The following is a 54,900-nucleotide window of genomic DNA, read 5'->3' on the forward strand; positions in this document are numbered from 1 at the left end:
TCGATGAGCGGTCCGGGGATCGACGCCTTGCCCTTCTCCAAGCCGTACCCGAGCTGACCGTCGGCCAGCTTCTCCGCGTACAGCTTGATATGGCGGACGGCCCCGCCCGCGGGGGCGGTCTTCGCAGGGTTCTCCGCGGAGGTGGCCTGTACGGCGCCGAGCGACATCGACGTCACGCCGGTGGCCGCCGCCACTCCGCCGCCCACCAGCATCCGGCGGTTGAAGGTCCTTCGGTCCATGTCGAACTCCCCACTGCGAGACGGAAACTGACGCGCCGCTTCCCTGGACGGCCCACACGGTAGCCGGGGGGCATCGCTTTATCCACACTCAGGACAAAGTTCGTTCGATTGCTGCCACAACTATTGGCGAGCCGCGAAAAGAGGTCTAGCTTCGTGCGCTGTCGCAGTGACCACAGAGGTGCGGTGACGAGAAGTGACCGGAGAAGTGACCAAGAGGGGTGGGTGACCACATGCAGCGCACACCACATCACAGGTCCAGATCGCGCCGCGGTGTCGCGGCGGCCGTGGCAGCGGGTGCCCTGACCGCTTCGCTGCTCGGCGGCAACGCGGCCACCGCCAGCCCTTACCCGGACCCGGGGCTGAAGGAACGGATGGCGGTTTCGTTGGCCCTTCCCACGCCGCCCGGCGGGGCCGACGTCAAGGTGCTGGTGTTCCACGCCTCGGCCGGCGAGGAGCCGCCGACCGTGGACGCGGGCATCGCGGCCATCGAGAAGATCGGGCTCAGCGGCCCCGAAGCCGGGCGCTTCCGGACCGTCGCGACCGACGACGCCGGGGTCTTCACCAACGGAAAGAGGCTGGGCACGTTCAACGCGGTCGTCTTCCTGACCGGCGGCGGCGATGTGCTGGACCCGGAGCAGGAGGCGGGCCTGGAGGCGTACATGGAGGCCGGTGGCGGCTTCCTGGGCATCCATGACGCGGCACGCACCGAACCGTACTCCGACTGGTTCACCGGTCTGGTCGGCGCCCGTCCGGCGGCGGACAGTCCCACGGGCGTCCAGCGCGCCACCGTGGAGATCGGCGACCGGCAGCACCCCGCGACGAAGAATCTTCCGCTGGAGTGGAAGCGCCCGGACAAGTGGCTGAACTGGAAGGACAACCCCTCCGGCGACGTGCACACCGTGGCTCGCGTCCGGGAACTCACCTACTCCCCGGGCAAGAGCGCCAACGGCTGGGACCACCCGGTCTCCTGGTGCCGTGACTACGACGGCGGCCGGTCCTTCTACACCGCCATGGGCGGTACGGCCGCCGGCTACGCCGAGACCGACTTCCGCGACCATCTGCGCGGCGCGCTGGCCTGGACGAGCCGTCTCTCGCAGGCCGACTGCAAGGCCACCATCGACTCCCACTACACGGCCGAGCGGCTCACCCAGCCCAATCTGCCCGGGCAGAACGACCAGATCGGCGAGCCTCACGGTCTGGTGACGGCGAAGGACGGGCGGGTCTTCTACATCGGACGCGGCGGCGCGGACAGCAGCGTGCCGGTGGTCACCGACTGGAACGACCCGAACGTCGGCAAGGGCGCGGGCGAGGTCCACGTCTACGACCCCTCGACCGGGAAGGTCACCCTCGCGGGCAAGCTGAGCGTCTTCGGCAACAAGGGCGGCGGGGAAGAACTGGTCAAGGTGGAGGAGGGGCTGCTCGGGATCGAGCTGGACCCGGACTTCGCCACCAACGGCTGGATGTACCTGCACTACACGCCGCACGCGAAGATCGACCGCGACAAGCGGATGGCGGTGCGCCAGGTCTCACGCTTCACCTTCGACCACGCCACGAACGAACTGGACCTGGCGTCCGAGAAGGTGCTGCTGAACTGGCCGGTCCAGATCCACAGCTGCTGCCACTCCGGCGGCGGTATGGCCTGGGACTCCGAGGAGAACCTCTACGTCGCCACGGGTGACAACAACTCCTCCGGCTTCAGCGACGGTTACTCGGGCAACAACCCCCAGCCGAACTACAAGGGCGTCTCGTTCGCCGATGCCCGCCGCACCGCGGGCAACACCAACAACCTCAACGGGAAGATCCTGCGGATCCACCCCGAGGACGACGGCACGTACACCCTGCCCGAGGGCAACCTTTTCACGGGCGAGGAGCCGGACGAGGGCGGCGGCAAGACGCGCGGCGAGATCTACGTGATGGGCGTCCGCAACCCCGCCCGCATCTCCGTCGACACCTCGACCGACACGCTGTACGCCGGCTGGGTCGGCCCCGACGCGGGCGCCCCGAGCACGACCTGGGGCCCCGCCAAGTACGACACGTTCGCGGCGATCACCGAGGCCGGCAACCACGGCTGGCCGTACTGCATGGGCAACAAGCAGCCCTACCGTGACCGCAACCTGCCCGATCCCACCAAGCCGCTGGACTGGTACGACTGCGACGCGCCGAAGAACGAGTCGCCGAACAACGACGGCCTGGTCAACCTCCCGCCGGTAACGGGCAACACCATCTGGTACTCGCCCCAGGGCGGCGGCGTGGACTACCCGCGCGACGCGAACGGCATCCCGAGCTACAAGGAGGAGGACCAGAAGGAGCTCCTGCCCTGGCTCAAGGGCGGCGGCCAGGCCACGATGAACGGGCCGGTCTACCGCTACGACGCGGAGAGCACGAGCGAGGCCAAGTGGCCCGCGTACTGGGACGGGAAGTGGTTCGTCGGTGACTTCTACGACGACGACCAGCCGCGTCACGCGGTGCTGACCGATCCGAAGACGGTCGGCAAGGGCGGGCTGCCCACGCACGCCGAGTCCCTGAAGAAGATCATCCCGGTCGGTGCGGACGGTATCCGCAACCTCATGGACTGGAAGTTCGCCCCGGACGGCTCGCTCTACGTCCTGGACTACGGGCGGGGCTTCTTCACCTCCGACTCCAAGTCCGCGCTGTGGCGCGTGACGTACAAGGGCGGCGGACCGACCCCGGCCGCCGCGGACCTGGCCAGGAAGGCGGCAGCGCAGTGAGACACCCTTCGCTCCTCGCGCGACGGCGGTACGGGCCGGCCCGGTGGTGGCTCGCCCTGCTCGGTTCGTTCCTGATGGTCCTCGGGCTGACGTCGACGGCCGCGTACGGCCGCGACGACGACCGGGCGGCGGCAGCGGCCGACCAGGTCCTCACCTGGACCGCCGGCGACCCCATCGACCGCTATCTGACGGCTCCCACGACTGCGGTCGCCGGTGCCGCGACCATCGTCTTCGAGAACAGCGAGGCCACGGGCAACACCACGAGCATGCCGCACACGCTGACGTTCAGCGTGTCGAACCCGGAGTACAACAGCGACGTCCAGGTCAACATCCTGGCCAACCCGGGTGACAGCGAGGGCGGCAGGCACAGCGTCGAGGTCACCCTCACCCCCGGCAAGTACTTCTACCACTGCACGATCCCCGGCCACGCTTCGATGCAGGGCGTCCTCACGGTGACCGAGGACGGTGGCGGCGGTGAGGACACCACCGCGCCCGAGACCTCGGCGACCGTGGACGGCGACAAGAACAGCGACGGCGCTTACATCGGCCAGGCCACCGTCGCCGTGGCGGCCACCGACGCGGGGTCGGGCGTCGACACCGTCGAGTACGCGGTCGGGGCGGACGGCGCCTGGCAGCCGTACACCGCACCCGTCGTGGTGAACGAGGTGGGCACGCACACGGTCCGCTACCGCGCCACCGACAAGGCCGGCAACACGGCGGAGGAGAAGACCGTCGATTTCGCGGTCGCCGCGCCGCCGACGGACGACGGGACCGCGCCGGAGACCTCGGCGACCGTCTCGGGCGAGAAGGACGACGCGGGCTCCTACCTCGGCATGGCGACGGTCACCGTGACCGCGTCCGACACGGGATCCGGCGTCAACACCATCGAGTACGCGGTCGGGGCGGACGGCGCCTGGCAGCCGTACACCGCACCCGTGATGGTGCACGAGGTCGGGACGCACACGGTCCGCTACCGCGCCACCGACAAGGCCGGCAACACGGCGGAGGAGAAGACCGTCGACTTCACCGTCGTCGAACCGCCGTCACAGGACCGGACACCGCCGGAGACCTCGGTGGTCGTGGCGGGTGACAAGAACTCGGACGGCGCGTTCCTCACGAGCGCCGAGGCCACGGTCACCGCGACGGATGCCGACTCGGGCGTGGCCAAGGTCGAGTACTCCCTCGACGGCGGTCCGTACCTCGCGTACACCGCGCCCGTGATCGTCGACCGCGTCGGCTACCACGCCCTCGCCCACCGGGCGACGGACAAGGCCGGGAACACCTCGGAGGCGAAGCAGATCTCGTTCACCGTCGCGCAGAGCGGCGGCGTCCCCGCACCCAACTGCCCCGAGTTCGACGAACGGCTCACCGTCATCGTCGGAACGGTGGACTCCGGTGTCCCCAACCGGCTCACCGGCAACCGCTGCACGGTCAACGAACTCATCGAGGACGAGAAGGACTGGTCCTCGCACGCACTGTTCCTCAAGCACGTCGACAAGGTCCTGGACAAGCTGCTCACCGACGGAGTCGTAGACGCCCGTGAGCACCGGAAGATCTACCGGGCGGCCAAGCAGTCCGGCATCGGCAGTCCGGGCCAGGACGAGGGCTACCGCAAGCTGTTCGACGGCACCGCCGAGTCCCTCGCCGCGTGGCAGCACGTGGGCGGCGGGAAGTTCGGGCTGAACGAGGAGGAGGGGTCGATCACCAGCTCCACCACGGTGGACGGCATGGGGATGCTGTGGTTCCCGGCCCGGCAGTACGACGACTTCTCGCTGAAGCTCCAGTGGCGGGACGACGCCCCGGCGGCGGGCAACGCCAACGGCGGAGTGTTCGTCCGCTTCCCGAACGTCAACGACCACCCGGAGGAGCCCCGTCCGGAGTGGGTCGCCATCAAGTACGGCCATGAGATCCAGGCCAACGACCGCCCCGACGGGGACATGTACAAGACCGGGTCGGTCTACGGGTTCGACCGGGTCGGTCTCGGCGGCGCCGGAGTCACCCCCAAGGGCACCTGGAACGACTACGAGATCCGGGTGGTGGACCAGCACTACGAGATCTACCGCAACGGTGTCCTGCTGAACGAGTTCGACAACAACGGCGGTCAGCTGTTCGAACCGCCGCGCGGTGACGACCCGGGAACCGACGGCCGGCGGTACGCCTCCGGCTACATCGGGCTCCAGGTCCACAGCACCACGGACGTGATCTCCTACCGCGACGTCCGCATCCAGGAGCTGTAGGGCGAGCGCACACTCAGGCGGCCGTGGCCGCGTGCTCCGGCACGCGGCCACGGCCGCCCGGGTGCCGGTGGCGCCACACCCAGAAGACCGTGCAGGAGACCAGCGACCAGGCCGCCAGCACGATGTACGGGAAGGCGTACTGGTGGCCCTGGTAGTAGACCGCCGTGTGCTGGGCGTTGACCGAGGCGCCCGGTGGCAGCCAGCGGCCGATGTGTCCGAGCAGCGACGGCAGCAGGGGCCAGGAGACCGCGCCGCCGGACGACGGGTTGCCGAGCAGCACCATGACGCCCCAGGTGGGAATCATCGCCCAACGCCCCATGATGGTGTTGAACATGGTGAAGACCATGCCCGACGTGAACATGGTGAACGCGAGGATCAGCCAGGACTGGGCGAACGGAAGGTCCACCGCGCCGAGCAGCCAGTCGACGACGGCCGCGATGGCGAAACCACCGAGGAGTGAGTAGCCGATCGTGAAGGCGATCCGCTCCAGTGGGTTCAGCTCCCGGGCGTTCACGCTGAGCTGGATCGATCCGACGAAGCCGATGATGACGGCGGCGAGCGAGATGTAGAACAGGGCGAGGCCACGCGGGTCGCCCTTCTGCTGCGGTTTGACATCCGTGACCACGAGCCGGACGTCGACGCGCTTCGCGACCTCGGCCCCGGTCTCACCGAGCAGCTGGGCGACGGTCGCTCCGGACGCCGCGGCCACGTCCATGGCCACTGCCTCCTGCCCGGTGGTCCGCAGGATCGCGAAGATCTTCTGGGCCTCCAGCGCTTCGCCTGCCTCGGAGCGGGTGGTGTACCGGCGGAGTTCGAGGGAGGCGTCGAGCGCCTCCTCCATCCCGTTGACGAACCTGTCGACCCCGGGAGCCCCGGGGCCATCGGTGACCAGGGCGGCGGGGATACGGTGCGGCGTCGGATTGGCCAGTGCGTAGGTGTACGAGCCTGCGAAGAGCCCGGCGGCGGCCGCGATGATGAGGGTCAGCACCATCGCCGGGAAGTACGGCGACTGCTTGTACTCCTGCCACTTCTCGCGCCGGGTGAGGGGCCTGCTGTGCGCTCCGTGCCCGACGGGGCGGCCGGAGGTCATTCTTCGCCCTTTTCGTCGTGCCGGGCGCGGCTGGGCTGTACCCGTTTCGGCTCGCCCGGCATCTTCGGGTACTCCGGCGGATAGGGCAGGTCGCCGAGCTCGTGCTCGTGCTCGTCACGCCGCGCCAGCTCCAGCACCTGGTCGAGCCGGAAGGCGTGGTCGTCCATGTCGGCGTGGAGGTCGCCCACCTCGGCGTAGCGGACGGGCATGGTCCGGAGGTCGAAGTCGCGCGGCTCGGCGTCGTCGATCTCCTCCCAGCGGAGCGGGGCGGAGACCGGCGCGTGGGGGAAGGGGCGCACGGAGTAGGCGGACGCGATCGTACGGTCGCGCGCCGTCTGGTTGTAGTCGACGAAGATCCGCTCGCCGCGTTCCTCCTTCCACCAGGCCGTGGTCACCCGGTCCGGCATCCTGCGTTCCAGTTCCCGCCCCACGGCGATGGCCGCCCGCCTGACCTGAGTGAAGGTCCACTCCGGGACCAGGGGCACGAAGACGTGGATGCCGCGCCCGCCGGAGGTCTTGGGCCAGCCCCGCAGCCCCTGCTCGTCCAGGACCGCGCGCAGCTCGTGGGCCGCCCGTACCGCGTCCGCGTAGTCGGTGCCGGGCTGCGGGTCGAGGTCGATGCGCAGCTCGTCGGGGTGGTCGGTGTCCGCCCTGCGCACCGGCCAGGGGTGAAAGGTCAGGGTGCCGAGGTTGACCGCCCAGAGGACGGCCCCCAGTTCGGTGGGGCACATCTCGTCGGCGTGCCGGCCGCTGGGGAACTCGATCCGGGCGGTGGGGGTCCAGTCGGGGAGGTTCTTCGGCGCGCGCTTCTGGTAGAAGAAGTCGCCCTCCACCCCGTCGACGAAGCGTTGCAGGGTGGTGGGCCGCTCACGCAGGGCGCGGAGGATCCCGGGCCCCACGGCCCGGAAGTAGTCGGCCACGTCCTTCTTGGTGTAGCCCTTCTCCGGGAAGTACACCTTGTCCGGGTTGGACAGCCGTACGGCCCGTCCGTCCGCGTCCAGCTCCATGGCTGTTCCAGCTCCCATGTCGGCCACCGTAGGCCGGTCCCACATATGCCGCATATCGGAGGACGCGCCCGGTGCGGTACATGAGAATCGGGGTCATGGACCTGCCGGTGATGCCTCCTGTGAAACCGATGCTCGCCAAGTCCGTGTCCGCGATTCCCCCCGGGATGCAGTACGAGGCGAAGTGGGACGGATTCCGGGCGATCGTGCACCGGGACGGCGACGAGGTGGTGATCGGCAGCCGCACGGGGAAGCCGCTCACCCGCTACTTCCCCGAGGTGGTCACCGCCGTACGGGCGAATCTGCCGCAGCGCTGCGTGCTGGACGGCGAGATCGTCCTGCCCCACGAGGGACGGCTGGACTTCGACCGGCTGAGCGAGCGCATCCATCCCGCCGATTCCCGGGTGCGGACGCTGGCCGAGCGGACACCGGCGAGTTTCGTGGCCTTCGACGTCCTCGCCCTGGAGGACACGTCCCTGCTCGCCACCGTGCAGGCCGAACGGAGGACGGTCCTGGAGCGTGCCCTCGCCGACGCCTCAGCGCCCGTGCATCTCGCCCCGTCCACCACGGACCAGGCCCTCGCGCGGGACTGGTTCGAGCGGTACGAGGGAGCGGGCCTCGACGGGGTGGTCGCCAAGCCTCTCGATCTGCCGTACCGTCCGGACGCCCGCGTCATGTACAAGATCAAGCATGAACGGACCGCCGACTGCGTGGTGGCGGGCTACCGCTTCCACAAGAGCGGCCCGGTGGTCGGCTCGCTGCTGCTCGGCCTGTACGACGCGGAGGGTGCCCTCCAGCACGTGGGCGTGTGCGCGGCCTTCTCGATGAAACGGCGCGCCGAGCTCCTGGAGGAACTGGACCCGTTGCGCATCGGCCCCGCCGGTCATCCGTGGGCTGCCTGGGCGGACGCGGCGGCGCACGAGGGGTCGCGGCTGCCGGGCGCGCCGAGCCGCTGGTCGGGCAAGAAGGACCTGTCCTGGGTGGCACTCGCTCCGGAGCGGGTCTGCGAGGTGGCGTACGACCACATGGAGGGCGACCGCTTCCGCCACACCACGCAGTTCCGGCGGTGGCGGCCGGACCGCACCCCCGCCGGCTGCACCTACGCGCAGCTGGAGGAGGTGGTGCGGTACGACCTGTCCGAGGTGCTCGACGCCCGTTGAGCCGTCAGGCGGCGGGAGGGGCGCAGGGTTCGCCGGACGGTGTGGGGTCGGGGGCGGTCTCCGCGGAGGGCGTGGGGCAGGCCGGGTCCGAGGTGGTCGGGTCCGGGTCCGGGGACGTGGTGGGGTCCGGCGTCGTGGTGGGGTCCGGGGACATGGTCGGGTCCGGTGTCGTCGTCGGATCCGTGGAACCGCTGTCGGTGGGATCGGGGCCGGGGTCCGTGGGGCTCGGGGATCCGCCGGGGCCGGGGCTGCCGGTGTCCGTGGGGGTGGGCTCGGCGGTGGGTGTGGTGGACGGGCGCGGGGTGCCGCTGGGCTGCGGGCCGACGACGATGCCGCCGCCACCGTCCTTGCCGGGGTCGCTCGGGCTGCCGGGGCCTCCGACCGGTGCCTTCGGGGCGTGGGGGCTGCCGGCTCCCGGGCTCCTGGGGATCACGCCCTCGCCGTCGGCGACGGCATGTGCGCCCTTGCGGTAGAAGTCCAGCCAGGACAGGACCGTTCGCAGGTAGGTGTCCGAGCGGTTGTAGCTGAGGATCGCCCGGTCGAGGTCGCCCCGCACGGACAGGTCGCGCGTCCCGGCGCAGAGGTAATGGCCTGCGGCGAGGGCCGCGTCCACGATGTTGTTCGGATCCTCGCGGCCGTCGCCGTTGCCGTCCTTCCCCCAGTGCGCCCAGGTGGAGGGGATGAACTGCATCGGGCCGACCGCCCGGTCGTAGCGGCTGTCGCCGTCGTACGCCCCGCCGTCGGTGTCCCGGATGTCGGCGAAGCCCTGGCCGTTGAGGACGGGGCCCAGGATCGGAGTGAGCGTGGTGCCCGCGGAGTCCACCCGCCCCCCTCTCGCGTGGCCGGACTCCACCTTGCCGATGGCCGCGAGTAACTGCCAGGGCAGATGGCAGCCGGGGTCGCTGCGGCCGAGTGCGCTCCGCGCGTCGCGGTAGGCGGCCAGGACGGTGGCGGGGATGCCGGCCTCGGCCCAGGACTGTGCGACGGCCTCGCCGGGCTTCTTCCCGGCTCCGGGGCCCTTCGGCGGCTCCGGCGACCGCAGGGGCGGCAGCTCCGTGTGATAGCTGTCGTCGTTCGGCACCTCGGTCCAGACGACGTCGTCCGATGCCACGTTCTTCATGTCGTCGGCACCGCCGGCCGCGAGTCCCGGGGCCTGGGACGCGGTGAGCGCCGCCATGGCGGCCACCGCGGTGGCCGTGCCGGTGAATCCGCGGCGCATGGTTCCGTTGAACCTCATGTGTCCTCCCTCTTCCGGGTCATCGCGTGAACGTATCGATGGCCGCGATCCGCCAGATGTCCCCGCGGCGAACGACGTCCACGGCGAACATGGCTGCCGCGTACGTCGTCTCCTCCTCCTTGTCCGTACGGGTGTTGCTCTGGTCGGCGAAGATCAGCAGCCGGGCCCGGTCGCCGTCGAGCAGCTCGACGCCGCTCTGGGTGACGGTCGTGGTGAGGACGAGTTTCTGCTTCGGCGCCTGTGCGCGTACCTCGGCGAGCATGTCCCGGTGCTGCTGGACCGCCTTGCCGGTCAGATGCTTCCGTGCGGCCTGATCGGATTTCCCTGGCGCGGCGTAGGAGTAGGAGAAGACCGCGCCGACGGCCTCGGTGATCTGTCCCTTGACCTCGCTGGTCCGGCTGATGTCGGTGAGGGCCGCGTTCTGCCGGCTCGGGTCGTCGCGCAGGGCCCCGGCCGAGGTCAACGACCATGCGGCGAAGGCTCCGAGGAGGAGCGTCGCGGCACAGAGGACGGCGGGCAGCCGGACGTGCGGGCGTGCCGGCCGCCCGCGCCGAGGGCCGTCGTCCCCGGCGGGCTCCTCCTCGTCGGGTGCCGCGTCCTCGGGTGTCTCGGGGGAGTCCGGCGCGCCGGAGGAGTCCCGCGTACCGGGGCCCGGTTCCGGGGCCTCGGTCGTGCGCGGCGGTGCGGTCGTCGCGGCGACGGTGGCGAGCCGGCGGCGGCGGTTGACGAGGTGTCGGGTCGTCGACATGTCGGTGGTCCTCTCGGGGGCGGGAAGGCGGGGCGGGCTGGATCAGCCGGCGGTGTTGCCGACGGGCGCCTGGCCGAGGGCGCTGAGCTTCCACCCGTCGGAGGTGCGGGTGAGCTGTCCCAGCATCCGGCTCTCCTTGACCGCGGGCTTGCCCTCGGGGGCGGTCACGGTGACCCGCAGCGCCACCATCACGCCCGCCTTCCCGGCCCTGTCGTCCAGCTCCGTGACCGCGCCGGACAGGATCTTGGCGGTGCTGACCGTCTTGGCCGCCTCGATCTGTTCGGCGAACGCGTCCCTGCCGTCGACGAGTTGCTTGTGCAGGTCGCCGGTGGTGGAGTCCTCCCAGCTGTCGAGCCCTTCGGCGAGCCGGCCGTGGTCGAGCGTGTTCATGTTCTGCACGGCCTGCTCCCCCGCCGCCAGGGCGTCGTCGCGGGCCTGTGCGTAGGACGCCGATTCGTCGTGCGTGGCGTCGTAGAGGGACCAGCCTCCCCAGCCCGCGGCGGCGGCGGCCGCGACCGTCAGCGCGACCGCCGCCGCCACCAGCGGATCGGTTGTGATGCGTACCCGTGCCATGTGGTGCTCTCCCCTACCTGGAGGTGATGTCGACGATCCGCCAGTGCCCGCCGCGGAGTTCCGCGGTCACCGACAGCTGGGCCGCCGCCGTGGTGGCGGCCTTCCCCTCGCGCTCGTAGACCTGGTCGAGGAAGACCAGGAGGTGGGCACTGCTGCCGGTGAGCCGGGTGACTCCGGCGCGTACGGCCTGGCTGGTGAGCGTCAGCTTCTGGTCCGCCGCCTGCTTCTCGACCTGGCCGAACAGGGCCGCGTACTGCTGGAGCGCCCGGCCCGCGAGCAGTTGCTTCGCCGACTCCTTGGTGGCGGCGGTGGCCTGCGGGCTGTACGAGAAGACCTTGCCCAGCGCGCTGCTCACATCGCCGGAGACGCGGGCGGTCGCGGCGGAGTCCGTCAGAGCGCGGTTGGACGTGGCCGGGGTGTCGCGCAACTGCTGTCCCTCGACGAACAGGGTCCCGCCCACCCCGAGCAGGGCGAGGGCCAGCAGCACGGCGGCCACGCGGGGCCACCGTCGGCGGGCGGCGGGCGCTTCCGGCCCGGCCTCGGCGTCCGCGTCCGCGTCCGGTACGGGATCGAGGTCCGGCGGGACCGTCGCTGTCGCCGTGCCCCGCCTCATGTGCCGCTCCCGACCGGTAGCGCGTCCAGTGCCTTGATCTTCCAGCCGTCGTCGGTGCGGGCGAGTGTCACCTCGAAGCGTTTGCGCTCCGTCCCGCCCTTGCCGGTGCGCGGGGTGACCTGGACGTCGACGGTCGCGATGAGCGCGGCCGTGCCGGCCCGGTCGTCGAGCGCGGTGAGCGCCGCGTCGGTCACCTTGCCGCGTGCGGTGGCGCCGGACTCGGTCAGCTCGGCCGCGTCCTTCTTCCGGGTGCTCTCCAGCCGGTCGTGCAGGGGTCCGGTCGAGGCGGTCAGCCAGGCCGTGAGGCCGGACTCCACCCGCGCGGCGTTCCCGCCGTCCATGCTGGTCAGCCGCGCGAGGTGCCGCTTGCCGTCCGCGAGGGCGGCGTCCCGGCTCTTCGCGTACGCCAGCGTGTCGTCCCCCCGGGCCTGGGCGTACGACCAGGTACCCAGCGCGCAGAGCAGTACGGCGGCGAGCAGCGCGGCCCAGCCGAGCCTCGTCCTCGTACGGTCGCTCATGAGCCGCCTCCCAGGCCCAGCAGACCGGCCATGCCGTCGGCCCGTGGTGTGGCAGTGTCCCCGGCGGTTCCGGTCGCGCCGGCGGTTCCGGTCGCGCCGGTCGCGTCCGGTAGGAGGCCCGAGCCGGGCTCGAACGGTTCCGGGACGGGGCCGCCCTTCGGGGCGTTGGCGCTGCCTCGGACGTTGATGCCGCTGCCGGGCGGGGAGGCGCAGCGGGCCTTGGTGTTGGTGGCGGGGGCCGCCGAGAGGTCGGTGCCGGGACGGTAGGTGGTCGCGCCGTATCCGGCGGTGCAGGGCAGGGGTTCGAAGAAGGTGACCGACATGCCGAACCTGGCCCCGTCCTGGTCGACGGCGCTCGCTCCGGCCGCCGCGACCGCGGGCAGCTTCACCAGCAGTTCCTCCAGTCCACGTTGCCGGGTGACGGCGACCTCCGAGGTGGTGAGGAGGTTGGCGACGACCACGCCGAAGGCGGGGTCGAGGTCGCGCAGCAGTCCGCTGATCTGTGCGGTGGCGTCGGGCGCAGCGGCGATGAGCCGGCGCAGATCGGTGTCGGATCCCTTGAGCTCGGCGGCGAGTTCCTCGGCGCCGGAGGCGAAGCCCTTGAGTGCCTCGCCCTGTTCGTTCTGGGTGCGCAGCACCGTCTCGCCGTCGGCCATCAGCTTCGTGGTGGCGGGGAGGGCCTCGTCGGCGGCCTCGACGAACTCGCTGCTGGTGTCCAGCAGGACCTGGAGGTCGTCGCCACGGCCGGTGAACGCGGCGCCGAATTCGTCGACGACCGTGCGCAGGGCTTCCGCGTCGACGGAGGCCGTCAGGTCGTTGACGCCGGTGAGGACGTCGGTGACGGGTGCCGGGATGGTGGTGTCGGCCTGATCGATGACCGAGCCGTTCTCCAGGAAGGGGCCGTCCGCGCGGGTGGGCCTGAGGTCGATGTACTGCTCGCCGACCGCGGAGAGGCTGGCGACGACGGCCTGGAGGCTGTCGGGGATGCGGGGCGCGTCGTTCTCGATGCGCAGTTCGGCCTCGACTCCGTCGTCGGTGAGCTCGATCGGGCCGACCCGGCCCACGGAGACTCCTCGGTAGCTGACGTTGGAGTGGGTGAACAAGCCGCCTGTCTGCGGCAGTTGCACGGTGACGGTGTAGTGGTCACGCAGCCCGACGTAGTGGCCGAGGTCGGCGTACCGCACCCCGAGGAAGCCGAGGACGAGTACGGCGATGACGAGGAAGGCGATGTTCTTCAGCCGGATGGCCAGGGTGATCATCGGCGGGTGCCCTCCGTTTCCTGCGTGGTGACCGAGGGGAGCGGCAGGGGAAGTGCCTCTCCCGTCTTCTGCTGGGTACCGGATGCCGTGGTGGGCGGCGTGAGCGCGGGGATGATCTGGGTGCCGGGCAGGGCTGTGACGTCCAGGTAGACGTTGAGGTAGTCGCCCTTCACTCCGCGGAGCACCTCGTCGGTGAACGGATAGGTGAGCAGCACCTGGAGGGAGTCCGGCAGGTCGTCGCCGGAGTCGGCGAGCGCGGCGAGCGTGGGTGCGAGGGCCTTGAGGTCGGCGATCATGTCGGCCTTGCTCCTGTTGATCGTGTCGACGGCCACGGTGGAGAGCGTGTCGAGCGAACGCAGCATGGTGAGGAGCGAGCCGCGCTGCTTCTCCAGGACCTTCAGACCGGGGGTGAGCCCGGTGAGGACCGTCCCGACGTCCTGCTTGCGGGTCGCGAGGGTGGCGGCCAACCGGTTGACGCCGTCGAGAGCCTGGGTGATGTCCTCCTTGTGGGTGTCCAGATTCGTGACGAGTGTGTCGACGCGCTTCAGCATCGAGCGGATCTGCGGCTCCTGTCCGGCGAGTGCCTTGTTGAGCTCCGTGGTGATGGTCTTGAGCTGGGCCACTCCCCCTCCGTTGAGGAGCATCGACAGGGCGCCGAAGACCTCTTCGACCTCCGGGTTGCGGTTCGTGCGGGCGAGCGGGATCCGGTCGCCGTCCGCGAGGGCTCCGTGGGCGGTGCCGGTGCTCGGGGGTGAGAGCTGGACGAACTTCTCGCCGAGGAGGCTGGACTGTTCGAGGTGGGCGTAGGCGTTGGCGGGCAGTTCGATCTTCCCGTTGACGCGCATGGTGACCTTGGCGGTCCAGCTTCCCGGGGTGAGGGCGATCTCGGTGACACGGCCGACGGCCACGTCGTTGACCTTGACGGAGGACTGCGGGGCGAGGCTGAGGACGTCCCCGAACTCGGCCGTGATCTCGTACGGGTGGTCGCCGAGGTCCGCTCCGCCGGGCAGCGGCACCTGGTCGATGCCCGAGAACGACGGCAGGCCGACGGTCGTGGCGACGAGCGCGAAGCCGACGCCCGCGGCGACGAGCGCGCCGAGGCCCCAGACCGTACGGGTGCCGGGTCTGCGCAGGGCATGGCTCATGGGGTCGCCTCCTTCTGCTTCGCGGACTTCTCCGGGGTGCCGTAGACGGTGCCGACGGCGGGCAACGGCAGTACGGGCAGTGCCTTCTGCCGGGAGGTGTCCACCGGTGCCAGCCCATCCAGGGCGGTGGCACCGGCCTCGGGCCCGGTGAGCGGCCCGCCCATCGACAGCTCGTTGAGGTTGGTACGCCCGTTGAGGGTCCGGTTCGCCGGGTCGTAGGCGTTCAGTACGTTGCCCGCCGCGAGGGGCAGTGTGTCGAGGGATTCGGCGAGCGAGGCGCGCTGGTCCACCAGGGTCTGGGTGAGCGGCACCAGAAGGTCCACGTTCTCCTTGAGCGCTCCGCGGTTCTTCTGGATGAATCCCTTGACCTGGCCGAGCGCCTTGCCCAGTTCCTTCAGGGCCGCGCTGAGGTTCTTCTTGTCGTCGGCGAGGAAGCCGGTGACGGAGTTCAGCTGCTGCTCGGCGGCCCGTACGTCGCCGTCGTTGTCCTTCAGCATCGTGGTGAAGGACTGCAGGTAGGACAGGGTGTCGAAGAGGTTCCCGCTGCTCTTGTCGAGGGTTTTCGTCGCCTTGCCGAACTGTTCGACGGAGTCCCCGATGGCCTCTCCGTTGCCGTCGAGGTTCTTCGCCCCGGTCTCGAGGAGTTTTGAGAGCGCTCCGTCCGTGTTCGCTCCGTCCGGGCCCAGAGCCGTGGAGAGCTCGGTGATCGACTCGTACAGCTGGTCGACCTCGATGGGGGTGGCGTTGTCCGCGGCCGGGAGTACGGCGTCGTCCTCCAGCCGCGCTCCCCCGGTGTAGGCCGGGGCGAGCTGGACGTACCGGTCGGCGACCAGGCTGGGGGCCACGACGACGGCGTGCGCCTCCTTCGGGACCTTGATGCCCTGGTCGAGTTCGAGGGTGACCCTGACCTCCTCCCCGCGTGGTTCCACGGACCGGACGGTTCCGACTTTCACGCCGAGGATCCGCAGATCCGATCCGGCGTACACGCCGGTGGCCCGGTCGAAGTAGGCGGTCACGGTGGTTCTCCCGCGTTCGTCCATCGCCATCACCCCCGAGGTGGCGGCGACGGCCACGACGGCGAGTCCGGCGCCGATGCCGATGACGCGTGTGCGTCTCATGTCAGCGCCCTCCCTGCTTCGGTGGCATGCAGTCGTCGACCGGGGGCGTGCCGGCGGGCAGGTAGTCCTTCGGGACGACGCCGCAGACGTAGTTGTCGAACCAGCGGCCGTTGCCGAGGGTGTTGCCGACGAGCCGGTTGTAGGAGCCGGCCAGGGAGAGCACCTTGTCGAGACTCTTGCGGTTCTTCACCAGGACCGCGGTGACCCGTCCGAGCGATGCCAGGGTGGGCCCCAGCTGCTTGTTGTTGTCCGCGACGAGCCCGGTGAGCTGGGTTCCGAGGTTCCGGGTGCCGGTGAGCAGCAGGTGGATGGAGTCGCGCCGCGCCTGGATCTCCCCGAGGAGCAGGTTGCCGTCCTCCAGGAGTGTCTCGAAGCTGCTCTTCTTGTTCGCGAGCGTCCTGGTGAGCTGTTTGCTGCCCTTGAGGAGGGTGGCGAGCTGGGCGTCACGTTCGGACACCGTTCTCGACAGCGCGGACAGCCCGTTCGCGGCGCTGCGCACGTCGGGCGGCGAGTCCTCGAAGGTTTCGGAGATCGTCTCGAAGCTCCGGGCGAGCTGGGCGGTGTCGATCTCCTCGATCGTCTCGCCCAGTCCGGTGAAGGCCTGGGTGACGTCGTAGGGGGAGGTGGTGCGGGCCGCGGTGATGCGGGAGTCCGGGTCCTGGGGGGCGGTGCCCAGTGGGTCGACGGCGAGGTACTTGTCGCCCAGGAGCGTCTTGATGGCGATGCCGACGGTGGAGGAGTCGCCGATCCAGGCGTCCTCGACCCGGAAGTCCACCTTCACCTTGGCGCCGTCGAGCGTCACGGCGGTGACCTCGCCGACCTTGACGCCGGCGATCCGTACCTCGTCGCCCTCGTCGAGGCCGGCCGATTCCGTGAAGTCGGCGCTGTAGGTGGTGCCGCCGCCGATGAAGGGCAACGCGTCGGCGCGGTAGGCGGCGAGGCCGATGAGGGTCAGGACGAGGAGTCCGACGATGCCGAGGGCGACGGGATTGCGTTCCCGTACGGGCTTGATCCTCATGCCTGGCACCTCGGTCCACCGATGGTGATGCCGGTGGGCGGCGCACTGCCGTCCTCGGTCGTCACACCGCTGACCTCGGCTTCGCAGAGGTAGAGGTTGAGCCATGACCCGTACGACGTGAGGCGGGTGATCGCCTCCATCTTGGCGGGGGTCTTCCGCAGGAAGTTCTCGATCTTGGGGGCGTTCTCGTCCAGCCGGCCGGTGAGACGCCCGAGCTGGGCGATGTCGTCCTTGAGCGGCTTGCGCCCGTCCTGGAGGAGGTCCGCGGTGACGGTGGTGAGCGCGCCCATCGCCGTGACCGCCTCGCCCAGCGGTTCGCGGTCGCCGGAGAAGCCGGTGACGAGCTTCTGCAGGGTGACGACGAGGTCGTTGAAGCCCGCCTCGCGGTCGTTGACGGTCTTCAGGACCGTGTTGAGGTTCTTGATCACTTCGCCGATCACCTTGTCCTTGGCCGCGACGGTGCCGGTCAGCGATCCGACGTGGGAGAGGATGCTGTCGACGGTGCCGCCCTCGCCCTGGAGGACCTGGACGATCGATCCGGCGAGCTGGTTGACGTCCGGTGGCGACAGCCCCTCGAAGAGCGGCTGGAAGCCGTTGAAGAGCTGAGTGAGGTCCAGCGCGGGCGTGGTGCGCGAGAGCGGGATGGTCGAACCTGACCTGAAACTCGCGCCGACCGGACCGGCGCCCTGGTCCAGGTCGATGTAACGCTGGCCGACCATGTTGAGGTACTTGATCGAGGCGGTCACCGAGGCGGGCAGCTCGCGGCCCCTGCGGACGGCGAAGCCGACCTCGGCCAGCCGTCTGTCGGCGACCTCGATGGACTCGACCTGGCCGACCTTGACTCCGGCGATACGGACGCTGTCGCCCACGACGAGTCCGGTCGCGTCGGTGAACCTCGCCCTGTACGACGTGGTGTCCCCGACACCCGTGTTGGCGATGGACAGCCCCAGCACGGTGGTGGCCAGGGCGGTGACCACGACGAAGACGATCGACTTCACGAGGGGGCCCGCGAGGGAGCGGCGCTTCACTTGAGCTTCACCTCCGCGCCGCGGAAGGCCGGACCGATGAGCACGCTGCTCCAGTCGGGCAGGGTCTGCGGCTGGACTTTCAGGGAGGAGGCGACCAGCTCGTTGACGAGCAGGCTCTCCTCGGGGGAGTTGGGCATGCCGAGGGCGGTTCCGGTCTCCTGGACCTCCGAGGCGGGACTGCTGCCCGTGGAGGATGCGGTCCGGGCGTCGGCGGTCGGCACCGTCGCGCCGGTGTACGGCACGGAGTAGCAGTGCGGGCCGCCGGTCGCGCCGTAGGCCGGGCTGTCCTTGCCCGCGACGTACTTGCCCTTGGACTCCACGGCCCGGAGCGTGACATGGAGACCGGGTTCGTCGGTGCCCTTGCCGAGCGCCTTGTCCATGGCGGGCACGAAGCCCGCCATGGTGCGCAGCGTGCAGGGGAAGGCGTCCGAGTGCTCCGCGAGGAGCTCCAGCGTCGGCCGGCCCGAGGCGGAGAGACGGATGAGGTTGTCCTTGTTCTTGCGCAGGAAAGAGGTGACGTCCCGGGCGGAGGCGGTCGTCGAGCCGTACAGGTCGGCGAGTTCGGCCTGCTGTTCGGCGAGGGTGCCGCTGGTGGTGGTGAAGTCGGTGAGCGCGTCCAGGACGTCGGGGGCGGCGTCCGCGTAGAGGTGGCTCACCTTGACGAGTTCCTTGATGTCCGCGTTGAGCGTGGGGAGTTGTGGGTTGAACTCCTCGAGGTGCTCATCGAGGGTGACCAGGGTGTCGCCGAGCTTCTCGCCGCGTCCTTCGAGCGCCTGGGACACGGCGTTGAGGGTGGCGGCGAGCTTCTCGGGCTTGACGGCGGTCAGCATCGGCAGGACGTTGTCGAGGACCTCCTCCAGCTCGATGGCGTTGCTGGAACGGTCCTGCGGGATCACCGCACCGGCCTGGAGGGTCCGGGCGGACGGGAGCGACGGCGGTACGAGCGCGACGAACCGCTCGCCGAAGAGGGTGGTGGGCAGCATCTGCGCGGAGACGTCGGCGGGTATCCGTTCGAGCCGGTCGGGCCGGATGGCGAGCGTCAGGCGCGCCCCGTCCCCTTCCGCCTCGATGTCGCGCACCTCGCCGATGACGACTCCGCGCAGTTTGACCTCGGCGTTGTCGTGCATCTCGTTGCCGACGCTTCCGGTGCGCACGGTCACGGTGACGTCGTCCGTGAAGTCCTTCTCGTACACGGAGACCGACAGCCACACGAGCACGGCGGGCACGAGCACGAAGGCCACACCGGCGAGTCTGCGGCGCACCGTCTGCGCCGTGGAGGTATGCATCAGCCGGCCACCTTCACCGTTGTCGTCGCGCCCCAGATGGCGAGCGAGAGGAAGAAGTCGGTGACGCTGATCAGCACGATGGCGTTGCGCACCGACCGGCCCACGGCCACACCGACGCCGGCCGGGCCGCCGGTGGCGTGGAAGCCGTAGTAGCAGTGGGCGAGGATCACCAGCACGCTGAAGATCAGCACCTTGAGCACCGACAGGAGCACGTCGTCCGGGGAGAGGAAGAGATTGAAGTAGTGGTCGTAGGTGCCCGCCGACTGCCCGTTGAACAGGACGGTGATGTAGCGGGACGCCAGGTAGGAGGAGAGCAGCCCGATCGCGTAGAGCGGGATGATGGCGACGACTCCGGCGATGATCCGCGTGGTGACGAGGTAGGGCATGGAGCGGACGCCCATCGCTTCCAGGGCGTCGACCTCCTCGTTGATCCGCATCGCGCCGAGCTGGGCGGTGAAGCCCGCTCCGACGGTCGCGGAGAGGGCGAGCCCGGCGACGAGCGGTGCGATCTCCCGGGTGTTGAAGTACGCGGAGATGAAGCCGGTGAAGGCGGAGGTGCCGATCTGGTCGAGGGCGGCGTACCCCTGGAGGCCGACGACCGAGCCGGTGGCGAGGGTCATCGCGATCATCACGCCGATGGTTCCGCCGATGACGCCGAGGCCGCCGCTGCCGAAGGCGACCTCGGCGAGCAGCCGCTGCACCTCCTTGAGGTAGCGGCGGAGGGTGCGGGGGATCCAGACGAGCGCCCGTACGTAGAAGGTGAGTTGCTCACCCGAGCGGTCGAGCCAGCCGAGCATGGACATCGGTCAGCCGCCCTTCGGGGGGACGATCTGGAGGTAGACCGCCGTGATGACCATGTTCACCGCGAACAGGAGCATGAAGGTGATGACGACGGACTGGTTGACCGCGTCGCCCACTCCCTTGGGCCCGCCGCGTGGGTTGAGCCCTCGGTAGGCGGCGACGATGCCCGCGATGAAACCGAAGATCAGGGCCTTGAGTTCACCGATGTAGAGGTCGGGGAGCTGGGCCAGGGCGGAGAAGCTGGCGAGATAGGCGCCCGGTGTGCCGCCCTGCATGATCACGTTGAAGAAGTACCCGCCGAGGGTGCCGACGACGGACACCAGTCCGTTGAGCAGCACGGCGACGAGCATGGTGGCCAGCACGCGGGGGACGACGAGGCGCTGGACCGGTGAGACCCCCATGACCTCCATGGCGTCGAGTTCCTCGCGGATCTTGCGGGAACCGAGGTCGGCGCAGATGGCCGACCCCGCGGCCCCGGCGATCAGCAGGGCCACGATGAGCGGGCTGGCCTGCTGGATGACCGCGAGGACGCTGGCGCCGCCGGTGAAGGACTGCGCTCCGAGCTGTTCGGTCAGGGAGCCGACCTGGAGGGCGATGACCGCGCCGAACGGGATGGAGACGAGGGCGGCGGGCAGGATGGTGACGCTGGCGACGAACCAGAACTGCTCGATGAACTCCCGTACCTGGAAGGGGCGGCGGAAGACGGCCCGGCCGACGGCGAGGGCGAGCGCGAACAGCTGGCCGGTCTGGCGCAGCGGGGCGAGGAGCCGCGAGGGTGGCTTCTGTCCCGGTGTCTTGGCCCGCGCCTCTTCGGCGGCCGGCTCGGGCGGGCGTACGGGCAGGGGTGCCGTCATCTGCGCCCACCGTCCAGGGTCGGCGTGTAGCTGTTCATGATCGCCGTGCGGGCGGCCTCCGGCAGCTGGCCCATCATGGAGATGACCCGCTTCCGGCGGCGCAGGGCCGCCTGCCGTACGGGCAGTCCGGGTGAGGGCTCCAACTGCGGTACGACGGTGCGGGGCCCGGTGGGGTGGGCGTAGCCGTTGGTCTGCTCAGCGGCGAGGGTGGCGGCGTCCTTCTCCTCGGACATGCCGATGGGGCCTTCACGGCGTCCGGCGAGGAACTGCGACACGACGGGCATGTCGCTGGTGAGCAGGACCTCGCGCGGGCCGAAGGTGACGAGATTGCGGCAGAACAGCATCCCCATGTTGTCGGGGACGGTGGCCGCGATGTCGAGGTTGTGGGTGACGATGAGCATCGTCGCGTCGATCTGCGCGTTGAGGTCGATGAGGAGCTGCGAGAGGTAGGCGGTGCGCACCGGGTCGAGCCCGGAGTCCGGCTCGTCGCAGAGGATGATCTGCGGGTCGAGGACGAGGGCGCGGGCGAGGCCGGCGCGCTTGCGCATGCCGCCGGATATCTCGCCCGGCAGCTTTCCCTCCGCGCCGAGCAGGCCGACGATGTCGATCCGCTCCATGACGATGCGGCGGATCTCGGACTCCTTCTTGCGGGTGTGTTCACGCAAGGGGAAGGCGATGTTGTCGAAGAGCGACATCGATCCGAAGAGGGCGCCGTCCTGGAACATGAGCCCGAACAGCTTTCGGGTCTCCATGATCTCCCGCTCGGGGCTGTTCACCATGTCGACGCCGTTGATGAGCACCCGGCCCTTTTCCGGCTTCAGCAGTCCGATGATGGACTTCAGGAACACGGTCTTTCCGGTACCGGAAGGACCGAGCATGACGCTCACCTCACCGGCCGGCAGCGTGAGGCTGACGTCCTGCCAGATGTTCTGCTTGCCGAAGGATTTCGTCAGGCCTTCGACGACTACTTCGATTCCCATCGGCCCTCCCTCGAAGTGGTGGTGAACGACGTCATCTGTCAGCGCTCCGGCTCCGGTCAATGCAAGGACGGCTCGTCACACATGCACCAGGAGGCGCACGGTATGTCCGCCGAATCCGCCAGGACAAGCCGTTGAACAGCGGAGATCGTCGGACTTCGATCTCTGGGAGGAGCACTTGTCACCGACTGACAAACCCGCCGGGCGGCTTTGTCGTAATCTGCGCAAGCTCTCCGGTCGCACCGGGGTCCCGCGGCCCAGGGGGGCCGGAGCCACGAGACACCGGCGGTCGGGAGAACCGGCCCCGGCTGGAGGGTCCGGGCCGGCGTGACTCCCGGAGGAATCCCGGGTCAAGGGGGCGCGACCGGAATTCCACGTACGTCGGACGAGCAGGTGCGGACCCGGTTTCCGGTCCGCTCAATCGGGACGCTACGGGCCGGTAACCTAAGTCCGCAATAGCGCTTCACGAACTTTCTCCGAGGTAATCGCACGGCGGCATTTTCTTGTACGCCGATGAGTGATCGGGCCGCGAAACCTATCGAAAAGTGAGGGTGGCGGGGCCGGGACGGCGGACCCCGGAACGTCCCTCCGGACACGCCGAAGCCCGCCCCGACCAGGGTCCATGCGGTCGGGACGGGCTCATGTGCGATCGATCGGCGGGGCGCAGGAAGTGACAAGAAGCCGGATACGGCGCCCGCGTGCTTCCCTTCGGCTACTTCACCGCGGAGTGCCAGGCCTCGGAGAGCTCCTTGCCTGCGTCGGGCACCGACACCCCCGGAGCGGTGAGACCGGCCGTGTAGGTCTTCGCGTCGTTCAGGACGAGGTTGCTCGTACCCGCCGCCGCGGGCAGGCCCACCTTGAGGTCGATCGCCCAGCTCAGCAGGCCACCGAGTCCGCAGCCGCTGGCCTTCGGCACGGAGAACTGGCTGTCGCCCTGAGCCGCTCCGGACAGGGCGATCTGGATCATCGAGCCTTCGTCCGGATTGGCCGTCCCGTCACCGTTGAACCGGGAAGCCGCCATGGCCGGGGCGCTGATGTTCCCGGGCCGCAGGAGCACCGGATTGCTGCTCGTCCCTATGTAGCAGTTGGATCCGAGCAGCGGGTTCTCCAGCCGGATCTTGACGGGCAGCTTGACGATCGGCCCCGAGGAGATGCCGGCCACCAGGCTGAAGTCGGTCGGTGTGCCGGCCGACTCCACCGTGGCGGTCACCTTGTTGAGGGTGGCGTCGGTGATCTGACCACAGATGGCCGAGACGACCGGGACACCGTTGGGGCACATGATGCCGAGGAGCCCACCGGGGATGGTGGTCTTCCCGCTGACGAGAGAACCGGCCGGCGGCGGAACGACCGTGTAGGTCCCCTCGGCCGGGTGCTGGATGACACCGAACTGCAGGTTCGTGGCACCGGTCGTCGCCTCGACCTCGCCCAGCTTGATCGTCCCGTTGGGCGAGGCGGACGTCACGCACAGGGGGACATCGGTGTCGCCGTCCGTGGCGAGCATGGCCGGGGCGTCCACCGGACAACGGTCGAACGGGGCCCAGGATCCGTTGAGCTGGGTGGCGGCGGTGGCGGCGCCGGCCGGGGTGGCGGTCAGGGGCATGACCAGCGCGGCGGACGCGGCGACGGCGCCACCGGCCTTGATCCAGGTCTTGGAGGCAGATCTCATCGTTCCCTCAATTCGTGAGCTGGTCGGAAGATTGCTGTGCGCGATGCGGATTTCGGTACGGCCGCGGAGGCTCAGCGAGTCGCCCGGGGCACGTCTCTCGGCTGGAAGTCGGGCGTGCAGTAGGCGGGATCCGCGCCGTTGGCCGGCGCGCAGGGCGCTCCCTGCACCTGTTTGACGTAGCCGGGCGCTCCGGACAGGGACGCGGTGAAGATGCTGTCGAGGTCCTCATCCGTACCGCACCCGCTGAAGGGGGGAAGGGTCACCGATCCCTTCAGCTCCCCGCCCGTCGCCAGGGTGTAGCCCACCGTGACACCCTCCTTCGCCTTCATCCTGCCCTCCAGGGACAGGCGAAAGGGCTTGGAGGTACGGCAGTTGTCGCCCACGTCGAGAGGCACACCGTTCACCTCGACGTCCTTGAGCCTGAGCATGAGATCGAGGTCGATGGTCGTCACACCTGTGTTCGAGAAGTCGGAGTAATCGACGGTCAGGTGCGACGCGACGTTGTACTTCGGGGTTCCGTCGGCGCCCACCCCCGGGGGAATCTGCGTCATCTCGAGGGTTGCCGTGGTGGGCATGAATCCGAACGTCAGGAACGTACCCGTGGCGGGTGGGAGCTGGGGCTTCCCGTTGTATTCGAGTACGGCGGTCGAGTCCTGGTAGATGTGCACGCCGGGATCGGTGATGACCGGTACGGTCGGTCCCTGCGCGATCCTCGCGCAGGCCACGGGGAACTTGGTCGCGCCGTCGAGCTTTGCCACGTTGGCGTAGCCGGCCACGTAGGCGACCAGCTCAAGTCCCTCGTTCGGGTCGCCGACGCACGGAGGACCATCGGCCGCGGGGGGCGGCTCCGCCTCCGCTCCGACCTCGGGCACACCCACCTCACCCGCCGTGTCCTCCTCACCCGGCCAGGTCCCGGACGGTGTCGGTTCCGACTCGACCGCGCCGCCGATGTCCACCGTCGCCAGCGCCCTGTCCTCGCCCGCGTCCGGGGTGCAGCTCAAGGAGGCGTTCGGCTGTTCGGCAGGACTTCCGTCGAGGGACTTCACGGCGAGTTCCACGGAGAGTGTGGACGCCTCGAGCAGCAGGCCACCCGACGAGCCGGGTTTCATGTACGGAACGCTTCCGGCTGCCCTCAACGTGAGGTCGCCCTCGGCGGGAATCGCCACGGGCTCAGCGGTCGTCCCGATCCACTCGGCCCGGGCCCGCCGCTCCCCCTGGGACACGTCGACGGAGAGCCGCGCCTCGGCGCTCACGGTCGCCGCGGCGGGGTCGGCCGGGACGCCGAGCCCGCCCTCGGTCACGGTGATGCCCAGCGTCATGTCCTCGGGCTGGATCGCCTGCCCCGGCCGACCTGACTCGGGAACCTTCGCGACGACCTCGACCTCGACCTTCACCGGCGGCCCACCCTCCGGAAGGGCGCAGGTGTAGGCCAGCTCCGTATCGATGTCCTGCACACCTGATGCGGCCTGCGCACCGGGGACCATGCTTCCCAGCAGCACCGCGGTGGCCATTGCGGCCCCCCGCGCCGTGCGTCTGTGTGCTCCCGTTGCACGACTGCCTCTCATTGACCATGTCCCCTTTCGGACCGACGGACGTGCATCGCGTGCGGGCTCGCCTGTACCCCAGTCGTCACCCACGGCCGAGAGCCCTGCGTCCGCGCGGGGTGCACGCCGGAGTCGTATCGCCTGGTGACACCCGGATCGCACGGCGGGCGGATTCCGCCGTGCGATCCCTGCTCACTCCCGAGTGGCTCGTGGCCCGGTCAGGGGGTGTAGACGATGGTCGGCTTGGTGGTGCCGCCGCTCGGAGTGACCGCGTTGTAGTTGGTGGTGTAGGTGGGGGTGTTGCCCGGAGCGGCGATGCCGGCACAGCCCGCGGAGGCGGTCGCGACGGTCAGCTTGTAGGTGGTGTTGTTGCTGACCGCCAGCACCCCGGTGGAGTTGGTGTACTTGGCGACGACGTTGCCCGTCACCGTGAAGGTGCAGGTGAGTACCTTCAGGGTGGCCTTGACACCACTGATGTACCCGTTGGTCACACCGGCACTGTAGGTGTTCGCGTTCAGCTTCCAGGGAGTGGACGTGTCGGCGACCGGGGTCACCGGACCGAACGGGCTGGTGCACCCGCTCCAGGTCAGCGGAGCGATGGTGCCGACCGTGACGTTCGTGGTGCCGGCGGCGGAGGCCAGGTTGCCCTGGGCGGCGGACGACGTACACGTCATCGGGATGCCGTTCAGGATGAGCGTGACGGTGCCGGAGTTGGCCGAGAACGTCTGTGACGCGTTGGGGCCGATGGTCCAGGTCGGAGCGGCGACGCCGGCGCTGGCGGTGGTGGCGCCGAGCGTGACAGCGGCGGCGGCGGCACCGGCCGCCAGCGCGATCTTTCTCAGAGAGTTGCGCACAGTGATTTCCTCCGATTCGACAGTGCGGGCGCACTGTTGCGGGGACAGCACCCGGATTCCTGCAAAGGCGCAGGGAGTGCCGCGATGAATCGTGTTGCGTGGGGGCCGTGCTGCTCTTTCAGCCATACACGTTCTGTGACAGGGCGTGACGTTACTTGCGGGAAACTTCGAGCACAATCCTGTGCGTCAAGATTGGTCCGGGGAGTTTTTTTCCTCGTCACCAGGTCACTAATTCACGAGGTGTGCTTGTCACTTGGTGCGCAATATCGCCCGAGAGGGCCACCGGGATCCCGAATCCACCGTCCGGTACGGCTGTCGGCCTTCACCGGCGCTCGTGACGCGGTCCACGGCCGAAAACATTGTCCGGAAGTGAGCATTTCCCGCCCCACCTGCACCGGAGCCCCACGACAGGGGCACTCCGCGTTCCCCTTGCGCTTCGATCTTGTCCAGACGGTGTGCACCCCGCCCGACTTGGTCTATCTTCGGCGCCGATGTTGGTATACACCTGTCGGTCCGTGGGAGCGCTTCCCCCACACGTTCCACCCACGCCGGGCCCGGGAAAGCAAGGGGACGGTCATGCCGAGACTCATCCAGCCGCTGGACACCGGAGACCCGCTGGGGCCGCTCCCCCAGGAGTTCGCCGCGATCATGCGGCCCGAACTGCCGAGCCTGATCAAAGAGATAGGCATGGAAGTGACCCGCGCCTATCCGGAATACGCGCGTCTGCTGAACGGCCCCAACGGCACGTCCATCCGCATGGGTGTCGAGCAGAGCCTCTCCTCCTTCGTCGACCTGGTCGCCGAGCCCTCCTCCCCCACCGTGCTGCGCGATGACATGTGCCGAAGATTCGGCAGATTCGAGGCGTACGAGGGCCGCACCATGGACGCACTCCAGGGGGCGTACCGACTGGGCGCACGCGTCGCGCTGCGGCGGGCCAAGAAGGTGGGCCGGAGTTACAACTTCTCGCCCGCGCTGATGCTGAGTTTCGCCGACGCGCTGTTCGCCTACGTGGACGAGCTCGAGTCGCTGTCCCGTGAAGGCTTCATGGAAGTACAGGCCCAGTCCGACCAGCAGAGCGAGGCGGTACGCCGCCGACTGCTGCATCTCATCCTCTCGGGCAAACCCGTGCCCCGCAGCGCGATCGCCGAGCTCTGCGAGCAGACCGGCTGGACGCTCCCCGAACAGGTCACGCTCGTCGCCGTACGCGCCCCCGCCGGCCTCGACCGGATCAGTGCGGACCCTGACGTGCTGATCGATCCCGGCGACCCCCAGCCGCATCTGCTGATCCCCGGCCCGGTGGACGACGCGCGGAGGGAAATGCTCGGCAGGACGGCCCCCGGCGGCGGCGCGGCGATCGGACTGACCGTGCCGACCGCGCTCGCCGCCGACTCGATCCGCTGGGCCCGCCGCGTCCTCGAACTCGTCGACGCGGGGGTCATAGACGACGCTCCCGTCATTCGCTGCGAGGACCACCTCGTCACACTCTGGCTCCTCTCCGACCCCGCCCTGCTCGACCAGCTCGCCGAGCGTGAACTGGCCGCCGTCGCGGGCATCAGCTCCACCCGGCGCGAGCGGTTGATCGAGACGCTGCGGATCTGGCTCGACACCCGTGGCACGGCCGCCCAGATGGGCGAGCTCCTCGACGTCCATCCCCAGACGGTCCGTTACCGGATGCGTGGCCTGGAGGCCCTCTTCGGCGAGCAGCTCACCGATCCCGAGAGCCGCTTCGCGACCGAAGCCGTGCTGCGCGCCACGCGGTTACGGGCTCGCGGCGGCCAATCCCTCAGCTGAATCCGCTTCAGACGCTTCGAGCCGAGTCAACTTACCCCCAGGTAACGCCAAATAGACGGTCAGTCCCAAACGGTTGCGACACGGAGACGTTCTCAACAAGAAACCCGGAACTGCGTCCCGTTACATAGGGAGGAGCGGTGGCCCACCGGTCACCGTGGAGCACCACCTCCTGGCCGACCATCCGAGAGGGATCCCCCACATGACCGCTTCGCACCTCCTCGTTCCCGTGCCGATCCCCGACCGGGTCGCCGCACTGATCGGTTCCTGCACCCCGCCGCACATCCTCCAGGCGGAGTTCGACGCCGACTGCGCCGCCCGCGAGGTGCGCCGCTTCCGGGGACCGAGGCTCGGCATCGAGGACCAGGCCGACCGTGAACAGGCCCTGTCCGAGCTCGCGTGGGCCAACAAGGTGCTGTCCGCCCGCCACCCCTACCTGGCGGTGCGTCCGAACGACGCCTGGTGACGGCTGCTTGCGGAGCAGCCGCGCCCCCCTTACCTTACTCAGAAGTAAGTTTACTCTGAAGTAAGGATTTGGCGTGGCCGACAACAGCAGCGGCAACCTCACGGACGAACTGTCCGGGCTCGACTTCTCCGCGGTCTCCCCGGAGGAGTTCGCACGGATCGTCAAGGGCCTGTCCGTCAAGCAGCTCGGTGAGGTCATGCACGGCGATCTGCGCGCCCGGGTGCTGAGCGAGGTCTTCGGCCGGATGCGGCAGCAGTTCCGCCCGGATGCGGCCGGCCCGCTGAAGGCCCTGATCCGCTGGAAGATCACCGGTGAGAGCGAGGAGGTCTACGAGACCTCCATAGCCGACGGCACGTGCACCGTGAGCGCGGGCCGCTCCGACGCGGAACCCCGCACGACGCTGGTGATGAGCGACGCCGAGTTCCTCAAGCTGGTCTCCGGCAACGGCAATCCCGTGACCATGTTCATGATGCGCAAGCTGAAGGTCGCCGGTGATGTCGGCCTGGCCTCGGGCCTGACCCGATACTTCGACATCCCGAAGGCCTGAGCCCATGAGCTACTTCTCCCTAGCCCTGACCGAGGAACAGCAGGACCTGCGCAACTGGGTGCACGGCTTCGCCGCCCAGGTGATCCGCCCCGCCGCAGCCGAATGGGACGCCCGGGAAGAGACTCCGTGGCCGGTCATCCAGGAGGCCGCCAGGATCGGGCTGTACGGCTTCGAGTCGCTCGCCGACATGTACGGGGACCCCAGCGGCCTGTCCCTCCAGATCGCCAACGAGGAGCTCTTCTGGGGCGACGCCGGAATCGGCATGGCCCTTTTCGGGACCTCCCTCGCGGTCGCCGGTATCTTCGCCTCCGGCACGCCCGACCAGCTCGCCGAGTGGGTCCCGCAGTGCTACGGCGACGAGGACGACCCGAAGGTGGCCGCCTTCTGCGTCTCCGAGCCCCAGGCCGGCTCCGACGTCTCCGCGATGACGACGAAGGCCCGCTACGACGAGGCCAAGGACGAGTGGGTGCTCTCCGGCCAGAAGGCGTGGATCACCAACGGCGGGATCGCCGAGATCCACGTGGTCGTCGCCTCGGTCGACCCGGCGCTCGGCGCCCGTGGCCAGGCCGCGTTCATCGTCCCGCCGGGCACGGCGGGTCTGACGGCGGGCCGCACCATCAAGAAGCTCGGCCTGCGTGCCTCGCACACGGCGGACGTCTTCCTGGACGACGTGCGCGTACCGGGCCACTGCCTGCTCGGCGGGAAGGACAAGCTGGACGCGCGTCTCGCCCGCGCCCGCGAGGGCACCACCGCCAAGGGCCAGGCGGCCATGGCCACCTTCGAGGTCAGCCGCCCCACCGTGGGCGCACAGGCGCTGGGCATTGCCCGCGCCGCGTACGAGTACGCGCTGGAGTACGCCGGGGAGCGCGAGGCGTTCGGCCGGCCGATCATCGAGAACCAGTCGATCGCCTTCGCCCTCGCCGACATCCGTACGGAGATCGAGGCCGTACGCCTGCTGATCTGGCAGGCCGCGTGGATGGCCCGCAACGACCGGCCCTTCGACGCCGGCCAGGGTTCCATGTCCAAGCTCCGCGCGGGTGAACTCGCGGTCTCCGCCACGGAGAAGGCAGTCCAGATCCTCGGCGGCGCGGGATACAGCAGGGAGCACCCGGTGGAGCGGATGTACCGCGACGCCAAGATCTACACCATCTTCGAGGGCACGAGCGAGATCCAGCGCCTGGTCATCGCCCGCGCCGTCTCGGGCCGTCACATCCGCTGATGACGGGCAGGAATTTCTCCCGGAGGACGGCGCCGCGGAATGGGTGGTGAACCCCTGGGCGGCGGACGCGGGCGAGAGGATGTCGGGCAGCGACGAAGTCCGGGACACGTATGACTCCTGCGGCATGAAAAAAGGTGGTTCATGACGGTGAACGGACGACGTCGGCAAGGCTGTTGACCGACAGCTCGATATCGAAACCCCTGGGAGTGTCCTTGGCCGCCGCATCCGGCTCCACGCGTCCGTCCGTCCTGTTCGTCACCGATCTCGCCTACGAAGCGCGCGGACGGCGCTACTGCGACGAGGACATCTTCCTGACGTCCCGACTGCGCGAGACCTTCGACATCGCGCTCTGTCACCCCCGGGACGCGTCGGCGTTGCTGGACGGGTTCGACGCGGTCGTCGTCCGCAACAGCGGTCCCGTCCTGCACTACCGGGAGGCGTACGACGCCTTCCGGTCCCGGGCCCGGGAAACGGGTGCCCGCGTCCACAACACGCTCGACGGCCGCGGGGACATGGCGGGCAAGCAGTATCTGGTCGATCTGAGCCTGGCCGGCTTCCCGGTGATCCCGACGGTGGACCGCGCTGCGGACCTGGGGCTGCTCCCCCCGTCGACCGGCTATGTGGTCAAGCCCAAGCTCGGCGCGGACTCGGTGGGGCTGCGGTACACCGAGGAGCCGGACTTCCCCGAGGGCTCCGACGGCACCCTGCTCGTCCAGCCGCGGATCGACTTCCGCTACGAGGTGTCCTTCTACTTCGTCGACCACGACTTCCAGTACGCTCTCCACGCACCGCATCCGGAGCGGCGCTGGGTGCTCGAGCCGTACACCCCGAGCGCCGAGGACCTGGACTTCGCGCACCGCTTCGTCGGGTGGAACACCCTCACGCACGGCGTCCAGCGGGTGGACGCTTGCCGTACGCCTGAGGGCGGCCTGCTGCTCGTCGAGCTGGAGGACCTCAATCCGTACCTGTCGCTCGACCGTGTCCCGGACGAGGCGCGCGAGGCGTTCGTGACCCGGCTGACGGCGTCCGTACGGGACCTGCTGGCCTGACTCGTCCGGCCCGGCCCGGCATGCGTCGGGCGGGGCCGGGTGTGAGGGTGCGAGGGTGACCACTGCCAGCGAGACCGCCCCCGCCACGCAGAGCGCCGCAGCGCCGCCCGTACTCGACCGCAGACGCCGCAACGTCGTGTTCGCCACCATCGTGATGGGCATCCTGCTGGCGGCGCTGGACCAGACGATCGTGGGGACGGCGCTCCCCACGATCGTCTCGGACCTGGGTGGCGCGGAGCACATGTCGTGGGTCGTGACGGCCTATCTCCTGGCGGAGACCGTGGCGACGGTGCTGGTCGGCAAGTTCGGTGACCTCTTCGGCCGGAAGTTGATCTTCCAGATCTCGGCGATCGTCTTCATCACCGGCTCGTTCCTCTGCGGCCTCGCGTCGAACATGCTGCTGCTGATCATCTGGCGGGGTCTGCAGGGCATCGGCGCGGGCGGGCTCATGGTCACGGCGATGGCGCTGATCGCCGATGTCATCCCGCTGCGCGACCGGGGCAAGTACCAGGGGGCGATCGGCGCGGTCTTCGGCGTGGCCACGGTCGTCGGACCGCTGCTGGGCGGTCTGTTCACCGACCATCTGAGCTGGCGCTGGGCGTTCTACGTCAATGTGCCGATCGCGATCGTGGTGGTCATCGCCGCCGCCCGCACCATCCCCTCGGTGCGCGCGGCCGGTCGCCCGGTCATCGACTACCTGGGCATCGCGCTGGTCGCCCTCGGCGCGAGCGCGCTGATCCTCGGCACGAGCTGGGGCGGCAACGAGTACGCCTGGGGCTCTCCGGTCATCCTCGGACTGTTCGTCGGAGGCCTCGTCGCCCTGGCGCTCTTCTGCGTCGTGGAGACACGGGCGAAGGAGCCGATGCTGCCGATGCGACTGTTCCGCAATCCGGTGTTCTCGGTGTGCTCCGTCCTGAGCTTCATCGTGGGCTTCGCCATGCTCGGCGCGATGATCTACCTGCCGACCTATCTGCAGTACGTCGACGGGGACTCGGCCACCGTGTCCGGGGTGCGGACCCTGCCCCTGGTGGTGGGCCTGCTGGCCGCCTCGATCTTCAGTGGCAACGTGGTGAGCAAGACGGGCCACTACCGCCTCTTCCCCGTCATCGGGTCGCTCGTGATGGCGGCGGGTCTCTACCTGCTGTCCCGGATGGGCCCGGGCACGGGTATCTGGCTCGAGTCGCTGTACATGCTGGTGCTGGGCATCGGCATCGGGCTGTCGATGCAGGTGCTGACGATCGCCGTGCAGAACACGGTCGACTACGCGGACCTCGGCACCGCCACGTCCGGCGTCACGTTCTTCCGCACGCTGGGCAGCTCGTTCGGCACGGCGGTGTTCGGCACGATCTACGCCAACGCGCTGCGGCCGAATCTGACGCAGGGCGTCGAGCAGGCCGCGCGGGCGGGCGGCGATCCCGCGTCGCTGGCGCGGGCCGCCGAGAACCCGAAGGCCGTGCACGCGCTGCCCGCCGACCAGACCGCGCCCCTCGCCCAGGCGTACGCGGACACCCTGCACACCGTGTTCCTCTGGACGGTACCGGTGGCACTGCTGGGCTTCGTCGTCTCGTTCTTCCTGAAGCAGGTGAAGCTGCGTGACAGCGCCCGGGCGGGCTCGACCGACATGGGCGAGGGCTTCGCCCAGCCCGGCACCGGGGACGCGGCGAAGGTACTCGAATCATCCGTGGCCAGAATCCTGCACCGGGCCGGCCCGGACACGGCCCGGCGGATCGTCGCGGAGTCCGACACCCGGCTCGACATGGCGGGGGCCTGGGCGGTGATGCAGGTCGACCTCTTCACCCGGATGGTCGGCCACGCGGGCCTCCGGCTGATCGCCGCCCGGCACCGGATCCCCCAGGAGGTGCTGGTGCCCGTCTTCGACCGGATGGTGCAGGAGGGCTACCTCACCGGAGACGGCCGGATCTTCACCCACACGGCTGCGGGAAGCCGTGAAGCGGCGACGATCTCGGACGCCTGGGGACGCTGGCTCAACGAACAGTTGGCCGAGGACGGTGCCAGGCCCGACGACGGCCGGCAGCTCCGGGCAGCGGTCGATGTGATCGCCAAGCGTCTGCTCGCGGAGGACCTGGCACAGGAGCTGGCCCCGCCCGAGCGTGCGATGGCCGAGGCCTGACCGGGCTCCGCGCCCTACTCGACGAAGACCGCCGCCCGGTACACCCAGGCGCCCTGCTCGCGGACGAAACGGCTCTGCTCGTGGAGCGAGTCGGGCCTGCCGCCGTCGGTGTAGTGGGCGCGGAAGGTGACCGTCCCTGTGGTGTGGAAGGCGCTGCCTTCGGTGGTCGCCAGGATCTCCAGTCGCTCCCAGCGCATCGCCGGGTCGAAGTCGACGGCGGGCGGGCGGGACTCCGGGTGCCAGGTGCACAGCAGGTATCCGGCGTCCCGGACGACGAAGGCCGCGTACCGCGAGCGCATCAGCGCCTCGCACGTCGGGGCCGATGCGGTGCCGGCGTGCAGGCGGCCGCAGCAGTCGCCGTAGGACGCGGGCAGGCCGCACGGGCACGGCGTCGCCGGTGTGATCCGCGGGGGCCCCGGCTGCGGAGCGGCCGGCCTGCGGGGGCGTGAGGTGCGTCGTGACATGAGTCCATTGTGACCTGCCGGCCGGGGCCGGGCCGGCCCGCCCCGGACGGTTCAGCGCTTGAGCGCAAAGCTGTGTGACTGGGATCAGGTGAGGAGGAAGTCGGCCTGTCCGGCCTTGGCGCCCTGGATGAAGGCGGCGATCTCGCCGTTGGAGTAGATGAGCGCGGGGCCGTCGGGGTCCGCGGACTGCCGGACCGCCACCCTGCCGTCGGCCAGCTTCATGGCCTCGATGCAATTGCCGCCGTTACCACCGCTCCACGGCTTGTACCAGCCTTCGGAGCCGAGGTCGGCGGCCGGCATGCCGTTGTATATGTGGTTCATCACAGCTCCTTGCGGAAGTCCCTGAGGATTTCCTTCGTGCGTTGTGCAGTTGCGGCCTGCGCCGCCATTCGGTCCATGACCTCGAGGTAGGAAGCCACCTCGGGGCGCGCGTCGAAGTAGACGGCGCCGGTCAGGTACTCGCTGTAGACCATGTCGGGGAGCTCGGGGACCGCGAAGCGGAAGAGGACGAACGGGCCGTATGTGCCGGGGTGGTGGCCGGTCGCGAACTCCGCGATCTGCAAGGTGACATGAGGCATGTCGATCGCTTCGAGCAGGCGGTCGACCTGGGCCCGCATGACGTCGGTGCTGCCGACGGGGCGGCGCAGGACCGTCTCGTCCATCACCACCCACAGCTTCGGCGCCTCCGCCTTGGTCAGCAGTGACTGCCGCTCCATCCGCAGCGCCACATGGCGCTCGATGTCCGCGGGCCTGGTCTGGCCGACCGCACCGGTGCGCAGGACGGAGCGCGCGTAGTCCTCCGTCTGCAGCAGACCGGGGACGAAGTGCGGTTCGTACGTACGCAGAAGGCTGGCGGCGCCCTCCAGGCTGACGTACATGCTGAACCAGTCGGGCAGCACGTCGTGGAAGCGCTGCCACCAGCCTGGCTTGTTGGCCTCTTCGGCGAGTTCGACGAAGGCGTCGGTCTCGGCGTCGGCGATTCCGTAGGCCTTGAGGAGGAGCTGGACGTACGGGATCTTCAGCCCGACCTCGGCGGTCTCCATCCTGCGTATGGTCCCCGGGGCGACACGGAGCACCTTCGCCGCCTGGTCGCGGCTCAGGCCGACGCGCTCCCGCAGATCCTGCAGGCGCTTGCCGAGAACGACCTGGCCCACGGTCGGGGCGGACCGCGGTTCGCTCACTTCAGACCTCCCGATGCGCTGTGTGCGAGCAGTCTGCCATGCGCACGCCTCCAGGGACACAGTCACTCTGGAATTTTCAGAGTGCCTCTTGCCAAGTGTTCATGTCAGGGGGAGAGTTGGTGTCCGAACCAAGTTCGCGTGTACGTGTCCACCCCTTTTCGGGGTGGTGCGAGGCGTGACACAGCCCCCACTGTGAGGAATCGGTCGTGGCACCTGGCAGTGCGCTCATCCCCCGGCTCATGGACCTCAGCCCCGGGGCGGAGGCGCTCCGTTACTGCTTCGCGCTGCCGGCGCGCCCCGAGGCGGTGGCCGGTGCCCGCCGTCTGACGCGGGCCCGGCTGGCGGACTGGCGACTGGCCGGGGACGCCCATGACGCGGCGGTGCTGATCGTGTCCGAGCTGGTCACGAACGCGGTGGTGCACACCGTGAGCGCCCGGGTCGTCTGCGAGCTCCGGTGCGACGACAGCCGGTTGCGCATCTCCGTACAGGACCAGGGCCATCAGCTCGGCGGCCCCCGACTGTCCCTCACCGCCGAGGGTGAACACGGGCGCGGGCTCCTGCTCGTCGAGTCCATGAGCGCCGCCTGGGGATCGCGTGAGGCGGGGAGCCACTCCGGGCGCATCGTATGGGCGGAACTGCCGTACGGCCCGGAGCAGGCATGCTGAGAGACGCCCTGGCCCAACTGCTGGGCGCGCGTCGTGCCCGCCCCGTGCGGGAGGCCGGCGCACCGGGCCGGATCCGGCTGCCGCTGCCGCCGACCCTGTCGGCGAGCCTCGGCTGTGACGCGGTGGGCGTGCCCGCGCGGTACGGATTCCGGCTGATGTCTCATCTGCCGCGCGCCGGATGCGTGTTCGCCGATGCCGAACAGTGGTGGTGGATCGTGCCGTCGGGCTCGGATCTCGATCTCGACTGGCCCGAGCAGGTGTCGTACGCCACCGGGGCCTACGTCCCCGCCGGGCGCCCCCGGCTGATCCACGCACCGGACAGCCACACCCCCTACACACCGCCCATTCCACTCTTTCTCATGGTGTGCCAGGTCACGGGCGTCGTGCCGTCCTGGGGCCCGTCCGGCCGGGCGCGGGCCGTTCCCACTACCTGAGGGGACCTGCTCCGTTCGGGAGACCGCTCAAGGGCGGTCGAGATGGGCGAGCCCCGGATGGACCCTGGTGTATCCCTCGACCAGGCGGCGGGCCACGGAGACGGAGTCGACCAGGGGGTGCAGGGCGAAGGCCCGCACGGCCGCCGCCCGGGATCCGCTCTCCGCCGCTTCGAGCACCGCCCGCTCCACCGCCTTGACCGCCGTGACCAGCCCGACCGCGTGGTACGGAAGGGGGTCCACGGCGACGGGATGCGCGCCGTTGGCGTCGACGAGGCACGGGACCTCGATGACGGCCTCCTCGTCGAGCACCGAGAGGGTGCCCCGGTTGCGGACGTTGAGGATCAACGAGGTGCGTTCGTTGCGGGCCACGGCGCGCATCAGGGCGAGAGCCACCTGCTCGTAGCCCCCGGACCCCAGGTCGCTCTCCTCCCGCTCACCGGCCCCGGCCACGTCCCGGTTCTCCGCCATGTACGTCGCCTCGCGTTCCGCGCGTGTACGGTTCCAGGTGGCCAGCGGCGGGGCGTCCGGGTCCTTCATCCGGGTGTAGAAGCCCTCCTGCTGGTCGCGGAGGAAGGCGCCACGGGTCTGTTCGACTTCCTGGTAGGCGCGGACCGCCTCGCGGTTGAAGTAGTAGTAGTGCAGGTACTCGTTGGGGATCGCGCCCAGCGATTTCAGCCAGTCCGGGCCGAAGAGCCTGCCCTCCTCGAAGGAACCGAGCAGCGCCGGGTCCGCGAGCAGGCGCGGGAGCTCGTCACGGCCGCCGACCCACAGGCCCCGGACCCAGCCGAGGTGGTTGAGCCCGACGTAGTCGACCCAGGCCCGGTCCGGATCCGCGCCCAGGACCCTGGCGATCCGGCGGCCGAGGCCCACCGGCGAGTCGCAGATGCCGATGACCCGGTCTCCGAGGTGCCGGGCCATCGCCTCGGTGACCAGGCCGGCCGGGTTGGTGAAGTTGATGACCCACGCCTCGGGCGCGAGCCGGGCGATCCGCCGGGCGAGGTCCGTCACGACGGGGACGGTGCGCAGCCCGTAGGCGATGCCACCGGCGCCGACCGTCTCCTGGCCCAGTACGCCTTCGTCGAGTGCGACGCGCTCGTCGGCCGCGCGGCCTTCCAGGCCGCCCACCCGGATCGCGGAGAAGACGAAGTCCGCGCCCCGCAGGGCCTCGTCGAGATCGCCGGTGGCGAGGACGGCGGGCGCGTCGTCGATGCCGTCCGCCTGTTCGGCCAGGACCCGCGCCACGGCGGTGAGCCGGTCGGCGTCCGTGTCGTACAGGGTCACCCGCGAGACGCGGCCTTCGGCGTGGTCACCGAGCAGCGCGCCGTACACGAGAGGGACCCGGAATCCGCCGCCACCGAGAATTGTCAGCTTCACGCTGCCCGATGGTACGGGGAAGGCGGCCCGGGGCCCCGGACCCGAGGGCCCGGGGGCGCACGGAACGGTGAACGGTGCCGGTGTCAGTGTCCGTTCCACCACCGCAGGACGGCGTGCCAGACCTTCGTCGGTCCGGTCCGCTGCGCCGGAACGGCGGCTGCTTCCCCGGAGGGGCCGTACGGCTCGGCGGACGGGGCGGCGGAGGCCCTCCGGGGGGCGGCGGGTGACGACACCTCCCAGTCGGCCTGGGAACGGGCCCGGGACACCGCCGGCAGCGGTTCGGCGTCGATCTCCTGCTCCGCGGTGGGTGCGAAGCTCGCCGGCAGGTCCACCAGGTGCCGGGAGACGAAGTTTCCGCTCCAGGTCAGCTTGCTCTCGTCGACACTGAGTTCCAGGTCGGGCAGACGCATCAGGAGCGCGTCGACGCCCACGTCGGCGATGGCGCGACCGATGTCCTGGCCGGGGCACTCGTGAGGGCCGCTGCTGAAGGCCAGGTGAGCGCGGTTGCCCTCCATGCTGGCGGTGAGGTCGGGGCGCACGACGGGGTCCGAGTTGGCCGGCGCGATACCGACGATGAGGGCGTCGCCGGCCTTGATCTGCTGCCCTCCGAGCTCGGTGTCGCCCACCGCCCAGCGGCCCAGGATCGACGTGAACGGCGGCTCGTCCCACAGCGTCTGCTCGACCGCTTCGGGCACGGTCATGTGCCCGCCGCTGAGCCTCGCCCGGAACCTCGGGTCCGTGAGGACCATGCGCAGCACGTTGGCGATCAGGTTGGTGGTCGTCTCGTAGGCGACGATGAGCACCACCCGCAGGTGCTCGCTGACCTCCTTGTCGGTGAGTCCGGCGGGGTGTTCGAGCAGCCAGGTGGCGAAGTCCTCGGCGGGTGCCTCCCTGCGGCGCTGGACCAGCCGGTCCAGCGCGCCGATCACGTAGGCGTTGCTCGCCACAGCGGTCTCCGACCCCCGGGTCATGTCCCGGGCTGCCTGTACCAGGCGGTCGTTGTACTCCTCCGGCATGCCGAGGATCGCGCACATCACCATCATCGGCAGCCGCTCGGCGAACTGGCTGACCAGCTCGGACCTGCCTTCCTGGCAGAAGTCGTTCACGAGCCTGTTGCTGTAACGGTTGATGTGGCGGCGCACGCCACGGGTGTCGATGCGCGCCATGCTGTCGGTGACCGCGCCGCGCAGCCGTTCGTGGGTGGCGCCCTCGGCGAAGGAACACACCGGCTGCCAGGTGAAGACCGGGGCGAGCGGGTGGTCCGGAGTCACGCTGCCCTCCTGCAGGGCACGCCAACGGCGCGAGTCGCGGGAGAACTGCGAGGGGGTGCGGGTCATGTGCAGGTTCTCGCTGTGTCCGAGCACCAGCCAGGCGGGGACGTCCCCGTGCATCAGAACGGGTGCGACCGAGCCGTGTTCGGCACGCAGCTTCTCGTACAGACCCGCGGGGTCGGACTCGGCCTCCGGGCCGTACAGCCGTCGTAGCCCGCCGGGCCCGATGCCCATGCCGTGCGCGGGGCACTGCGGGGGTGGCACCGGACCTGTGGACGATCCGGGTTCGTGCTGGAAGGGGGTTGTCACAGTGGCTCCAGGAATAAGGCTTCCGAGACCGGGCGGAGTGGGGACAGAGTCCGGTCCGGTGCAGAGGTGCGGGCCGCCGTCAGGCGAGCGGCACGGCGAGGCGGTGCAGGTAGCGCATCAGGGTCATCAGCACATCGCGGCTGGACCCGCGCAGTCGGGCATCGCAGTCGATCATCGGGACCTCGTCCGGCAGGTCCAGCGCCCGGCGCAGGGCCTCGACGGGGTGGTGCGGTGCTCCGGGGAAGGTGTTGACGGCGACGACGAACGGAACTCCGCGCTCCTCCAGCCTGCCGATGACGTCGAAACTGACCTCCAGCCGGCGGGTGTCGATGAGGACGACGGCTCCGAGGGCTCCCTCGAAGAGTCCGTTCCACAGGAACCAGAAGCGTTCCTGGCCCGGGGTGCCGAACAGGTAGAGGATCAGTTCCTCGCTGAGGCTGATCCGCCCGAAGTCCATGGCGACGGTGGTGGAGGTCTTGGTCTCCACCCCCACGTTGTCGTCCACGCCGACACCGGCCTGGGTCATGGTCTCTTCGGTCGTCAGGGGCCGGATCTCGCTCACCGAGCCGACCATGGTCGTCTTGCCGACCCCGAACCCGCCGACGACGACGACCTTCACCGCGGCCGTGGCCGTGCTGGGGAGGACGTCCTCGCTGCGGGGGCCCGTGATCGTGTCAGAGCTTCTGAAGTCCATGCATCACCGCTTCGAGGAGGGACCGGTCCGGGAGCGCGGCGCGGACGATGGGCGCGCGCGACTCGATCAGTTCTGTCGCCAGGAGTTCTGTCAGGAGCGAGGTGACCACGCTGAAGGGGAGGCTCAGATAGGCCGAGATCTCGGCGACGGACAGCGGCGCCTTGCAGAGCCGCATGATCGCGGCCTGCTCGGGCTGCACCGTCGGCGACGGTTCGGCCTGAGCCACCACCATCGTGACGAGGTCGAGTGCCGCTCTCTCGCCGTCGGGGGCGCCTGTGATCACGTACAGCCGTTCCGGGTCGCTCACCTCCGGATCGGCCTTCCGTCGTTCGCGCCGGGGAGGACTCATCCGGCCTGCCCGTCGTGGCGCGGAGGGCTCGTCAGGTGCGCTCCGATACGGACGACCATGTCGCGCATGCGCGCGCCCACCAGTCCGGCGTCGACCGTCTCGCCGGCGAGGACCGCGAGGTAGGCCCCGGTGCCCGCGGCCATCAGGTAGAAGAACCCTCCGGTGACCTCGATGACGACGAGCTTCATCAGGCCGTCGCTGTAGGGGATCTCGGTGGCGACGGCCGCGGCCAGGCTCTGGAGTCCCGCGCAGGCGGCGGCGAGACGGTCGGCGACGTCGGGGTCACCGCCGTGCCGTGCGATCCGGAGGCCGTCGGCGGAGAGCACCACGATCTGGTGGATGCTCGGTACGTCGTCGGCCAGTTCCTTGAGCATCCAGTCCATGTTGCCCCGTTGCTGGATCACTTCTCGTCTCCCTTGTCCCACACGTCGTCAGAGTCTCTGTCGGTCTTCGGCTCCTGGGGCACGCCGTTGACGGCCTGGGTGAAGGCCTCCAGCCAGAGGCCGGGCGGTGCCGAGCCCCCGCCGTTTCCGGTGTGCCCGTTGCGCGCGGCGGGCTCCGCGGCCGGCGCGGACTGCTGCGGGAGGTTGTGCGAGCCGAGGGGTGCGCGCCCTCGGCTGCGGCGCTGCGGCAGGCCGCCTTCGGTCCACTCGGTCACGACGATCTCGTCGTCGTCCATGGCTGCCGCGGTGGGCGCGGACCGTGCGGTGGAGGCTGCCGGGGCAGGGGTGGGAGCAGGCATCGCGAGCGACGGTGCGGGCCCGGTCGGGGCGGGGCGCGCCTTGTGCTTGCCGCGCGGCGGGACCACGTGCTGCATCTGCGACATGTCGAGCGAGCTCTGGGGCCGCGAGGTGGCGCCGATGCCGTGCGCGATGCCGGGTGCGGGGCCGGTGGTGATCATGTCGCGCGGCACGATGAGTACGGCGCGGACTCCTCCGTACGCGGACTGGCGCAGGGAGACCTGGAGTTGGTACATGCGGGCGAGGCGTCCGACCACGGCCATACCGAGGCGCGGGGACTCCCCCAGGTCGTTCATGTTGATGCCGGCCTGGGCCTGGGCGAGCATGTTCTCGGCCCGCCCGCGGGCCTCCTCGCTGAGGCTGACGCCGCCGTCCTCGATCTCGATGGCGATGCCGGTCTGTACCTCGACCGCGGTGACGTGGACCCGTGTCTGGGGCGGCGAGTAACGCGTCGCGTTGTCCAGGAGTTCGGCGCAGGCGTGGATGAGCGGTTCGACCGCCGTGCCGACGATGGCGACCTTGGCGATCGAGTGCAGATCGACGCGCTGGTACTCGAGGATCCGGGACATCGCACCGCGCAGCACGCTGAAGAGCGGCACGGCCTTGGGCCACTGACGGCTGGGGCGGGCTCCGCCGAGCACGGCGATGGAGTCGGCGAGACGCCCGATCAGCGCGGTGCCGTGGTCGATGCGGAGCAGGTCGTCGAAGACGTCGGGGTTCCGGCCGTGGTGGTCCTCCATCTCCCGGAGTTCACTGGCCTGTCGGTGGACGATGGCCTGGACACGGCGGGCGACACTGACGAACGCGCGCTGCGCGGAGTCACGCATCGCCTCTTCGTTGTCGATGATGTCGAGGACCTGGAGGACCAGGGCGCGCTGCGCCCTGGGGAGGTTGCGGTACGACTCGTCCGCGTCGACGACGTCGCGCATCACCTCCTGCGGCGAGTTGCTCGCGCGCAGCCGGCGGATCGCAGCGGGCAGGAGCTCCTTGCTGAGGCGTTCGGTCTCCTGGTCGTAGGAGGCGATGCGGTGTTCCAGGAAGGCGATGCGCTGTTCGTACTCTGCGCGCTGGACGCGCATCGCCCGGCGGCGGCGCTTCAGTACGACGGTGAGCGTGGCGACCACGACTGTGGCGATCGCACCGCACCAGACGACTGCCGCCCGTGCGGCCCCGGTGACCGGGACCGCACCCGCGGCCGTGGCGCCGGCCATCAGCACGACGGGCAGGAGCACGGCACGGACTACGGGGACATCTCTGTTGGTCGGCGGTGATTCAACACGGACCATCTAAAACCCTCTGGCGGTTGATTCGGGAGGTATACGCACTTGCACGGACAGTTGTGGGCAAGTGCTCGAATTCGTAGCAACTCGACTTCACTGCGCGTGAGCCTAGCCAGATCAGAACAGGGCTTCGGCATATTCACCCAACCCCCTGCGCGAGACCGCTCGCGGTAATACACTCACCAGTTTTTGCACTCAGCGCCGCCGAACGGGTGCAGGGAGTGACGTGGTTCAGGAATCGGGAGAAAGTAGACGCAGTCATCCGACTGTGCGGGACACCGGACCGCGGGGATGATTCACGAGGGTGATGATCGAGCAGCGAAAACATGGAAGGAGACGTACGTATGAGCGATCCACGTCGGGGCGAACGCATAGGCGCGCACCGCAGGGTAGGACAAGGGCACATGTGATCGAACCGGATCGAAAGGAGCAGATCCCTGAGCGACGGACGTGTGTGCGAGCGCGGCCATGGGGATCGAGGGACGTAAAGCCGCGCCGACCGGGCACAGGGCGCCGGCGCACGCGCCACTCATCACCGGAGGGGCGGTCCTCACCCTCGGTGAGGACCGCCCCTCCGGGAACGGCCGGGCAGACTCCTCAGCGGCGTCCGCCGAGCCGTCCCTCCAGCTGCACCAGCAGCTCCCCGAGCTGTCCGCTGAGCCCGCTACGGGTCTCCTCGTCGAGCCCGGAGAGCACCGAGCGCTCATAGGCGAGCTGTTCGGGCAGCAGGCGGTCGACCAGCTCCCGCCCCGCGTCCGTGAGCCCGACGTGGGCGACCCTGCGGTCCCTGGCATCGCTGCGGCGGCCGATCAGGCCGGACTCCTGCAGGACGCGCAGCCGCTTCGTGACGGCGGCTCCGGACGAGAACGTCTCGCGGGCCAGCTCGCCGGGCGTGAGCTCACGGCCGGTGCGCCGCATCGCGCCGAGCAGATCGAATTCGGCACGCGTCAGTCCGGCGGCCCGCAGGGGGGCGTCCTCCGCCTGCTGGAGGAGGGCCGCGCAGCGGTTGATGCGGCCGATGAGTTCCATCGGTCCGGTGTCCAGCTCGGGGTTGACGGCCTGCCACTGCCGTACCACCGAGGCCACGATGTCGTCGGTCACACCGCTCCGTTCGCCGGGGGCAGGGTGATGAGCCCCTGCCGTTGTGCTGTCGCCGCGAGCGTACGGTGTCCTGCCTGCTCAGCGGCCAGCAGCTCTTCCTCGGGCAGGGCGCGCTGCCACCATTCGCCGGATGCGACGTCGCCGGCGTCACGCAGCTCGACGAGGGAGGCGGTCAGCCTCCTGCGGGCCGTTTCGAGCGTCAGGGCGTCGACCGTCGGGTCGGCGACCGCCCGCTCGGCCCGGTCCCGGGCCTCCCCCGCGGCGGCGAGGGCCCGCTCCACGCGTCCGGAGGCCCGGCGGTTGGTGACGGCGATCGCGGCGAGGAAGCCGACCGCGACGCCCACGACGGTGTCCAGGGCGCGGTCGGCGATCAGCTCTCCTGCGGGCTGGGACCCGCCGAATTCCAGGATCAGCAGGGCCATCGGGGTGACGGCGACGGAGCCGAGCCAGTAGTTGCGGGTGATCAGCGCCTCGGCGGCGAAGTTGCAGACCAGGACGCACAGGACGAGGGCGAGCGGGCTGACCCTGGCGAGCGGGATGACGGCCGCGAAGACCAGCAAACCGAGGAGGTTGCCGACGGTCCGCTGCAGCCCCCTGCTCCAGGAGAGGGTGAGATTGGGCTGGTAGACGGAGGCCGCCGTGACGATGGCCCAGTACGGGTGGCCCACGCCGAGCGCCGAGGAGACGTAGCCGGCCAGCGCGCACCCCACGAGGGTGCGGAAGGCGACGGGCAGCACCGGGGAGCCGGGGCCGAGGGCGCGCAGCAGCCTGAGCCGGGCCTCCCGCCTCCCCCGCCGCATCCGTTGTCCGGCCCGTTCGGCGTCGATCCCGAAGAGCTGCTCCACGGTGCCGGGTGCGGGCGGCGGACCGGGGACGGGGCCGCGGCCCCGGGTCGCCGTCGCCCAGCGGCGCAGCTCACCGTGGTCCACCGCGGGGGTGTGGCCGTCGGCGGTGGCGGCGAGGGCCCGTTCGGCGTGGACGACGAGCCGCTCCAGCTCACGGCGTACGGGGGTGGACCGTCCGGCGGCGAGCAGTGACTGCCAGGCCGCCTGGACGGCCGCCGCCGCGGCGTGCCGGGTCCGGTCGTCGGGAGCCGCCGCGTGCGCGGCGGCGGCGTCGAGCGCGCGGGCGGTGGCGAGTCGCTCGGGTCCCTCCCGGTGCCACAGGGAAGGTCCGGTGGTGACCAGCCAGGAGAAGGCACCCGCGGCCAGCATGAGGGCCATGTGCCCCGGCACCTGCCCGAGCTCCTGCGGCGCGAACAACGCGGCCGAGGTGACGAAGGCGAAGATCACGTTGCCGGGCGGGCCGATGCGGGTCGCGTCGCAGAAGGTCTTCTGCACGGCCGCGAGCAGCGCGCCGACGGCGATCAGTACGGCGGTCGAGTCGGTGAGCGAGGCGACGACGAGGGCGACCGCGAGGCCTGCGGCCATCCCCAGGACGACCCGCAGGACGGTGTGGGCCCTGCGGGCGTACGGCAGGTTGTGCCCGTAGAGCGCGCAGAGCGACCCCGCCATGGTGTACATGACGAGATCGAGCCGGTCGAGGGAGTACAGCAGCAGATTCGGGACGGCCGAGGCGACCACGACGCTCAGGGCCGGCTTGTACCAGGTCTCCGCAGGGCTCTTCAGCCGCAGGACACCGGTGACCGGCAGTTTGTGGACGAAGGGCTTCCGGGATCGCATAGCTGTATCACTCACCCATTTATCTTAACGGGTATTACACACGTAAAACATTTACATGGGGCCGCCCCCCGACAGCCACCCCCGAGCCACCACGGTGCCCTGGACAACAGCGTAGGAAGGCGCGGCGTCCGCCGCCTCGGGAGGACCGGCCCTCACCGACCGGAGGGCGGCCTGGGGTCCTCCGGCACACGGAAGGCCTCGGCCGCGTCCGCCACCCTGCGCATCAGACCGAAGAGGGTCTGCTGCTCGTCCACCGAGAGCGGACCGAGGAAGACCTGGTTCATCCGGACGGTGAGCAGCGCGAGCCGCCGGTGGGTGGTGACGCCGTCATCGGTGAGGCGCAGCAGGAAGCGCCGCCCGTCGTTCGGATCGCGCACCTTGTCCAGCAGTTCCCGGCGCAGCAGCCGGGTGATCACCTCGGCGACGGTGGACCGGTCGAGGCCGACCCTCTCCCCCACCGTCCGCTGGTCGAGGCCCGGTTCGGCGGTCAGGGCGTTGAGGACGGCGAACTGCGGCGAGGTGATCTCCTGGGAGACCATCGCGTTCCAGAGCAGGTGGTGCGCCTGCTGCAGTCGTCGGGCCAGGTGCCCGGGGTGGGTGCTCAGATCGACCGCCTGCACGGAACCGCCCTCTCCCTGTCGGCCCCGGCCCGTCGGCCGGGATGTAAGCCGAACGCCGAAGATACACAGTGTACTGAGGGTCTTGACCGGAACGGCGAGCCGTGGATAGCTTCACAGGCACCGCATTTACTCAGTGTACTGAGCATTATCCGCACTTCACGGAGCCGTGACATGACCGCACGTGACCTTCCCGCCCAGCCGCTGCCCGACGGAATGAGCCAGCGGGAGATCGACTCCGAGGTGGCCCGGGCCCAGGCGGCGGCCCGTCCGGGTGCCCACCATCCGCCTCGCGACTACCCCCCGTACCGCAGCAGCCATTTCCGCCATCCGCACCGCTCCCCGATCCCCGTGCGCGACCCGGAGGCGGTCGAACTGTCCGGGCCCGCCTTCGGTGTCACCGACGTGACCGCCCTGGACCGGGACCTCACCGCACAGCACGCCGGCGAGCCGCTCGGCGAGCGGATCACCGTCACCGGCCGGGTGCTGGACCGGGCGGGCCGGCCGGTGCGGGGGCAGCTCGTCGAGGTGTGGCAGGCCAACGCCTCGGGGCGGTACGCCCACCAGCTCGACCGGCACCCGGCCCCGCTGGACCCCAACTTCACCGGGTTCGGACGCTGTCTGACCGACGACGACGGCGGCTACTCGTTCACGACCGTCAAGCCTGGCGCCTACCCGTGGCGCAACCACACCAACGCCTGGCGCCCCGCCCACATCCACTTCTCGCTGTTCGGCACCTCGTTCGGCCAGCGGCTCGTGACCCAGATGTACTTCCCCGGTGATCCACTCCTCCCGTACGACCCGGTGATCCGCTCGGTCACGGACCAGTCGGCGCGTGAACGGCTCATATCGGCGTACGACCACGGCCTGTCCGTTCCCGAGTGGTCCCTCGGCTACCGCTGGGACATCGTCCTCGACGGACCGTGCGCCACCTGGACCGAGAAAGAAGGAGACGCCTGATGTCCCACGCCCCGACTCCCTCCCAGACCGTCGGCCCCTTCTACGGCTACGCCCTGCCCTTCCCCGGCGGCTGCGAGGTCGCCCCGGCCGGGCACCCCGACACCCTGACGGTGCACGGCTACGTGCTCGACGGCCAGGGCGCCCCCGTGCCCGACGCCATCGTCGAGACCTGGCAGTCGGCACCCGACGGATCGCGCACCGGCCTCCCCGGAACGCTGCGCCGCGATCCCGCCACGGGCAAGGTGATCGGACGTGACGGCGTCGGCTTCACCGGCTTCGGACGGGCGCCGACGGACGCGGCCGGGCACTGGTTCGTGCGGACGCTCCCGCCCGGTGGCGTGCCGTACCTCTGCCTGGCCGTGTTCGCGCGCGGCGTGGTCCATCACCTCTACACCCGCGTCTATCTCCCCGATCTGCTCGGCGAGGGCGAAGGAAAGGGCCAGAGCGAAGGAGGGGGCCAGGGCGCGCGGGCGGGTGATCCGCTGCTGCGGTCGCTGGACGCGGAGCGGCGCGCCACACTGATCGCGGCCCGCACGGGTCCCCGTACCTACCGCTTCGACATCCGTCTCCAGGGCGACGACGAGACGGTCTTCCTGGAGTTCAGCTGATGCACGAGAGCGACACCGGTCTCCTCTCCCCGGGACGGGCCGGCTCCGCCGCCGAGACCGCCACCGGCGACCACGCCTTCCTGCAGGCGCTGCTGGACGCCGAAGCGGCGCTCACCCGGGCCAGGTCCGCCTCGGGGCTCGACCCCGCCCAGGCGGGACGGGCGGTCACCGCGGCGGCGGACGCCCGCCGGTTCGACGTACGGGAGCTGGCGCTGCGGGCACGGTCCGGCGGCAATCCGGTGATCCCGCTGGTCGCCGCCCTGTCGGCGGCGGTCGAGGAGGACGCGCGGCCCTTCGTCCACCGGGGCGCGACCAGCCAGGACATCCTCGACAGCGCCGCGATGCTGGTGGCTTCCCGGACCCTGGCGCTCGTTCTCGACGACCTGGGCCGGACCGCCGACGCACTGGAGCGGCTGGCGGCCGAGCACCGCGACACACCGATGCCCGGCCGCACCCTGACGCAGCACGCCGTCCCTACGACGTTCGGGCTCAAGGCCGCGGGATGGCGGTCGCTGGTGCTCGACGCGCGGGACCGGCTGCGGGAGGTACGCGGCGCGCTCCCGGTCCAGCTCGGCGGCGCGGCGGGCACCCTGGCCGCCTTCACCACCGATGCCGATGACACCACGGCGCTCGCTCTCGTCGGTGCCTACGCCCGGGAACTGGGCCTGGCCGAGCCTCGGTTGCCCTGGCACACCCTGCGCACTCCGGTCGCCGACCTGGCGGGTGCGCTCGCCCTCACGGCGGGCGCGCTCGGCAAACTCGCGGTCGATGTGCTCACCCTGTCCCGTACGGAGATCGCCGAGCTCGCGGAAGGGACCGGCGGTGGCTCGTCGGCGATGCCGCACAAGGCCAATCCGGTCCGCGCCACCCTGATCGCCGCCGCCGCCCGCCGGGCGCCCGGAGCGGCGGCCACGCTGTTCGGCTCGCTCGCCGCCGAGGACGAACGGCCCGCCGGGGCCTGGCACGCCGAATGGGAGCCGCTGCGCGACCTGTTGCGCCTGGTCGGCGGGGCCGCGCGCGACGCGGTGGAACTCACCGAGGGGCTCAGGGTGTTCCCGCCCGCCATGCGGAGCCACCTGGGGCTGACCGACGGGCTGATCGTCTCGGAGCGGCTCGCCGCCGTCGCCACCGGCCGGGTGGGCCGGGCCCGCGCCGCGGAGATCCTCACCCGGGCCGCCGGCCGGGCCCGCGACGAAGGCAGACCCCTCGCGGAGATCCTCGCCGGGGAGCCCGCCTTCGACGGCCTCGACCTCGTGGAACTGACCGACCCCGCCCGGTACACCGGCTGCGCCGGGCCCCTCACCGACCGCGCTCTGGAGCGCCGATGACCTCGACACCCGCACGTCTCCTCCACCATCGCGCCGAAGGGCCGGTGAGTGCGCCCCCGCTCCTCCTCGGCCCGTCGCTCGGCACCTCCACCGCGCTCTGGGACGGGGTCGCCCCCGAGCTGTCCGCCGCCCACCGGGTCGTACGGTGGGACCTGCCCGGGCACGGAGGATCCCCCGCCGGGCTGATCGGCCCGGGGGCGACGATCGCCGATCTGGCCGCGCTGGTCCTCGCACTCGCCGACTCGCTGTCCCTGGAGCGGTTCTCGTACGCCGGGGTCTCGCTGGGCGGCGCGGTGGGCCTCTGGCTCGCCGTCCACCACCCGGAGCGCGTCGAACGGCTGGCGGTCGTCTGCTCGTCCGCGCACTTCGGCGATCCTGGGCCGTGGCGGGAGCGGGCCGCCCTCGTCCGCGCGGAGGGCCTGGGCACGGTCGCGGAGAGCGCGGCGAGCCGCTGGTTCACGCCCGGGTTCACCGAGCCCCGGCTGCTCGACGACCTCCTGGGCACGGATCCCTCGGCGTACGCGGCGTGCTGCGACGCGCTCGCCGCGTGCGATCTGCGGAGCGGGCTCGCGGGCGTGCGTGTGCCGACGCTGGTCATCGCGGGCCGCGAGGACCCGGCGACGCCGCCCGCGCATGCCCGGGAGATCGCCGACGGCATCCCGGGGGCCGGGCTGACCGAACTGCCGCGCGCCTCCCACCTGGCTCCCGCCGAGCGTCCCGCGGCCGTGCGGGAGGCCCTGCGCGCCCACTTCGCGCCCCGGGAACGCGGGAGCGGGACGGTGGTGCGCCGCGAGGTCCTCGGCGATGCGCACGTGGACCGGGCGCAGGCGGCGACCACGGAATTCACCGCTCCCTTCCAGGACTTCATCTCCCGCTACGCCTGGGGCGAGATCTGGACCGACCCGACCCTGTCCCGGCGGGAACGCAGCCTGATCACGCTGACCGCGCTGGTCGCGCACGGCCACTACGGCGAGCTGGCGATGCACGTCCGTGCGGCGGTACACAACGGCCTCGGCCCGCAGGAGATCGGCGCGGCCCTGTTGCAGACGGGGGTCTACTGCGGGGTCCCGGCGGCGAACTCGGCGTTCGCGGTGGCCGAGCGGGTGCTGGCGGAGATGGAGGCGGAGGACGTGGAGCGGAGCTGACCGAGGGGCGGCACCCGGTCCGGCCGGGCGCCGCCCCTCGGCCTCGCCGCCCCTCGGCCTGGCGGCGCGGCTCAGCCGAAGCCGCGGGAGTCCTGCTTGAGGGCGGTGTCCACAGTCAGGGCCGTCGCCACGACGAGGCTCAGAAGCGGCTCGGGCAGCTGGTAGTGGATCTGCAGCACGTAGTTGTCGGCCGTGGTGAACATGGTCTTCGCCAGGCCTTCCCAGGTCTTGGTGATCCTGGCGATCTCGGCGTCGTTGTGGTCGACGATGGCGAAGTTCCACGCGCGCCAGTTCTCGGCCTTGATCGCTCCGATCTGCCGCCCGTCGACCATGATGGCGAAGTTGATCTTGCCGATGGCGTTCTGCTGGACGATCTCGCCCACCGGCTGTCCGTCCGGGCGCTGTACGACGACCCGGGACTTGATGAACTTCGCGGGGCGGGTCAGGAGCAGTTGCGGCTGCCCGTAGGCGTCGCGGATCTCCAGGCGGTGCGTGAGGTACTGGTCGACGCTGGAGACGAACCTGAGCGCCTTGCGCAGGCCGCTCTGGCCGACCTGGACGACCGTGCCGACGGTGGCGCCCTGCTGGTCGAAGACGCTGTACTCGTTGGTGAGCTCGAGCAGCTTGGCCTTCTGGTTCACGACCAGGACCTGCTGGTCGAACAGCGATCCCGCACCGGGTACACCCTGCTGGGGAGCCTGCTGCTGAGGGGCGAACTGCTGGGCGGGTGCCTGCTGAGGGGCGGCCTGCTGCGGCGTCGCGCCGTGCGCTTGAGCGGCGTACGGGTGCGCCGCTTGCGGCCCGCCCGCGTACGGCTGAGCGGCGGCGGGCGGCTCAGCGGGTGCCTGGGCCTGGGCAGGTGCCTGCGCCTGCGCCGGGTGCGTGTGCTCGGTCCACCGGGTGCCGTCCCAGTAGCGCAGCAGCTGGGGCGCACCATGAGGATCCGGATGCCAGCCCGCAGGTACGTTCGATTGCGTCGTCACCGGGGCACACTATCGCGCCAAGCTGTGGGCCAAACTCTTTGAAGGTTCACACACCATCTACGATGGCGGCCATGACCGGAGCGAGCAGGCGGACGGACCGGCGGTGGAGCGGCAGCGGCCTGCCCGCCGCGCCGGTCTGGGCGCTGATGCTCGTGGCCGTGTTCTTCTGCTGTTCCCCGGCCGCCACGGCCTCGCCGCGTGCCGAGGCGCCTTCCGCGACCGCTGTCAGGGCCTTCACCCCGACACCCGTGGCCGCCGCGTCCGTCGTCGTGGCCGACGCCCCCGACGAACGCGGGATCGGCAGCTCCTGTCACGGCACGTCGGACCACTCCACCGCCGTCGTGCTGCCCGTCCACCCCTCACCCGTCGCCGTTCCCTGCCCCTCGGCGACGCTCCGGACCGCCCCGCTCACCGGCGCCGCGGTCATCCGGGGCCCCTCGAACGACAGCGTGGGCGCTGTCGACCAACTGCGTCTGCAGGTCCAACGGATCTAGGAACTCCCGGATCCGCCTCCGCGCACCCGCGCGCCGGAGGCGGCCCTCCCTGAGCTCTCCCCCGCGTGGCGCGCCCTTGCGCTCCCGCGATCCGCCGAACCCGAGGACCTGACATGGCTTCCGCCAAGAACCAGAACAGCTCAGCCGCACGCCGCGCCAAGCTCGACGAGGCCCGCCGCAAGGAACGGGCCCGCGAGCGCCGCAGCCGCATCCTCACCATCACCGCGGCCGTCGTCGTGCTCGCCGGCCTCGTCGCCGGAGGCGGCTACCTGATGTCGGCCGCCGACGAGCAGGACAAGGCCGAGGAACAGGCCAGAACCTCCCCCGTCACCGGCGAGAAGTCCTGGGACGACCTCGCCCAGGACCACGTCGAGACACCCGTCGACTACCCGATGAACCCGCCCGTCGGCGGCAACCACAACCCGGTCTGGATGAACTGCGACGCCGACGTCTACACCGAGGCGATACCGAACGAGAACGCCGTGCACTCCCTGGAGCACGGCGCCGTCTGGGTCACGTACAACGACAAGGCGAAGGACGCCGACGTCAAGGCGCTCTCCGAGCGGGTCGGCAAGACGCCCTACTCCCTGATGAGCCCCGTGGCCGACCAGAAGGACCCGCTGATGCTCAGCGCCTGGGGCAAGCAGCTCACCGTGAAGAGCGCCACCGACGCCCGTGTCGCCCAGTTCTTCACCAAGTACGTCCAGGGCGCGCAGACGCCGGAGCCGGGCGCCGCCTGCTCCGGCGGTGTCGCCAAGTGACCTCGTCCGCACGCCTTCCCCGTTCACTGGTGTGGGCGGGGGGCGTGGTGTTCGTCGTGGCCGTGGGGCTCGTGCTGCTCATGGTCGTACGGCCATCGGCGGCATCCTCGTCGGACTCCGGGGCGCCCGGCACCGTCCCCACGGAGAGCTCGGCCGATGTGGGCTTCGCCCGGGACATGTCGGTCCACCATCAGCAGGCGGTGGAGATGGCGTTCATCGTCCGGGACCGCACGGACGACGAGGCCGTGCGGCGACTCGCCTACGACATCATCAACACCCAGGCGAACCAGCGCGGCATGATGCTGGGCTGGCTGGAGTCGTGGGACAGGCCCAAGAGTTCGGACCGGCCGCCGATGGAGTGGATGGGCCACGCGGTCACCGCGTCCGACGGCTCCCTCATGCCGGGCATGGCGACGGACACGCAGCTGGACGAACTGCGCGCGTCCGAGGGCAGGGACGCGGAGGTGCTGTTCCTGCGGCTGATGACCGTCCACCACCGTGCGGGGGTCGACATGGCACGGGCCGCGGCAGCCGCGGCGGGCACGGACGAGATCAGGAGCCTGGCGGCGGGCATGGACCGCGCCCAGGAGTCGGAGATCTCGCTGATGGGCGACATGCTGAAGGCCCGGGGCGCACGCCCCTGAGCCCTCGGGGCGTGCGGCGGGCGGGCCCGGTGACCGACGTCACCGGGCCCGCCCGCCCCCACGAGTTCACCTGGCGCCCATCTCGTCCTCATGGACCCGACACGCGGGCACCGCTCCGTCGTCCGACACTTCCTGACGAGTCATGGACATGTCCCTCTCACGACAGGAAGCATCCGTGCGCGTGCACCGCTCCCCTCGCCTGACGGCCACCGCCCTCCTCGGTACGGCACTGATCACCCTGGTCCCGCTGTCCCCCGCGCACGCCCGGTCGCTGCCCTCCGTCGGCGCGACGGCCGAGACCGCCGCGCTGTACGACGACGAGGCGGGTGGCAACGCCGACGCGGACGACCCGGCGATCTGGCGCAACGACGCGGATCCGGGGCGCAGCCTGGTCGTCGCCACCGCGAAGGAGGGCGGGCTGCGGGTCTACGGTCTGGACGCGTCCCTGGTCCAGTCGGTCCCGGCGCCGTCGCCCGCGACGGAGGACGACGCCCCGGGCAGGTTCAACAACGTCGACCTCGTGACCGGGCTCCGCACCCCGGCCGGGCGGACCGACGTGGCGGTGGTGAGCGACCGGGGCAACGACCGACTCCGCATCTACCGCGTCGACCCCTCTCAGCCGGGCGGCCCGCTGAAGGACGTCACCGATCCGGCCGCCGCTCCGGTCTTCTCGTCGGATCAGGCCGAGGTCAACGAGCAGCGGACCGCGTACGGTCTCGCGACCTGGCAGGACCGGTCCACCGGGCGCGCGTACGCGCTGGTCAGCCGGCGCAACACGACGGACCTCGCCCTGCTGGAGCTGCGGCCCACGGCGGCGGGCACCGTGGGCTACCGACTGGTGCGCACCCTCTCGCTCCCCTCGTCCTTCCGCCTCCCGGACGGCACCTCGTGGACGCCGTGCGGCGAGCCGGGTGAGCTGCCGCAGGTCGAGGGCATGGTCGTCGACCCGGCGAACGGCACCCTCTACGCGGGACAGGAGGACGTCGGCATCTGGCGGCTGCCCGCCGGACTCGGCGGACGCCCGGTCCTCGTGGACAAGGTCAAGGAGTACGGCGTTCCGGGGACGTACGACCCGGAGAGCGAGGAGTGCGTGCCGGGCGCCGACCCGGGCTTCGGCGGGAAGCGGCTGGCCGCAGACGTGGAGGGCCTGACCCTCGTCCGTGAGCCCGGCGGCGACGGCTACCTCATGGCGTCCGGCCAGGGTGACGACACCTTCGCCCTGTACGACCGCGAGGTGTCCGAGGACAACGAGTACGAGGGCGGCTTCCGCGTCGGCGCCGTCTCGGCCGACCTCGACGGCAGCGAGGAGTGCGACGGCGCCGCCGTGCTCGCCGAGCCGCTGGGATCCCGCTACCCGGACGGGCTGCTGGTGGTCCAGGACGGACACGAGACCTCGGCCTCGGGCAGCGAGGCGGGCCGGGAGGCCACGGGCTTCAAGTTCGTCGACCTGGGCGCGGTGGCGGACGCGACGGGCATGTAGCCCGCTCGTACCGCGGGCGGGGGCCCCGGAGGCATCGCATAGGCTCGTCGACGATATGAAGAGCTCCCTCACGCCCCTGGGGTCCAAGGCCGACAAGGACACCGTACGACGCCACAACCTGAGCCTCGTACTGCGCGCCGTACGGGACGAGGGCGAGACGGGTGAGGCGACCCGGGCCGGAGTGTCGGCCCGGGTCGGGCTCACCCGGGCCGCGGTGTCCTCGCTGGTCGAGCAGTTGCTGGACAGCGGCTTCGTCACCGAGTCGGGCAAGACGTTCAGCGGGCAGGCCGGGCGCCCCGGCACGGCCCTGAAGGTGGCGCGCACCGGGCCCGCCGGGCTCGGCGTGGAGGTCAACATCGACTACGTGTCGGTGTGTGTCGTGGATCTGGCCGGTACCGGCCGGGTCCGGCAGACCGAGCACCTGGACAATCGCGGCGCCCCGCCCGAAGAGGTCCTGGCCCGGGCCGCGGGCATCGTCGCCCGGGCCCTGGACTCGGCGCGGGAGCAGGATCTGTACCCGGTCGGTGCGGCGCTCGCGCTGCCCGGGCTCGTCTCGGGCGGTTCGGTGCGCCAGGCTCCGAACCTGGGCTGGAACCAGGTCGCCGCCGAGGAACTGTTCGCACAGGCGCTGGCCGGTCTGCGGCCCGGACCGGCGCTGCCCGTGCGTTCGGAGAACGAGGCGAATCTCGCGGCGCTGGCCGAGCTGTGGTTCGGCGGGCTCGACGCGGTCCGCAGTTTCCTCTACCTGACGGGCGAGATCGGTGTCGGCGGCGCCCTGGTGCTCGACGGCGAGCTGCTGCGCGGCGCCCACGGTTTCGCCGGGGAGATCGGACATGTGGTGGTGGATCCGGCGGGCCCGGAGTGCCGCTGCGGATCGCGCGGCTGCCTGGAGCAGTACGCCGGCCAGTCGGCCCTGCTGCGCGCGGCCGGCATCGACGAGGCCGCGGGCGGGGCGGCGGGGGTGATGGAGCTGGAGCGGCGGGCGCAGGCCGGCGACCCCGTGGCGCTGGCCGCCGTGGCCGACGCCGGCCGGATGCTGGGACAGGTGCTGTCCGGGGCGGTGAACCTGTTCGACCCCGACGCGGTGGTGCTCGGCGGGATATACCGCGGCCTGATGCCGTGGCTCTCGCCCCCGGCCGACGCCGAACTGACGGGCCGCGTGGTGTCCGGCCTCTGGTCCCGGGGCAGCGGCAGGCTGCGCGCCTCGTCCGTCGCGGGTGACGCGGCACGGGGCGCGGCGGCGCTGGTCGTCCAGGACGTGCTGGCCGACCCCGTCGCGCACGCCCGGCCGGCACCGGCGGACGTCTGACGGCCGGGGCGCCCGGTGTGGGCCGGGCGTCCCGGGGGGGTGGGTCAGCGGACGTTGAGGAGGTGTTCCATGGCGAGCTGGTCGAGGGCTTCGAAGGCCATGGAGCGTTCGGCGGCGGTGGTGGCGTCG

General features: G+C 70.5%; 53 protein-coding genes (1 of these 53 running past the window's edge). 20 read left to right on the forward strand and 33 right to left on the reverse strand.

The window, feature by feature from the left end; all coding sequences use genetic code 11:
• Positions 1–239 carry the beginning of a multicopper oxidase domain-containing protein gene (locus ABT001_RS22965; protein ID WP_351280520.1) on the reverse strand. The gene continues 751 nt to the left of window position 1, outside the view, so only the first 239 of its 990 coding nucleotides appear in the window; its start codon is at positions 237–239; its stop codon lies beyond the left edge, outside the window.
• A gap of 230 nt (positions 240–469) precedes the next feature.
• Here ABT001_RS22965 and ABT001_RS22970 point away from each other — a divergent pair, with 230 nt between their 5' ends.
• Both ABT001_RS22970 and ABT001_RS22975 read left to right on the forward strand, forming a co-directional pair.
• Positions 470–2,968 (forward strand): ThuA domain-containing protein, encoded by a 2,499-nt coding sequence (locus ABT001_RS22970; protein WP_351280523.1) that lies wholly within the window; start codon positions 470–472, stop codon positions 2,966–2,968.
• Positions 2,965–5,205 (forward strand): OmpL47-type beta-barrel domain-containing protein, encoded by a 2,241-nt coding sequence (locus ABT001_RS22975; protein WP_351280525.1) that lies wholly within the window; start codon positions 2,965–2,967, stop codon positions 5,203–5,205. The genes ABT001_RS22970 and ABT001_RS22975 overlap by 4 nt, the downstream gene beginning before the upstream one ends.
• Positions 5,206–5,218: 13 nt before the next feature.
• On the opposite strand, the gene ABT001_RS22980 is transcribed toward ABT001_RS22975, so the two are convergent.
• Complete coding sequence (locus tag ABT001_RS22980) at positions 5,219–6,295, reverse strand: ABC-2 transporter permease (protein ID WP_351280528.1); 1,077 nt, start codon at positions 6,293–6,295, stop codon at positions 5,219–5,221.
• Positions 6,292–7,302, reverse strand: a complete 1,011-nt coding sequence (ligD, locus tag ABT001_RS22985) for a non-homologous end-joining DNA ligase (protein WP_351280641.1) — start codon at positions 7,300–7,302, stop codon at positions 6,292–6,294. Before ligD ends, ABT001_RS22980 begins: the two co-directional genes overlap by 4 nt.
• A 95-nt stretch (positions 7,303–7,397) precedes the next feature.
• On the opposite strand from ligD, the gene ABT001_RS22990 reads away from it, so the two are divergent.
• Entirely contained in the window at positions 7,398–8,459 is a 1,062-nt protein-coding gene (locus tag ABT001_RS22990; RefSeq protein ID WP_351280530.1) for an ATP-dependent DNA ligase, read from the forward strand.
• A 4-nt stretch (positions 8,460–8,463) separates the two neighbouring features.
• On the opposite strand, the gene ABT001_RS22995 is transcribed toward ABT001_RS22990, so the two are convergent.
• The 17 genes from ABT001_RS22995 to ABT001_RS23075 all read right to left on the reverse strand — a co-directional run bounded on the left by ABT001_RS22995 (position 8,464) and on the right by ABT001_RS23075 (position 25,698).
• Positions 8,464–9,696, reverse strand: coding sequence for a lytic transglycosylase domain-containing protein (locus ABT001_RS22995; protein WP_351280533.1), 1,233 nt, complete (start codon positions 9,694–9,696; stop codon positions 8,464–8,466).
• 19 nt (positions 9,697–9,715) lie between these two features.
• Positions 9,716–10,444, reverse strand: a complete 729-nt coding sequence (locus ABT001_RS23000) for a hypothetical protein (protein WP_351280535.1) — start codon at positions 10,442–10,444, stop codon at positions 9,716–9,718.
• A 42-nt stretch (positions 10,445–10,486) separates the two neighbouring features.
• Positions 10,487–11,017, reverse strand: a complete 531-nt coding sequence (locus ABT001_RS23005) for an Rv1363c family protein (protein ID WP_502967505.1) — start codon at positions 11,015–11,017, stop codon at positions 10,487–10,489.
• 13 nt (positions 11,018–11,030) lie between these two features.
• On the reverse strand, positions 11,031–11,630 hold the full coding sequence (locus ABT001_RS23010) for a hypothetical protein (protein WP_351280538.1): 600 nt from the start codon (positions 11,628–11,630) through the stop codon (positions 11,031–11,033).
• Complete coding sequence (locus ABT001_RS23015) at positions 11,627–12,148, reverse strand: hypothetical protein (RefSeq protein ID WP_351280541.1); 522 nt, start codon at positions 12,146–12,148, stop codon at positions 11,627–11,629. The genes ABT001_RS23010 and ABT001_RS23015 overlap by 4 nt, the downstream gene beginning before the upstream one ends.
• Positions 12,145–13,407: an MCE family protein gene (locus tag ABT001_RS23020; protein ID WP_351280544.1), complete on the reverse strand. Its 1,263-nt coding sequence runs from the start codon at positions 13,405–13,407 to the stop codon at positions 12,145–12,147. The genes ABT001_RS23015 and ABT001_RS23020 overlap by 4 nt, the downstream gene beginning before the upstream one ends.
• The gene (locus ABT001_RS23025) at positions 13,404–14,552 is read right to left on the reverse strand and encodes an MCE family protein (protein WP_351280546.1); all 1,149 of its coding nucleotides are present in this window, start codon (positions 14,550–14,552) and stop codon (positions 13,404–13,406) included. The genes ABT001_RS23020 and ABT001_RS23025 overlap by 4 nt, the downstream gene beginning before the upstream one ends.
• Positions 14,549–15,670, reverse strand: a complete 1,122-nt coding sequence (locus tag ABT001_RS23030; protein WP_351280548.1) for an MCE family protein — start codon at positions 15,668–15,670, stop codon at positions 14,549–14,551. The genes ABT001_RS23025 and ABT001_RS23030 overlap by 4 nt, the downstream gene beginning before the upstream one ends.
• A 1-nt stretch (position 15,671) precedes the next feature.
• Positions 15,672–16,688: an MCE family protein gene (locus tag ABT001_RS23035; protein ID WP_351280550.1), complete on the reverse strand. Its 1,017-nt coding sequence runs from the start codon at positions 16,686–16,688 to the stop codon at positions 15,672–15,674.
• On the reverse strand, positions 16,685–17,716 hold the full coding sequence (locus tag ABT001_RS23040; RefSeq protein WP_351280552.1) for an MCE family protein: 1,032 nt from the start codon (positions 17,714–17,716) through the stop codon (positions 16,685–16,687). Before ABT001_RS23040 ends, ABT001_RS23035 begins: the two co-directional genes overlap by 4 nt.
• Positions 17,713–19,002, reverse strand: a complete 1,290-nt coding sequence (locus tag ABT001_RS23045; RefSeq protein ID WP_351280553.1) for an MCE family protein — start codon at positions 19,000–19,002, stop codon at positions 17,713–17,715. The genes ABT001_RS23040 and ABT001_RS23045 overlap by 4 nt, the downstream gene beginning before the upstream one ends.
• Positions 19,002–19,805 carry an MlaE family ABC transporter permease gene (locus ABT001_RS23050; RefSeq protein WP_351280556.1) on the reverse strand — a complete coding sequence of 268 codons (804 nt, stop codon included), beginning with the start codon at positions 19,803–19,805 and terminating at the stop codon, positions 19,002–19,004. Before ABT001_RS23050 ends, ABT001_RS23045 begins: the two co-directional genes overlap by 1 nt.
• Positions 19,806–19,808: 3 nt before the next feature.
• A complete protein-coding gene (locus ABT001_RS23055; protein ID WP_351280558.1) occupies positions 19,809–20,657 on the reverse strand; it encodes an MlaE family ABC transporter permease in 849 nt (282 codons plus the stop codon).
• Entirely contained in the window at positions 20,654–21,637 is a 984-nt protein-coding gene (locus tag ABT001_RS23060; protein ID WP_351280561.1) for an ABC transporter ATP-binding protein, read from the reverse strand. Before ABT001_RS23060 ends, ABT001_RS23055 begins: the two co-directional genes overlap by 4 nt.
• A gap of 709 nt (positions 21,638–22,346) precedes the next feature.
• The gene (locus tag ABT001_RS23065) at positions 22,347–23,300 is read right to left on the reverse strand and encodes a hypothetical protein (RefSeq protein WP_351280563.1); all 954 of its coding nucleotides are present in this window, start codon (positions 23,298–23,300) and stop codon (positions 22,347–22,349) included.
• A 71-nt stretch (positions 23,301–23,371) separates the two neighbouring features.
• Complete coding sequence (locus tag ABT001_RS23070) at positions 23,372–24,811, reverse strand: DUF6801 domain-containing protein (protein WP_351280565.1); 1,440 nt, start codon at positions 24,809–24,811, stop codon at positions 23,372–23,374.
• Positions 24,812–25,062: 251 nt separating this feature from the next.
• Positions 25,063–25,698 carry a hypothetical protein gene (locus ABT001_RS23075; protein WP_351280567.1) on the reverse strand — a complete coding sequence of 212 codons (636 nt, stop codon included), beginning with the start codon at positions 25,696–25,698 and terminating at the stop codon, positions 25,063–25,065.
• 576 nt (positions 25,699–26,274) lie between these two features.
• Between ABT001_RS23075 and ABT001_RS23080 the strand changes: the two genes are divergently transcribed.
• The 6 genes from ABT001_RS23080 (at position 26,275) to ABT001_RS23105 (ending at position 32,898) form a co-directional block, all read left to right on the forward strand.
• Positions 26,275–27,489, forward strand: coding sequence for a PucR family transcriptional regulator (locus ABT001_RS23080; protein WP_351280570.1), 1,215 nt, complete (start codon positions 26,275–26,277; stop codon positions 27,487–27,489).
• A gap of 199 nt (positions 27,490–27,688) precedes the next feature.
• Positions 27,689–27,952, forward strand: coding sequence for a hypothetical protein (locus ABT001_RS23085; protein ID WP_351280573.1), 264 nt, complete (start codon positions 27,689–27,691; stop codon positions 27,950–27,952).
• A 73-nt stretch (positions 27,953–28,025) separates the two neighbouring features.
• Positions 28,026–28,499, forward strand: coding sequence for an SCP2 sterol-binding domain-containing protein (locus tag ABT001_RS23090; RefSeq protein ID WP_351280575.1), 474 nt, complete (start codon positions 28,026–28,028; stop codon positions 28,497–28,499).
• A gap of 4 nt (positions 28,500–28,503) precedes the next feature.
• Complete coding sequence (locus tag ABT001_RS23095; protein WP_351280578.1) at positions 28,504–29,718, forward strand: acyl-CoA dehydrogenase family protein; 1,215 nt, start codon at positions 28,504–28,506, stop codon at positions 29,716–29,718.
• Positions 29,719–29,924: 206 nt separating this feature from the next.
• The gene (locus ABT001_RS23100) at positions 29,925–30,767 is read left to right on the forward strand and encodes an ATP-grasp domain-containing protein (protein WP_351280581.1); all 843 of its coding nucleotides are present in this window, start codon (positions 29,925–29,927) and stop codon (positions 30,765–30,767) included.
• A 55-nt stretch (positions 30,768–30,822) separates the two neighbouring features.
• Positions 30,823–32,898, forward strand: coding sequence for an MDR family MFS transporter (locus tag ABT001_RS23105; protein WP_351280583.1), 2,076 nt, complete (start codon positions 30,823–30,825; stop codon positions 32,896–32,898).
• A 14-nt stretch (positions 32,899–32,912) separates the two neighbouring features.
• Here ABT001_RS23105 and ABT001_RS23110 read toward each other — a convergent pair whose 3' ends face one another.
• The 3 genes from ABT001_RS23110 to ABT001_RS23120 form a co-directional block, all read right to left on the reverse strand.
• Positions 32,913–33,362: a YchJ family protein gene (locus tag ABT001_RS23110; RefSeq protein ID WP_351280586.1), complete on the reverse strand. Its 450-nt coding sequence runs from the start codon at positions 33,360–33,362 to the stop codon at positions 32,913–32,915.
• An 84-nt stretch (positions 33,363–33,446) separates the two neighbouring features.
• Entirely contained in the window at positions 33,447–33,683 is a 237-nt protein-coding gene (locus tag ABT001_RS23115; RefSeq protein WP_030573999.1) for a DUF397 domain-containing protein, read from the reverse strand.
• The gene (locus ABT001_RS23120; protein WP_351280589.1) at positions 33,683–34,543 is read right to left on the reverse strand and encodes a Sco1979 family transcriptional regulator; all 861 of its coding nucleotides are present in this window, start codon (positions 34,541–34,543) and stop codon (positions 33,683–33,685) included. The genes ABT001_RS23115 and ABT001_RS23120 overlap by 1 nt, the downstream gene beginning before the upstream one ends.
• 206 nt (positions 34,544–34,749) lie before the next feature.
• Here ABT001_RS23120 and ABT001_RS23125 point away from each other — a divergent pair, with 206 nt between their 5' ends.
• Positions 34,750–35,208 (forward strand): ATP-binding protein, encoded by a 459-nt coding sequence (locus tag ABT001_RS23125; RefSeq protein ID WP_351280591.1) that lies wholly within the window; start codon positions 34,750–34,752, stop codon positions 35,206–35,208.
• Positions 35,202–35,642: a hypothetical protein gene (locus tag ABT001_RS23130; protein ID WP_351280593.1), complete on the forward strand. Its 441-nt coding sequence runs from the start codon at positions 35,202–35,204 to the stop codon at positions 35,640–35,642. The genes ABT001_RS23125 and ABT001_RS23130 overlap by 7 nt, the downstream gene beginning before the upstream one ends.
• Before the next feature lie 27 nt (positions 35,643–35,669).
• Here the strand turns inward: ABT001_RS23130 and ABT001_RS23135 are convergent, their stop codons facing one another.
• The 9 genes from ABT001_RS23135 to ABT001_RS23175 all read right to left on the reverse strand — a co-directional run bounded on the left by ABT001_RS23135 (position 35,670) and on the right by ABT001_RS23175 (position 45,062).
• Positions 35,670–37,016 carry a 6-phospho-beta-glucosidase gene (locus tag ABT001_RS23135; protein WP_351280596.1) on the reverse strand — a complete coding sequence of 449 codons (1,347 nt, stop codon included), beginning with the start codon at positions 37,014–37,016 and terminating at the stop codon, positions 35,670–35,672.
• Positions 37,017–37,099: 83 nt separating this feature from the next.
• On the reverse strand, positions 37,100–38,596 hold the full coding sequence (locus tag ABT001_RS23140; RefSeq protein ID WP_351280598.1) for a cytochrome P450: 1,497 nt from the start codon (positions 38,594–38,596) through the stop codon (positions 37,100–37,102).
• 79 nt (positions 38,597–38,675) lie between these two features.
• The gene (locus ABT001_RS23145; protein WP_351280601.1) at positions 38,676–39,290 is read right to left on the reverse strand and encodes a GTP-binding protein; all 615 of its coding nucleotides are present in this window, start codon (positions 39,288–39,290) and stop codon (positions 38,676–38,678) included.
• On the reverse strand, positions 39,271–39,639 hold the full coding sequence (locus ABT001_RS23150) for a DUF742 domain-containing protein (protein WP_351280604.1): 369 nt from the start codon (positions 39,637–39,639) through the stop codon (positions 39,271–39,273). Before ABT001_RS23150 ends, ABT001_RS23145 begins: the two co-directional genes overlap by 20 nt.
• Positions 39,636–40,043: a roadblock/LC7 domain-containing protein gene (locus ABT001_RS23155; RefSeq protein WP_014049573.1), complete on the reverse strand. Its 408-nt coding sequence runs from the start codon at positions 40,041–40,043 to the stop codon at positions 39,636–39,638. Before ABT001_RS23155 ends, ABT001_RS23150 begins: the two co-directional genes overlap by 4 nt.
• On the reverse strand, positions 40,040–41,665 hold the full coding sequence (locus ABT001_RS23160) for a sensor histidine kinase (protein ID WP_351280607.1): 1,626 nt from the start codon (positions 41,663–41,665) through the stop codon (positions 40,040–40,042). The genes ABT001_RS23155 and ABT001_RS23160 overlap by 4 nt, the downstream gene beginning before the upstream one ends.
• A gap of 591 nt (positions 41,666–42,256) precedes the next feature.
• The gene (locus ABT001_RS23165; RefSeq protein WP_351280610.1) at positions 42,257–42,760 is read right to left on the reverse strand and encodes a MarR family winged helix-turn-helix transcriptional regulator; all 504 of its coding nucleotides are present in this window, start codon (positions 42,758–42,760) and stop codon (positions 42,257–42,259) included.
• Entirely contained in the window at positions 42,757–44,442 is a 1,686-nt protein-coding gene (locus ABT001_RS23170) for an FUSC family protein (RefSeq protein WP_351280646.1), read from the reverse strand. Before ABT001_RS23170 ends, ABT001_RS23165 begins: the two co-directional genes overlap by 4 nt.
• 152 nt (positions 44,443–44,594) lie before the next feature.
• On the reverse strand, positions 44,595–45,062 hold the full coding sequence (locus tag ABT001_RS23175; RefSeq protein ID WP_351280612.1) for a MarR family winged helix-turn-helix transcriptional regulator: 468 nt from the start codon (positions 45,060–45,062) through the stop codon (positions 44,595–44,597).
• A gap of 213 nt (positions 45,063–45,275) precedes the next feature.
• Here ABT001_RS23175 and pcaH point away from each other — a divergent pair, with 213 nt between their 5' ends.
• From pcaH to pcaDC, 4 genes are read left to right on the forward strand one after another with little or no spacing between them, the layout of a single operon-like run.
• Positions 45,276–46,019, forward strand: coding sequence for a protocatechuate 3,4-dioxygenase subunit beta (gene pcaH / locus ABT001_RS23180; RefSeq protein WP_502967508.1), 744 nt, complete (start codon positions 45,276–45,278; stop codon positions 46,017–46,019).
• Positions 46,019–46,627, forward strand: a complete 609-nt coding sequence (gene pcaG / locus ABT001_RS23185; protein WP_351280616.1) for a protocatechuate 3,4-dioxygenase subunit alpha — start codon at positions 46,019–46,021, stop codon at positions 46,625–46,627. Before pcaH ends, pcaG begins: the two co-directional genes overlap by 1 nt.
• A complete protein-coding gene (gene pcaB / locus ABT001_RS23190; RefSeq protein ID WP_351280618.1) occupies positions 46,627–47,955 on the forward strand; it encodes a 3-carboxy-cis,cis-muconate cycloisomerase in 1,329 nt (442 codons plus the stop codon). The genes pcaG and pcaB overlap by 1 nt, the downstream gene beginning before the upstream one ends.
• Positions 47,952–49,100: a bifunctional 3-oxoadipate enol-lactonase/4-carboxymuconolactone decarboxylase PcaDC gene (gene pcaDC, locus ABT001_RS23195; RefSeq protein WP_351280621.1), complete on the forward strand. Its 1,149-nt coding sequence runs from the start codon at positions 47,952–47,954 to the stop codon at positions 49,098–49,100. The genes pcaB and pcaDC overlap by 4 nt, the downstream gene beginning before the upstream one ends.
• Before the next feature lie 71 nt (positions 49,101–49,171).
• Here pcaDC and ABT001_RS23200 read toward each other — a convergent pair whose 3' ends face one another.
• Entirely contained in the window at positions 49,172–50,083 is a 912-nt protein-coding gene (locus ABT001_RS23200; RefSeq protein WP_351280623.1) for an LURP-one-related family protein, read from the reverse strand.
• Between the two features lie 62 nt (positions 50,084–50,145).
• On the opposite strand from ABT001_RS23200, the gene ABT001_RS23205 reads away from it, so the two are divergent.
• The 5 genes from ABT001_RS23205 to ABT001_RS23225 all read left to right on the forward strand — a co-directional run bounded on the left by ABT001_RS23205 (position 50,146) and on the right by ABT001_RS23225 (position 54,771).
• Positions 50,146–50,577, forward strand: a complete 432-nt coding sequence (locus ABT001_RS23205; RefSeq protein ID WP_351280625.1) for a hypothetical protein — start codon at positions 50,146–50,148, stop codon at positions 50,575–50,577.
• A 113-nt stretch (positions 50,578–50,690) separates the two neighbouring features.
• The gene (locus tag ABT001_RS23210) at positions 50,691–51,338 is read left to right on the forward strand and encodes a thioredoxin-like domain-containing protein (RefSeq protein WP_351280627.1); all 648 of its coding nucleotides are present in this window, start codon (positions 50,691–50,693) and stop codon (positions 51,336–51,338) included.
• 80 nt (positions 51,339–51,418) lie between these two features.
• Positions 51,419–51,982, forward strand: coding sequence for a DUF305 domain-containing protein (locus ABT001_RS23215; RefSeq protein WP_502967509.1), 564 nt, complete (start codon positions 51,419–51,421; stop codon positions 51,980–51,982).
• A 175-nt stretch (positions 51,983–52,157) separates the two neighbouring features.
• The gene (locus tag ABT001_RS23220) at positions 52,158–53,462 is read left to right on the forward strand and encodes a phytase (protein WP_351280631.1); all 1,305 of its coding nucleotides are present in this window, start codon (positions 52,158–52,160) and stop codon (positions 53,460–53,462) included.
• 55 nt (positions 53,463–53,517) lie between these two features.
• Positions 53,518–54,771, forward strand: a complete 1,254-nt coding sequence (locus tag ABT001_RS23225) for an ROK family protein (RefSeq protein ID WP_351280633.1) — start codon at positions 53,518–53,520, stop codon at positions 54,769–54,771.
• Positions 54,772–54,900: the final 129 nt, after the last annotated feature.

Source organism: Streptomyces sp. NPDC002793, from assembly GCF_040295485.1.
Lineage (GTDB): Bacteria > Actinomycetota > Actinomycetes > Streptomycetales > Streptomycetaceae > Streptomyces.

What these genes read in the sequence shown, in the direction of transcription:
- ABT001_RS23055 (WP_351280558.1), bottom strand. Translation starts at nt 20,657, where the DNA reads ATGACGGCACCCCTGCCCGTACGCCCGCCCGAGCCGGCCGCCGAAGAG.
- ABT001_RS23210 (WP_351280627.1), top strand. Translation starts at nt 50,691, where the DNA reads ATGGCTTCCGCCAAGAACCAGAACAGCTCAGCCGCACGCCGCGCCAAG.
- pcaDC (WP_351280621.1), top strand. Translation starts at nt 47,952, where the DNA reads ATGACCTCGACACCCGCACGTCTCCTCCACCATCGCGCCGAAGGGCCG.
- pcaG (WP_351280616.1), top strand. Translation starts at nt 46,019, where the DNA reads ATGTCCCACGCCCCGACTCCCTCCCAGACCGTCGGCCCCTTCTACGGC.
- ABT001_RS23160 (WP_351280607.1), bottom strand. Translation starts at nt 41,665, where the DNA reads ATGGTCCGTGTTGAATCACCGCCGACCAACAGAGATGTCCCCGTAGTC.
- ABT001_RS23085 (WP_351280573.1), top strand. Translation starts at nt 27,689, where the DNA reads ATGACCGCTTCGCACCTCCTCGTTCCCGTGCCGATCCCCGACCGGGTC.
- ABT001_RS23065 (WP_351280563.1), bottom strand. Translation starts at nt 23,300, where the DNA reads ATGAGATCTGCCTCCAAGACCTGGATCAAGGCCGGTGGCGCCGTCGCC.
- ABT001_RS23015 (WP_351280541.1), bottom strand. Translation starts at nt 12,148, where the DNA reads ATGAGCGACCGTACGAGGACGAGGCTCGGCTGGGCCGCGCTGCTCGCC.
- ABT001_RS23150 (WP_351280604.1), bottom strand. Translation starts at nt 39,639, where the DNA reads ATGAGTCCTCCCCGGCGCGAACGACGGAAGGCCGATCCGGAGGTGAGC.
- ABT001_RS23215 (WP_502967509.1), top strand. Translation starts at nt 51,419, where the DNA reads ATGGTCGTACGGCCATCGGCGGCATCCTCGTCGGACTCCGGGGCGCCC.
- ABT001_RS23225 (WP_351280633.1), top strand. Translation starts at nt 53,518, where the DNA reads ATGAAGAGCTCCCTCACGCCCCTGGGGTCCAAGGCCGACAAGGACACC.
- ABT001_RS23045 (WP_351280553.1), bottom strand. Translation starts at nt 19,002, where the DNA reads ATGCATACCTCCACGGCGCAGACGGTGCGCCGCAGACTCGCCGGTGTG.
- ABT001_RS23025 (WP_351280546.1), bottom strand. Translation starts at nt 14,552, where the DNA reads ATGAGCCATGCCCTGCGCAGACCCGGCACCCGTACGGTCTGGGGCCTC.
- ABT001_RS23115 (WP_030573999.1), bottom strand. Translation starts at nt 33,683, where the DNA reads ATGAACCACATATACAACGGCATGCCGGCCGCCGACCTCGGCTCCGAA.
- ligD (WP_351280641.1), bottom strand. Translation starts at nt 7,302, where the DNA reads ATGGAGCTGGACGCGGACGGACGGGCCGTACGGCTGTCCAACCCGGAC.
- ABT001_RS23010 (WP_351280538.1), bottom strand. Translation starts at nt 11,630, where the DNA reads ATGAGGCGGGGCACGGCGACAGCGACGGTCCCGCCGGACCTCGATCCC.
- ABT001_RS22980 (WP_351280528.1), bottom strand. Translation starts at nt 6,295, where the DNA reads ATGACCTCCGGCCGCCCCGTCGGGCACGGAGCGCACAGCAGGCCCCTC.
- ABT001_RS23000 (WP_351280535.1), bottom strand. Translation starts at nt 10,444, where the DNA reads ATGTCGACGACCCGACACCTCGTCAACCGCCGCCGCCGGCTCGCCACC.
- ABT001_RS23110 (WP_351280586.1), bottom strand. Translation starts at nt 33,362, where the DNA reads ATGTCACGACGCACCTCACGCCCCCGCAGGCCGGCCGCTCCGCAGCCG.
- pcaH (WP_502967508.1), top strand. Translation starts at nt 45,276, where the DNA reads ATGAGCCAGCGGGAGATCGACTCCGAGGTGGCCCGGGCCCAGGCGGCG.
- ABT001_RS22990 (WP_351280530.1), top strand. Translation starts at nt 7,398, where the DNA reads ATGGACCTGCCGGTGATGCCTCCTGTGAAACCGATGCTCGCCAAGTCC.
- ABT001_RS23005 (WP_502967505.1), bottom strand. Translation starts at nt 11,017, where the DNA reads ATGGCACGGGTACGCATCACAACCGATCCGCTGGTGGCGGCGGCGGTC.
- ABT001_RS22970 (WP_351280523.1), top strand. Translation starts at nt 470, where the DNA reads ATGCAGCGCACACCACATCACAGGTCCAGATCGCGCCGCGGTGTCGCG.
- ABT001_RS23050 (WP_351280556.1), bottom strand. Translation starts at nt 19,805, where the DNA reads ATGTCCATGCTCGGCTGGCTCGACCGCTCGGGTGAGCAACTCACCTTC.
- ABT001_RS22995 (WP_351280533.1), bottom strand. Translation starts at nt 9,696, where the DNA reads ATGAGGTTCAACGGAACCATGCGCCGCGGATTCACCGGCACGGCCACC.
- ABT001_RS23080 (WP_351280570.1), top strand. Translation starts at nt 26,275, where the DNA reads ATGCCGAGACTCATCCAGCCGCTGGACACCGGAGACCCGCTGGGGCCG.
- ABT001_RS23145 (WP_351280601.1), bottom strand. Translation starts at nt 39,290, where the DNA reads ATGGACTTCAGAAGCTCTGACACGATCACGGGCCCCCGCAGCGAGGAC.
- ABT001_RS23035 (WP_351280550.1), bottom strand. Translation starts at nt 16,688, where the DNA reads ATGAGGATCAAGCCCGTACGGGAACGCAATCCCGTCGCCCTCGGCATC.
- ABT001_RS23095 (WP_351280578.1), top strand. Translation starts at nt 28,504, where the DNA reads ATGAGCTACTTCTCCCTAGCCCTGACCGAGGAACAGCAGGACCTGCGC.
- ABT001_RS23030 (WP_351280548.1), bottom strand. Translation starts at nt 15,670, where the DNA reads ATGAGACGCACACGCGTCATCGGCATCGGCGCCGGACTCGCCGTCGTG.
- ABT001_RS23170 (WP_351280646.1), bottom strand. Translation starts at nt 44,442, where the DNA reads ATGCGATCCCGGAAGCCCTTCGTCCACAAACTGCCGGTCACCGGTGTC.
- ABT001_RS23070 (WP_351280565.1), bottom strand. Translation starts at nt 24,811, where the DNA reads ATGGCCACCGCGGTGCTGCTGGGAAGCATGGTCCCCGGTGCGCAGGCC.
- ABT001_RS23130 (WP_351280593.1), top strand. Translation starts at nt 35,202, where the DNA reads ATGCTGAGAGACGCCCTGGCCCAACTGCTGGGCGCGCGTCGTGCCCGC.
- pcaB (WP_351280618.1), top strand. Translation starts at nt 46,627, where the DNA reads ATGCACGAGAGCGACACCGGTCTCCTCTCCCCGGGACGGGCCGGCTCC.
- ABT001_RS23205 (WP_351280625.1), top strand. Translation starts at nt 50,146, where the DNA reads ATGGCGGCCATGACCGGAGCGAGCAGGCGGACGGACCGGCGGTGGAGC.
- ABT001_RS23020 (WP_351280544.1), bottom strand. Translation starts at nt 13,407, where the DNA reads ATGATCACCCTGGCCATCCGGCTGAAGAACATCGCCTTCCTCGTCATC.
- ABT001_RS23060 (WP_351280561.1), bottom strand. Translation starts at nt 21,637, where the DNA reads ATGGGAATCGAAGTAGTCGTCGAAGGCCTGACGAAATCCTTCGGCAAG.